Below are 45,646 nucleotides of genomic sequence, written 5' to 3'. Positions count from 1 at the left end.
CAAGCCAGGCTCCCACAGGGCGCGCGGGTGTTTGTTGGGTTATGCAACGCTACAAATCTGTGGGAGCTGGCCTGCCAGCGATGGCGATGGTGAACGTGGCACCGCCATCGCTGGCAAGCCAGGCTCCCATAGGGCGCGCGGGTGTTTGTTGGGTTCTGCAACGCTACAAATCTGTGGGAGCTGGCTTGCCAGCGATAGCGATGGTGAACGTGACACCGTCATCGCTGGCAAGCCAGGCTCCCATAGGGCGCGCGGGTGTTTGTTGGGTTCTGCAACGCTACAAATCTGTGGGAGCTGGCCTGCCAGCGATGGCGATGGTGAACGTGGCACCGCCATCGCTGGCAAGCCAGGCTCCCACAGGGCGCGCGGGTGTTTGTTGGGTTGTGCAACGCTACAAACCTGTGGGAGCTGGCCTGCCAGCGATGGCGATGGTGAATGTGGCACCGTCATCGCTGGCAAGCCCGGCTCCCACAGGGCACGCGGGTGTTTGTTGGGTTGTGCAACACCACAAATCTGTGGGAGCTGGCGTGCCAGCGATGGCGATGGGGACTGTGGCACCGTCATCGCTGGCAAGCCCGGCTCCCACAGGGCACGCGGGTGTTTGTTGGGTTGTGCAACACCACAAATCTGTGGGAGCTGGCTCGCCAGCGATGGCGATGGTGAATGTGACACCGTCATCGCTGGCAAGCCAGGCTCCTACAGGGTGATGCGGATGCGGCGGCGGGCGCTGCGGGTCAGGCGGATGGAGAGCATCAGTGCGGCGCAGCTCAGGCCGACGATCAGGCCTTGCCATAGCCCGCTCGGGCCGCTTGGTTCGCCGAACCAGTCGGTGAGGCCTAGCGCATAGCCCACGGGCAAACCAATGCCCCAGTAGGCGAACAGGGTCAGGATCATCGTTACCCGGGTGTCCTGATATCCGCGCAGGGCACCGGCTGCGGTGACCTGGATCGCGTCTGAGAACTGGAACAGCGCCGAATACACGATCAGCATCGCCGCGACATGAATCACCGTCGGGTCCGAGGTGTAGATGGTCGCGATCTGCTCGCGCAGCAACAGCATCATGCTCGCCGAAATGCACGCATACGCCAGCGCGGTGCCCATGCCGACGCCGGCGGCGAACCTAGCTTCCCGCGGTTGCTCGCGCCCCAGCGCCTGGCCGACGCGCACGGTGACGGCCATGCCCAGGGAGTAGGGGATCATGAACACCAGGGAGCTGAAATTAAGGGCGATCTGGTGCCCGGCCACGACGGTCGCGCCGAGGCTGCCGATCAGCAGGGCGATCACGGCGAAGATGCTCGACTCGGCAAACACCGCAATGCCGATTGGCAGGCCGATGGAGAGCAGGCGCTTGATCACCGACCACTGCGGCCAGTCGAAACGGCTGAACAACTGGCTCGACTGATAAACCGGCGCCCAGCGTTCCCAGCCGGCCATGCCCAGGGCCATCACCCACATCACGATCGCCGTGGCCCAGCCGCAGCCAACGCCGCCCATGGCCGGTACGCCGAAGTGGCCGTAGATGAAGATGTAGTTGAGCGGGATGTTCAGTGCCAGGCCGCACAAGCCCAGGACCATGGCCGGACGGGTGCGCCCAAGGCCGTCGCTGAAGCAGCGCAGCACGTGGTAGAGCGCAACCGCAGGCAGGCCGCTGGCAATGCCGTGCAGGTACTGCATGCAGGGGCCGATGAGTTCGGGGTCGACATTCATCAGGTGCAGGATCGGCTCGGCGCTGAGCAGCATGCCGGTGGCCATCAAACCTACGACCAGTGCGAGCCACAGCGCCTGGCGCACGATCGGGCCGATTTCGCTGTGGGTGCCGGCGCCAAAGCGCTGGGCGACTTTCGGGGTGGTGGCGAGCAGGGTGCCGGTCATCAGCAGGAACACCGGGACCCAGATCGAGTTACCCAGGGCCACCGCCGCCAGATCCCGCGGCCCGACCCGGCCGGCCATCACGGCGTCGACGAAACCCATGGCGGTGGTGGCCAGCTGCGCGATCATGATCGGCAGGGCCAGGCCCAGCAGGTTTTTCAGCTCCAGACGCACCCGGGCCGGGCGGGTGAGGGGGGTGGTAGAGGCGTGGTCAGTGGCGGAATTCAAGGCGTAACGTCCAAAGGTATTGATGCGCGAGGCGGGGCATTCTACGCGTTGACGCAGTGGTCAGGAAAATAGCTATGTTGGGGATTTGTAATTGCACAAAAACCGTTCCCTCATCCCGCCCCGGTCCCCCTACGGGTGGTGAGGGATCGGTGCTAGGCGATGGGTGGCTTCTGCGCCTACACTGCCGATCCCCCAAAGGAGCCCACCATGCTGATCGTTGCCGACGAAAATATCCCGCTACTCGATGCCTTTTTCGAATCCTTCGGTGAGATCCGCCGGGTACCGGGGCGGTCGATCGATCGCGCTACCGTTGAACAGGCCGACGTGTTGCTGGTGCGCTCCGTGACCAACGTCAACCGCGCTTTGCTCGAAGGCAGCAAGGTGCGGTTTGTCGGGACCTGCACCATCGGCACCGATCACCTTGACCTGGACTACTTCCAGCAAGCCGGCATTAGCTGGTCGAGCGCTCCCGGCTGCAACGCCCGGGGCGTGGTCGACTATGTGCTTGGCAGCCTGTTGACCCTGGCCGAGATCGAAGGCGCGGACCTCAAGCAGCGCACTTATGGCGTGGTGGGGGCCGGTGAAGTGGGCGGTCGCCTGGTTGAAGTGCTGAAGGGCCTGGGCTGGAACGTGCTGGTCTGCGACCCGCCGCGCCAGAGCGCTGAGGGCGCTGATTTTGTCAGCCTGGAGCAGATCATCGAGCGCTGCGATGTCATCAGCCTGCACACCCCCCTGAAAAAACACGGCGCGCAGTCCACCTGGCACCTGTTCGACCGCGATCGCCTGAACCAGCTCAAACCCGGCACCTGGCTGATCAACGCCAGCCGCGGCCCGGTGGTCGACAACGCCGCCCTGCGCAACGTGCTGCTGCAGCGCGAAGACCTGCAGGCGGTGCTGGATGTCTGGGAGGGTGAGCCTGAGGTGGATGTGGCGCTGGCGGATCTGTGCGTGTTGGCGACGCCGCACATTGCCGGCTACAGCCTCGATGGCAAGCAACGCGGCACGGCGCAGATCTATCAGGCGTTTTGCGATTTCCTTGGGCAGCCGGCGACGGTCAGCCTGAGTGAGCTGCTGCCCGCGCCCTGGTTGGCTCAGGTCACTCTCAACGCCCAGACCGACCCGGCCTGGGCGCTGGCGATGTTGTGCCGCGGGGTGTACGACCCACGCCGGGATGATGCGGATTTCCGTCGCAGCCTTGTAGGCAGTGTGAGCGAGCAGCGTGCGGCGTTTGATGCGCTGCGCAAGCATTACCCGTTGCGCCGGGAGATTGATGGGCTGCAGGTGCGGGTTGAGGGGGAGTCGGTGGAGTTGCATAAGATCGTGGCGGCGTTGGGGGCTGCGGCACTCTGACGACCGTATTGGCCCCATCGCGGGCAAGCCCGCTCCCACAGGGTTAATGCGCTTTCAAAATTGCCGCGGGACCTGTGGGAGCGGGCTTGCCCGCGATAGCCACACCACCCACCTCAAACAGCACCCATAAAAAACCCGGCCATAAGGGCCGGGTCAAAGAAGACGGGCTATATCAATCTTGTTTGGCAGGCTCGACCAATCGCTTCTCCAGGTCGCGGCAAGCGTCCTGGATCATGTCTTCAGTGATTGGCACTTCGCGCCCTTGCTCGTCGATAATCGAGCAACCCAGAGACTGGCCGGGCTGTGTACGAATCACTTCAATCTTGTCTTCGCTGCTGTGTTGCAAGGACATGGCCTGTCTCCTCATCAGGTTGTGTGCTTACTATAAAACCGCCTGGTGACCGGGCTGTGACAGTTCTCTGCGGTCTTTCCTGGACGGCATCGACAGTCCACCAGAAATAACGCAGGGTTGCCACCCGGACTTTAGACCAATAGCGTCTAGCGCCTAGGCCTTGCGGTCATAATTAACCTGACTCATTGTGATTTACACAAGTTCCCTTCAAACCACCGCGCCGTGGCGCACCTGGATGATTTTGATGCTTTCTGCCCGTCACCGCCGTGCCATTCGCCTGACCAGCCGTTTTCTCGCACCGTACCGCTGGCCAGCCCTCGGCGCGTTGTTGGCCTTGATTGCCACGGCGGGCATCACCCTGTCCATGGGGCAGGGCATCCGACTGCTGGTGGATCAGGGGTTCATGACCCAGTCACCGCATTTGCTCAATCAATCCATCGGCCTGTTCATGTTGCTGGTTGGGGGCTTGGCGGTCGGCACCTTTGCGCGTTTTTACCTGGTGTCGTGGATCGGCGAGCGGGTGGTTGCGGACATTCGCCGGCAGGTGTTCAACCACCTCGTCTACCTGCATCCCGGTTTTTATGAGGACAACCGCAGCTCCGAGATCCAGTCGCGCCTGACGGCCGACACCACTTTGCTGCAATCGGTGATCGGCTCTTCGCTGTCGTTGTTCCTGCGTAATTTGTTGATGGTGATCGGCGGTGTGATCCTGCTGTTCATCACCAACCCCAAGCTCACCAGCATCGTGGTGGTCGCCTTGCCGCTGGTGATTGCGCCGATCCTGATCTTCGGTCGCCGGGTGCGCAGCCTGTCGCGCATGAGCCAGGACCGCATCGCCGACATCGGCAGCTACGTGTCCGAAACCCTGGGCCAGATCAAGACCGTGCAGGCCTATAACCATCAGGTGCAGGACGAGCAACGGTTTGCCGTGACTGTGGAGCAGGCGTTCGAGACCGCGCGCAAGCGGATCTTCCAGCGCGCCTGGCTGATTACCCTGGTGATCGTGCTGGTGCTGGGGGCGGTGGGCGTGATGTTGTGGGTGGGCGGCATGGACGTGATTGCCGGGCGGATTTCCGCGGGCGAGCTGGCGGCTTTCGTTTTTTACAGCCTGATCGTCGGCAGCGCGTTCGGCACCTTGAGCGAAGTGATTGGCGAATTGCAACGCGCCGCTGGCGCCGCCGAGCGCATTGCCGAGTTGTTACGTTCGCAGAACATCATCCAGGCGCCGACCTCGGGGCTGGTGACCTTGCCCGAGCGGGTCGCCGGCGATCTGGTGCTGGAGGATGTGCGTTTTTCCTACCCCTCGCGGCCGGACAGCTACGCGGTCGATGGCCTGAGCCTGACCATCCATGCCGGCGAAACCCTGGCCCTGGTCGGGCCTTCGGGGGCTGGCAAGTCGACGGTGTATGACCTGCTGCTGCGCTTCTACGACCCCATCGCCGGGCGCATCCTGCTCGACGGCGTGCCACTGACCCAGCTCGACCCCCTGGACCTGCGCCGCTGTTTCGCGCTGGTCTCGCAGAACCCGGCGCTGTTTTTCGGCAGCGTCGAAGAGAACATCCGCTATGGCCGACCGGACGCCACCCTGGCCCAGGTGCAGGAAGCGGCGAAAATCGCCTATGCCCACGACTTCATCGAACAGATGCCCGACGGCTACCAGACCCACCTCGGCGACGGCGGCCTGGGCTTGTCCGGCGGCCAGCGCCAACGCCTGGCCATCGCCCGCGCGCTGCTGGTGGACGCCCCCATCCTGCTGCTCGACGAAGCCACCAGCGCCCTCGATGCCCAGAGCGAACACCTGATCCAGCAAGCGCTGCCCAGCCTGATGAAAAACCGCACCACCCTGGTCATCGCCCACCGCCTGGCCACGGTGAAAAACGCCGACCGCATCGCGGTGATGGATCAGGGCAAATTGGTCGCCGTGGGGACGCATCAGGAGCTGATCGCGGGGAATGCGCTGTATGCACGGTTGGCGGCGTTGCAGTTCAGTGATGGGCATGACGGGGCGTGAATGTGTGGCAGTGGCTCACCCATTACTGACCCGGTACCGGCTAAGTAACCGACTAAGTAACCGACCAGGTATCGGCACTCGAAAATATGCAGAAATTGCGCAGATCAGCGGCTTTAAATCGCTGGGCTAACCTTGAGTAATCTGCATGTTTCAGGGAGGGCAACGGAATGCCCATCGCCGCAAATGGATGTCGCCTGCGTAGGTCCAGATTTTCTGAGCAGGGTCGTATTTATCTGCTGACAGCAGTCACTCATCAGCGTCAGCCGGTGTTTGCTGACTGGCGCTTGGGCCGCCTGTTGGTGGATCAATTGCGCTGCGCCGATGAGGGGGCGGCGATCAGTTCCATGGCATGGGTTGTGATGCCGGATCACCTGCATTGGCTGATTGAGCTTAAGCACGGGACGCTCGCGGAGTTGATGTGTCGCATCAAGTCCAGGAGCAGCCGTTCGATCAATCTGCTGCGTGGAGATCAGGGGCGAGTGTGGCAGAGGGGGTATTACGACCGAGTGTTGCGGCGTGACGAAGACATCAAGGGGGCGGCGAGGTACATCGTCATGAATCCGTTGCGGGCGGGGTTGGTTCGGCGGGTTGGTGATTATCCGTTGTGGGATGCGATTTGGGTTTGAAGATCAGAATCAAAAATCAAAAGATCGCAGCCTTCGGCAGCTCCTACGGGGGCACCGCTGCGATCTCTTGATCTTGCTTCAATAAATCTTACTGATCATCAAAATACCGCTCATGCCAATCCACCAGCGGCTGCGGTGAATTCAGCTTCTGCCCGTAGATCACCGAATACGACAACACGTTCTGCACGTACTGCCGGGTTTCATCGAACGGAATGCTCTCCACCCACACGTCGAAACTCAGGTGATCGGCACCGCGTAGCCACTGGCGTACGCGGCCCGGGCCGGCGTTGTAGGCGGCGGAGGCGAGGACGCGGTTGCCGTTGAACTGGGCGTGGACCTGGCTCAGGTAGGCGGCGCCGAGCTGGATGTTGGTGTCCGGGTTGAGCACTTGCTGCGGCGAGGCCAGGGGAATGCTGAACTTGCGTGCAGTTTCCTTGGCGGTGGCTGGCATCAGCTGCATCAGGCCGCTGGCGCCGACGCCGGAGCGGGCGTCGTCCATGAAGGCGCTTTCCTGGCGGGTAATGGCGAAGACCCAGCTGGAATGCAGGCCGCGGACCTTGGCTTCGCGCACCAGGGTTTCGCGGTGGGCCATCGGGAAGCGGATATCGAGGTCGTCCCAATACTGCGCCTGGCTGATGGTGCGGATCGCCGGGAAATACCATTTCAGGTCATAGGCCAGTTTGGCCTGTGCGACCATTTCATCGCGGTTGAAGTGGCGGCTGACGTGATACCACTCGCGGCGACCGTCGACGATCTGCCCGCGAGCATGAAACTCCAGCGCGCGGCGAATGCCCGGTGTATTGCGCACCTTGTTGATCAGCGCCTGGCTTAGCACCAGCGGCTTGTTGTTCAGCGAGTAGGGCGATTGCGAACGATCGGCGGCCAGGAAGCCATAGAAGTCACGCTCGCGGGCCAGGCCCTTGTACAGCGTCTGTGCTTCCGGGTTCTGCGGTTGGGCCAGTTCCAGGCTGCGGGCCTGCCAGTAGCGCCAGCGGTTGGTGGTCGCCAGGTCCTGGGGCAGGCGGCGAGTCAGCTGATAGGCATCATCCCAACGCGCCAGGCGCAGCAACAGGCGCAGGCGCCATTCGGAAACGGTGTTGTCGCGCAGCTCCGGGTCGTACTTGGTCATCACATCCAGCGCGCGGGCGTCGAACCGGCGGGCGAGGGTCAGGCCGATTTCCCGGGCAATGGCGACTTTTTCATCCCGGGAAAAATGCATGCTGCTGGCATAGCCGTCGAGCAGGGCCATGGCCTTGTCCGGGTCCTGGCGCGCCAGGCGGCGCAAGCCAAGGCTGACGACGTCGGACATCGGCTCATCGGCCGGGGTGAAGCGTGAGGGCTGGTTGAGCAGCTCGGGTTTCTGCGCTACATCCACCAGCAGGCGGCCGCGTGGGGCGAGGGTGGTGAGGCCGTTGACCAGGCTGTTGGCCAGCGGATAGTTGCGCGCCTGGGCCGCAAGCTTGGTGCGCTCCCAGCGTTTTTGTTCAGTCAGTTGACCATCGGCGGCCCACACCCCGAACAAGCCGTCGCAGGCGGCCGGCAGGGATTTACCGGTGAGCCACAGCTTGTTGGCGTTGGCGTAGCCTTCGGATTTCTGATTGTGGCCGATCTGGTATTGCGCGTTCAGGCAATCCAGCTCGGTGAAGTTGAGCTTGGGGTCGTAATACTTGACGAAGGGTGCCCAGTCGCCGCGTTCGGCCAGCCAGCGCAACCAGCGCAGTTTCATCCAGTTGGCCTGGGGCAGGTCACCGTGCTCGGCGAGGAATTTCTCGATTTCGGCATTGCTGGCGGTTTTCAGGCGCGCGGTCAGTTCGTCATACGCCAGGTAAGGTTCCAGCGGATAATCGGCCAGGGCCTGGCTGTAGCGCATATAAGGGCCGGTATCGCCCTTGGCCAGCGCGCGCTTGGCTTCGTCGTAGTATTGGCGCTGGGTGGACAGGTCCACCGCCTGGGCTGATTGGATGGCAGAGGCAGAAAGAAGCAAACATGAAAAAAGACTGAAAAGGCGACTGCGCATGAGACATCCGGGCAGAGAAATCATGACAAGTGCGGGCAGGACCCACACTGAATAATCTGTAGCTTAGCCTTTTGCCGGCGACCGGCGAAAGCTTTGCCGGCCTCTTGGCATCAGTTCGCAACATTTGTCATGCAGAGTGCCCCGACATTGAAATTGCCGGCCTTTTGCAGCCTCAAGTCAGGTAGAATGCGCGCCCGGTTTTTGGAGAAGCTCATGACCCTGCTCAAATTCAGCGATGTGTCCCTTGCTTTCGGCTCTACGCCGTTGTTGGACAAGGTGTCCTGGCAGATCGCCCGTGGAGAGCGGGTGTGCATCATCGGCCGCAACGGCACTGGCAAGTCCAGCATGATGAAGCTCGTCAAGGGCGACCAGAAGCCGGATGACGGCTCCGTTTGGCGTGCCCCCGGCCTCAAGATTGGCGAATTGCCGCAAGAATTGCCGGTAGCCGACGAGCGGACCGTGTTCGACGTGGTGGCTGAAGGCCTGGACGGTGTTGGCGAGCTGCTCGCGCAGTATCACCACCTGAGCCAGAACATCGTCACCGACGCCGACCTGGACAAGCTGATGCACGTCCAGCACGACCTCGAAGCCCGTGACGGCTGGCGCTTGCAGCAACTGGTCGACAGCACCCTGAGCCGCCTGCAACTGCCGGCCGACAAGACCTTGTCCCAATTGTCCGGTGGCTGGCGTCGTCGCGTGCTGCTGGCCCAGGCCCTGGTTTCCGAGCCGGACCTGCTGCTGCTCGACGAACCGACCAACCACCTGGACATCGGTGCCATTGCCTGGCTGGAAGAAGCGCTGAAGGATTTCCAGGGCGCCGTGCTGTTCATCACGCACGACCGTTCTTTCCTGCAGAACCTGGCGACCCGCATCCTGGAACTGGATCGCGGCGGCCTGATCGACTGGAACGGCGACTACGCCAGCTTCCTGGTGCACAAGGAAGCGTCGCTGGCCGCTGAAGAAACCGCCAACGCGCTGTTCGACAAGAAGCTGGCCCAGGAAGAAGTGTGGATCCGCCAGGGCATCAAGGCCCGGCGTACCCGTAACGAAGGCCGTGTTCGCGCATTAAAAGCATTGCGCGTCGAGCGTAGCGAGCGTCGTGAGCGCACCGGCAAGGCCAACATCCAGCTGGACACTGCCGACAAGTCCGGCAAGCAGGTGATGGTCCTGGAGAACGTGAGCTTCGCGCACCCGGGCGGCCCGTTCCTGATCAAGGATTTTTCGATGGTCCTGACGCGCGGCGACCGTATCGGCCTGCTCGGCGCCAACGGTACCGGCAAGACCACGCTGCTGAAATTGATGCTCAACGGCCTGCAGCCTACCAGCGGCACCGTGGAGGAGGGCACGCGCATCGACGTGGCCTACTTCGACCAGTTGCGTCATCAGCTGGACCTGGAAAAGACCGTGATCGACAACGTGGCCGAAGGCCGCGACTTCATCGACATCGACGGCCAGAGCCGCCACGTGCTGAGCTACCTGGGCGACTTCCTGTTCAGCCCGCAGCGTGCCCGCACGCCGGTCAAGGCGCTGTCGGGTGGTGAGCGTGCGCGTCTGTTGCTGGCCAAATTGTTCAGTAAACCAGCCAACCTGCTGGTGCTCGACGAACCGACCAACGACCTCGACGTGGAAACCCTCGAGTTGCTGGAAGAGGTCCTGCTGACCTTCAACGGCACCGTGCTGATGGTCAGTCACGACCGGGCATTCCTCGACAACGTGGTCACCAGCACCCTGGTCTTCGAAGGTGAAGGCAAGGTTCGCGAATACGTCGGTGGTTATCAGGACTGGCTGCGCCAGGGTGGCTCGCCGCGCCTGCTGGGCGTGACCGAGAGCAAATCGGGTAAAGCCGACCTGACGTCGGCGGTGGTGACTGCCGAGGCGGCGCCTGTAGCTGCTGCGGTTGAAGCGCCAGTGGCGAAGAAGAAACTCAGCTACAAGCTGCAGCGCGAGCTGGAAGCCTTGCCGGGCCAGATCGAAGCCATGGAGCAGCAGATCGCCGCGGTTGAAGCGCAAATGGCCGACAGCGCGTTCTACCAGCGTCCTGCGGCGGAAACCGCAGCGGTGATTGCTCAGCTGGAGCAGTTGCAGGCGGAACTGGAAGTGATGGTGGAGCGTTGGGCCGAGCTGGACGCCTGATTAACCCCGCAATAAAAAAGCCCGGCGTTCAGAGATGAGGCCGGGCTTTCTTATGGAATACGACCACCCGTAGGAGCTGCCGAAGGCTGCGATCTTTTGATCTTGCTTTAAAAAATCAAAATCAAGATCAAAAGATCGCAGCCTTCGGCAGCTCCTACGGGGGATTGTGTTGTCAGCTTTTGTTTTGCAGACGCACCGCCAGCACGTCACACGGCGCGCCGTGCAGCACGTCATTGGCCGTCGAGCCCAGCAGCAATGCCAGGCCATGGCGGCCATGACTGCCCACCACGATCATGTCGCAGCCTTGCTCCTTGGCCAGGTGATGGATTTCCTGGCGCGGTTGGCCGTAGGTCAGGTGGCTGAATTCCTTGGACAGCTCCGGGTACTTGATGATCAACCGGTCAAGTCGCTCGCGGGCCTGGTCAAACTGCTGTTGTTGCAGTTGCGACAGGTCCATGGGCACGTCGCCGCCAAAGGCCATGGCCATCGGTTCGACGATGTGCACCAGGGACAGCTTGGCACCGTTGCTCACCGACAGTTCGCGAGCACGGTGGATTACAGGGTCGCACTCTTCGGTTAGATCTACAGCGACCAGAATATGGTGGTAGGGCATGAGGTGCTCCTCCTGGGAATGGCAATAGTGATAAGTATGGCTGGTTTCAAGCGCAGCGGTTCCAAAGTGACCCGGACGCGCTCATTTAAAAAAACGATGCCTGTAAAAACGGAGTACTGATATGACGGTCTGGATAGTGGTGTCAATCCTGTTGGTGGTTTTGAGTCCACTGGCATGGTTGCGGCCGTCCCGTGGCCAGAGCGGTCGCATGGCCCTGCGCATGGAGGCGCGACGCATGGGCCTGGCCATGCAACTGGCGCCCGTGGAGTGGCCGCACTGGCTCAGCCAGGAGCCGCCAAGCCCGTGCGCGCAGTACCATCGGCCACGACGCGGCAAGCGGCCGGCCTGCTGGAGTTACTGGCAGAAAGCCCCTGGGGTCTGGGTGAATCAGTGGCAGGAAGTTTGCGAGGATCAGGCGCTGCTGAATCATTTCGAAAAATTGCCAGACAACGTCTACAAGGTCGAGGCGGATCAGCAAATGATCACCTTGTATTGGGGGGAGAAGGGCGAGGCGAGTGTTTTGCAACAAATCGACGCCACCCTCAAGGCCCTGGCCTGAAAACGGTGGCATCCGCGGTGTGACATCCACCGGTGCCATCCACATTTCCCGAGACAATAAAAAGCCCGACATCAACATCGGGCCGGGTTGGCCAGGCAGGCCGGAAAACGGTGTGGGCTGATCTTACGCTTGGCATTCGTCTAAGCGTTGATAAATTTTCCTCCAGGTCCCCGCCAGCGTAGCCTCTTAAACGGAAGCTGCCGCGAATTAGGGCGACTTTTCTAACTATTGATTCTATGAATGGCCACACATGCACCCGCGTGTTGAAGATCTTCGCGTAACGGAAATGACCGCAAAGTCGCATTTGCGCCCCTATTTTGGGCGATTGACAATTGCCTGAAATTCCGTGAAGGTGACGTACCCAAATCAAACGGGCGTATGAATTGAGCGTTTGCATTGTGCATCGCTCCTACGAATCCCGACTATCGCGTTGGCGGGTGTGCCGGGTGGATTGGCGTAGCATCGACGAATAACGTCCTGCCAAGCCATTCGCCTGCGTCCGACGTGTACTGTTCAGCTTCCATATCGTGGAGATCAGTTGATGATTTACGAAGGTAAAGCCATCACGGTTACGGCTCTTGAAAGTGGCATCGTCGAATTGAAATTCGACCTCAAGGGTGAGTCCGTCAACAAGTTCAACCGTCTAACCCTGAACGAACTGCGTCAGGCCGTAGACACCATCAAGGCAGATGCTTCGATCAAGGGTGTGATCGTCAGCAGCGGCAAGGACGTTTTCATCGTCGGCGCCGACATCACCGAATTCGTCGAGAACTTCAAGCTGCCCGATGCAGAGCTTGTTGCAGGCAACCTCGAAGCCAACAAGATATTCAGCGATTTCGAAGACCTCAACGTCCCGACTGTCGCCGCGATCAACGGCATCGCCCTGGGTGGCGGTCTGGAAATGTGCCTGGCGGCGGACTACCGCGTCATGTCCACTTCGGCCAAGATTGGTCTGCCGGAAGTCAAGCTGGGCATCTACCCGGGCTTCGGCGGTACCGTGCGCCTGCCGCGCCTGATCGGTGCCGACAACGCCATCGAATGGATTGCCGCCGGCAAGGAAAACCGTGCTGAAGACGCGCTGAAAGTCGGCGCTGTAGACGCAGTGGTAGCTCCTGAGAAACTGCAGGAAGCGGCCCTTGAACTGATCAAGCGCGCCATTTCCGGTGAGTTTGACTACAAGGCCAAGCGCCAGCCGAAGCTGGAAAAGCTCAAGCTGAACGCGATCGAACAAATGATGGCTTTCGAAACCGCCAAAGGTTTCGTGGCCGGTCAGGCTGGCCCGAACTACCCGGCGCCGGTTGAAGCGATCAAGACCATCCAGAAAGCCGCGAACTTCGGTCGCGACAAGGCTCTGGAAGTCGAAGCCGCAGGTTTTGTGAAACTGGCCAAGACCTCTGCTGCGCAGAGCTTGATCGGTCTGTTCCTGAACGATCAGGAACTGAAGAAAAAGGCCAAGGCCTACGACGAAATCGCTCGCGACGTGAAGCAGGCTGCCGTATTGGGCGCCGGCATCATGGGCGGCGGCATCGCCTATCAGTCGGCTTCCAAAGGTACGCCGATCCTGATGAAGGACATCAACGAACACGGTATCGAGCAGGGCCTGGCTGAAGCCGCCAAGCTGCTGGTTGGCCGCGTTGATAAAGGCCGCATGACGGCTGCGAAAATGGCCGAAGTGCTCAACGGCATCCGTCCAACCCTGTCCTACGGCGACTTCGGTCACGTGGACCTGGTGGTCGAAGCCGTGGTCGAGAACCCGAAAGTCAAGCAGGCCGTACTGGCCGAAGTGGAAGACAAGGTCAAAGAGGACACCATCCTCGCGTCCAACACCTCGACCATTTCCATCACCTTGCTGGCCAAGGCCCTCAAGCGTCCGGAAAACTTCGTCGGCATGCACTTCTTCAACCCGGTGCACATGATGCCGCTGGTTGAAGTGATCCGTGGCGAGAAGTCCAGCGAGCTGGCTGTTGCCACCACCGTTGCCTACGCCAAGAAAATGGGCAAGAACCCGATCGTGGTCAACGACTGCCCGGGCTTCCTGGTCAACCGCGTGCTGTTCCCGTACTTCGGCGGTTTCGCCAAGCTGGTCAGCGCTGGTGTGGACTTCGTGCGCATCGACAAGGTCATGGAAAAATTCGGCTGGCCGATGGGCCCGGCTTACCTGATGGACGTGGTCGGCATCGATACCGGTCACCACGGTCGTGACGTGATGGCTGAAGGCTTCCCGGATCGCATGAAAGACGACCGCCGTTCGGCGATCGACGTGCTCTACGAAGCCAAGCGCCTGGGCCAGAAGAACGGCAAGGGCTTCTACGCCTACGAGACCGACAAGAAGGGCAAGCAGAAGAAAGTGGCCGACCCGTCGGTGCTGGAAGTGCTCAAGCCGATCGTTTACGAGCAGCGCGAAGTCACTGACGAAGACATCATCAACTGGATGATGATCCCGCTGTGCCTGGAAACCGTGCGTTGCCTGGAAGACGGCATTGTCGAAACCGCCGCCGAAGCCGACATGGGTCTGGTCTACGGTATTGGTTTCCCTCCATTCCGTGGCGGCGCGCTGCGCTACATCGATTCGATCGGTGTTGCCGAGTTCGTTGCCCTGGCTGACCAGTACGCTGATTTGGGCGCGCTGTACCACCCGACCGCAAAACTGCGTGAAATGGCCAAGACTGGCCAGCGGTTCTTCGGTTAAGCGTCCCAACACTTGAGCGAGAGTGAAATTTTATGAGCTTGAATCCAAGAGACGTCGTGATTGTCGACTTCGGTCGTACGCCGATGGGCCGCTCCAAGGGCGGCATGCACCGCAACACCCGTGCCGAAGACATGTCGGCGCACCTGATCAGCAAACTGCTGGAACGCAACGTCAAGGTTGATCCTAACGAAGTCGAAGACGTGATCTGGGGCTGCGTCAACCAGACCCTGGAGCAGGGCTGGAACATCGCCCGCATGGCGTCCCTGATGACGCAGATCCCGCACACCGCTGCCGGCCAGACCGTCAGCCGCCTGTGTGGCTCCTCGATGAGCGCGCTGCACACTGCGGCGCAAGCGATCATGACCGGCAACGGTGACGTATTCGTGGTTGGCGGCGTCGAGCATATGGGTCACGTGAGCATGATGCACGGTGTCGATCCGAACCCGCACATGTCGCTGTACGCGGCGAAAGCCTCGGGCATGATGGGCCTGACCGCAGAAATGCTTGGCAAGATGCACGGGATTACTCGCGAACAGCAGGACGCCTTTGGCGTGCGTTCCCACCAGCTCGCTCACAAGGCGACGGTGGAAGGCAAGTTCAAGGACGAGATCATCCCGATGCAGGGCTACGACGAGAACGGTTTCCTGAAACTGTTCGACTACGACGAAACCATTCGTCCGGAAACCACCCTGGAAAGCCTGGCGGCGTTGAAGCCAGCGTTTAACCCCAAGGGCGGCACCGTGACAGCCGGTACTTCGTCGCAGATCACTGATGGTGCCTCGTGCATGATCGTGATGTCGGCGCAACGTGCACAGGACCTGGGCATCCAGCCGCTGGCGGTGATCCGCTCGATGGCAGTGGCAGGTGTGGACCCGGCGATCATGGGCTATGGTCCAGTACCGGCCACCCAGAAAGCACTTAAGCGTGCGGGCCTTGGCATCAACGATATCGACTTCTTCGAGCTCAACGAAGCTTTCGCCGCACAGGCCCTGCCAGTGCTGAAAGATCTGAAAGTGCTCGACAAGATGAACGAGAAGGTTAACCTGCACGGCGGCGCGATCGCCTTGGGTCACCCGTTCGGTTGCTCCGGAGCGCGTATCTCCGGCACTCTGCTGAACGTGATGAAGCAAAATGGCGGCAGCCTCGGGGTTGCCACCATGTGCATTGGTCTCGGCCAAGGCATCTCCACCGTCTTCGAACGCGTTTAAGCGTTACGTTGATGGAAGCCGGGGCCAAGTGCCCCGGTTTTTGTTTTTCTGAAATTTTTTTTATTTTTATTTTGAAAAGATTTGTGCGAGGGCCAAACCATGCCGTTACTACCTGGGCTCTACCAACATTACAAAGGTCCGCAGTACCGCGTATTCAGCATTGCGCGACATTCGGAAACTGAAGAAGAAGTGGTCTTCTACCAAGCCCTGTATGGTGATTACGGCTTTTGGGTGCGTCCCTTGAGCATGTTCCTGGAGTCGGTCGAGGTTGACGGCGAACAGGTGCCACGCTTTGCTTTGGTGCAGGCCGAACCGAGTGTTTTTTCGAAGGTATAAGCGGAGTGCGCGCAGAACCCTGCGCTTGACCTCATCTTGTAGCCACTATATATAGCGGTGCCGCGTCAGGCGCCAACCGCCTTTCACTTCTAGAATTCAGGAATTTTCTGATCCATGGGCAAATCGCTGGTCATTGTGGAATCCCCGGCTAAGGCCAAGACCATCAACAAGTATCTGGGTAACCAATACGTGGTGAAGTCGAGTATCGGCCATATCCGAGACCTGCCCACCAGCGGTTCGGCTAGCGCCAGCAAAGAGCCTGCCGCCAAGCGCGGCAAGGCCGCTGCGGGCGAAGGCCCGGTGCTCACGCCGAAAGAGAAGTCGCGCAAGCAACTGGTCTCCCGCATGGGCGTCGATCCCGATAACGGCTGGAAAGCCAAGTACGAGATCCTCCCGGGCAAGGAAAAGGTCATCGAAGAGCTGCGCCGGCTCGCCAAGGATGCTGACACCATCTATCTCGCAACCGACTTGGATAGAGAGGGGGAAGCCATTGCCTGGCACCTGCGCGAAGCCATCGGTGGCGACGACAGCCGCTACAAGCGCGTGGTGTTCAACGAAATCACCAAGAAGGCGATTCAGGAAGCCTTCTCCAAGCCCGGCGAGCTGGACATCGACCGCGTCAATGCCCAGCAGGCGCGTCGCTTCCTCGACCGCGTGGTGGGTTACATGGTGTCGCCGCTGCTGTGGGCCAAGATCGCCCGTGGCCTGTCTGCCGGTCGCGTGCAATCGGTTGCCGTGAAGCTGGTGGTGGATCGCGAGCGCGAAATTCGTGCGTTCAACCCTGAAGAATACTGGGAAATCCACGCCGACCTCGGCACCGCCAAGGGCGCCACCGTGCGCTTTGACGTTGCCCGCGAGAAAGGCGAGGCCTTCAAGCCGCTTAACGAAACCCAGGCCATGGCCGCGCTGGAGAAGCTCAAGGCTTCCAGCTACAGCATCGTCAAGCGTGAAGACAAGCCGACCAGCAGCAAGCCGTCTGCGCCCTTCATCACGTCCACCCTGCAGCAGGCCGCGAGTAACCGCCTGGGCTTCGGCGTGAAGAAAACCATGATGATGGCCCAGCGTCTGTATGAAGCCGGCTACATCACGTATATGCGTACCGACTCCACCAACCTCTCGGCTGATGCCGTGACCATGGCGCGCAGCTACATCGAGACCGAGTTCGGCAAGAAGTACCTGCCGGAAAACCCGAACGTCTACAGCAGCAAGGAAGGCGCACAGGAGGCTCACGAAGCGATTCGTCCTTCTGACGCCAATACCGAGCCAAGCAAGCTGTCGGGCATGGAGCGTGATGCAGAGCGCCTCTACGAGCTGATCTGGCGCCAGTTCCTGGCGTGCCAGATGCTGCCGGCGCAATACCTGTCGACCACCGTTACCGTGGGTGCGGGTGATTTCGAGTTGCGCGCCAAGGGCCGTATCCTCAAGTTCGACGGTTACACCCGCGTCATGCCGCAGATCGTCAAGCCTGGCGATGACGATGTACTGCCGGACATGGCCCAGGGCGACTCGATGAAGCTGATCAAGCTTGATCCGACCCAGCACTTCACCAAGCCGCCTGCGCGTTACTCGGAAGCGAGCCTGGTCAAGGAAATGGAAAAACGCGGCATCGGTCGTCCTTCGACTTACGCCGCGATCATTTCGACCATCCAGGACCGCGGCTACGTTGCACTGCACAACCGCCGGTTCTATTCGGAAAAAATGGGCGACATCGTCACCGAGCGCCTGTCCGAGAGCTTCCCGAACCTGATGGACTACGGCTTCACGGCCGGCATGGAAGAGAACCTCGATGACGTGGCCAAGAGCGAGCGCGACTGGAAAAGCGTGCTGGACGAGTTCTACGGCGACTTCAAGAAGAAACTCGAAGTAGCTGAAAGCGCTGAAGGTGGCATGCGCGCCAACCAGCCGGTGATGACGGACATCCCGTGCGTGGTGTGCGGTCGTCCGATGCAGATTCGTACGGCATCGACCGGCGTGTTCCTCGGTTGCTCCGGCTACAGCCTGCCACCGAAAGAACGCTGCAAGGCCACCGTCAACCTGGTGCCGGGCGATGAAATTGCCGCAGACGACGAGGGCGAGTCCGAATCCCTGGTGCTGCGCGGCAAGCATCGCTGCCCGATCTGCAGCACGGCGATGGACGCCTACCTGCTGGACGAGAAGCGCAAGTTGCACATCTGCGGTAATAACCCGGACTGCGACGGCTACGAGATCGAAGAAGGCAGTTATCGCATCAAGGGCTACGAAGGTCCGAGCCTGGAATGCGACAAGTGCGGCAGCGAGATGCAACTCAAGACCGGCCGTTTCGGCAAGTTCTTCGGCTGCACCAACGCGACCTGCAAGAACACCCGCAAGCTGCTCAAAAGCGGTGATGCGGCGCCGCCGAAGATGGACCCGGTGAAGATGCCTGAGCTCAAGTGCGAGAAGGTCAACGACACCTACATCCTGCGCGACGGTGCTTCCGGGTTGTTCCTGGCCGCCAGCCAGTTCCCGAAAAACCGTGAGACTCGTGCGCCCCTGGTGATGGAGATCATTCCGCACAAGGACGAGATCGATCCGAAGTACCACTTCCTCTGCGAAGCACCGAAGAAGGACCCGGATGGCTTGCCGGCAGTGATTCGTTACAGCCGCAAGACCAAGGAGCAGTACGTGCAGACAGAAGTCGACGGCAAGCCGACTGGCTGGAAGGCTTACTACGACGGTGGCAAGTGGACGGTAGAAGACAAGCGCCCGGCGAAAGCCAAGGCTTGATTCGGCGCTGATATAAAAAACCGCATGAAACCCGAGGGGCGTCATGCGGTTTTTTTTGCAGGCAAGATCGCAGCCTTCGGACGATCTTTTGATTTTGATTTACTTGCCGCAGGCCAGGTGTATCCACGACACTGTCCGACCTGCATGAAGCAATTATTTCGTTGTGGAGGCTGCCGTCATGGCCCACGAACTCTATACCCGCACCAACCAGAAGATTTATTTCGCCGGCCTTTCGCTTGAAGCGCTGGGCAAAGCCGAAGAGGGGCGGGCGATGAACTCCCTCGCGTTGATCCAGGCGGGGCGTGAATCGGCGCTGTTTCATCTGTACGGCGCGCTGCTGGGCCTGTGCCATGAGATCGCCGGCTTCTACCGTCTGCCGCAGGCCAACGCCCCGCGCGCAGAGATGCTGCTGACGCGCGAAGTGCTCGAAGCCATCGCTATTCCGGAAATGGCCGAGATGGTCGAGCTGGCGCAAAACCCGGAAACCTGGCTGGCGAAGTTGCTGGCCGCGTACTCGGCGCTGTTCCAGCCACCGCGTGCTCCGCACAAGCCCAAGGGTGACGTGACCCAGCCGCTGATCCAGGCGATCAACCTGGACGAAGAGCAGGCGCCTCGGGAGCTCAGCCGCGAAGAGCTGGAGAGCTGGCGGCAGAACCTCAAAGGCTTGGCCATTCGTTTTCGTGAAGGCTTGAACGAGTGCTGATGGCTGGGGATTCAGCGGTGCTGCCAATGGCGCTGCTGGTCAAGATCCCGAGCGAAGCATGGCCGATGCCTATATAATCCCCGCCTTTCGTGGAGAACAGACTTATATGCCAACGTCGTTTCTGGAAATTGTCGAGTTGCCTGACGGCCGTATCGAGCTGCGCAGGGCTGAGGACGAGGGTTCTCTGGTGACTTTGGATTTTTCCGAAGATGCCAAAGCGTTCCTGCAAGGCCAGCACGTGGAAGTCGCCAAGGCGATGTTGAGCGTCGGCGTGCAGATGGCCGGTCGCATGGTTGAAGGCGAATTAGAGCAGGAAGAGGGGTCGCGGGTTCTTCATTGATCCCCGCCCGTCGGTTTCTGCAGACACCGCTACGGTTCGGCTTCTCTGTCCTTTGAGAAGCCCCGCGCATGATCCTTGCGCGCAGCAGGTTCGCTTAGCCCAGTCGAATATTCAGGCTTTGTGCGTCCCCGATCCGGGCGGCGCTGATCAACTGTTGCCGTTGGGTTGAACCCAGCGGATTGAGCCAGCTCACAACCGTGTGGCTGCGGCCCAGTCGAAGTGCTTCGCACGTCAGCTGCTGAGCGCTCTGGGTGCCCCGTGGTTGCAGCAGCAGGATGCGCTCGCGGTTGAGGCCGGCGTCCCGCAACCAGGCCTGGGTCAGGCTGGCGGGCGGGGCGATCAGGGTGAGCCAGCGGGCGTCCTGGTCCTGGCTCAGTTCCCTGAGGATCGGGGCGAGAAGGTTGAGGCAATTCCCGGCTGCACCACGCAGTGACAGTTCGCTGAAGACTTCCGGTTCGGCGCTCCACGGCGATTCGACCACGTCTTTGAGGATGGGCGCCAACGGCTGCACCATGAACGCCTCGAACAACGGCAGTTGGGCTTGCTGTGATGTGTGCGGGAATTGCATAAAGCCTCCTTTAGCGGCGAATGACGCCGACACTCAAGCCTTCGATCACCAGTTCCTGATCTTTCAGGTTGACTTCGATAGGGGCGAACTCAGGGTTTTCAGCCAGCAACCAGACTTTGCTGCCATCGCGCTTGAAGCGTTTGACGGTCACTTCATCGCCGATCCGCGCAACCACGATCTGGCCATTACGGGCTTCGCGAGTGGTATGAACCGCCAGCAGGTCGCCGTCGAAAATGCCGACGTCCTTCATGCTCATGCCATGGACACGCAGCAGGTAGTCGGCGCGTGGATGAAAGAAGGTCGGGTTGATGTTGCAGGATTCCTCGATGTGCTGCTGGGCCAGGATGGGCGCACCGGCAGCCACGCGGCCAATGATTGGCAGGGTGGAATCGTCGGCGGCCTTGGCTTCGAAGCCTGGAATACGGATGCCGCGGGACGCGCCCGGGGTCATTTCGATTGCACCTTTGCGGGCCAGGGCCTTGAGGTGTTCTTCCGCCGCGTTCGGCGATTTGAAGCCCAGTTCCTGGGCGATTTCCGCACGGGTCGGCGGGTAGCCGTTGTCTTCGAGGCAGCGTTTGATGAAGGCCAGAATCTCTGCTTGGCGTGGCGTCAGCTTTAGCATATTGATCGCTCTGTCTTTTTATACAGTGACTGGGATTATATACAGTGGAACGGTCTTGGCAATGCCCGTTTTTTTACCCGCCGCTGGACGGTCGATCCGGGCCCTGATTGAAGCTTTGCAGTTGTATGGTTAAATAGCTGACCGACCATTCCCAAAACGAACCGCCAGGCTTGACAAGACAGGGTCTGAAACGTATGTTTCAAACAAGTGTTTGTCAGGCGGAGTAGCCATGGCCCAGTCGGAAACCGTTGAACGCATTCTCGATGCTGCCGAGCAATTGTTCGCGGAAAAAGGTTTCGCCGAAACCTCGTTGCGCCTGATCACCAGCAAGGCCGGGGTCAACCTGGCGGCGGTGAACTATCACTTCGGCTCGAAGAAAGCCCTGATCCAGGCCGTGTTCTCGCGCTTCCTCGGGCCGTTCTGCCTGAGCCTCGATAAAGAGCTGGAACGTCGCCAGGCCAAGCCGGAAAACAAGCCGACGCTGGAAGAGCTGCTGGAGATCCTGGTCGAGCAGGCCCTGGTCGTGCAGCCGCGCAGCGGTAACGACCTGTCCATTTTCATGCGCCTGCTGGGTTTGGCGTTCAGCCAGAGCCAGGGCCATTTGCGTCGTTACCTGGAAGACATGTACGGCAAGGTGTTTCGCCGCTACATGATGCTGGTCAACGAGGCTGCCCCGCGTATTCCGCCGATCGAGTTGTTCTGGCGCGTGCACTTCATGCTCGGTGCCGCTGCGTTCAGCATGTCGGGGATCAAGGCGCTGCGGGCGATTGCCGAGACCGATTTCGGCGTCAACACGTCGATCGAGCAGGTCATGCGCCTGATGGTGCCTTTCCTGGCCGCCGGCATGCGCGCCGAAACCGGCGTGACAGACTCCGCCATGGCCACCGCGCAGTTGCGTCCACGCAGTAAATCGACACAGGTTGCCGCCAAGGTTTAACCGCGTACGGGTGGGCGCGGCAGCTGACATCCGCTAAGCTAGCCGCCCATGCCGACTCTCGTTCTGAACCCGCTCCCCATTGCACTCGTCGACCTGCCTGGCCTCGCCCAGGTTGGCGAATTTGCACGCGCCGGGTTTTTCGTTATCAAGGAATCTCTATGACTGCTGGCCTGCAAGGCTCGTTGATGGTGGACGTCGCCGGTACCTGGCTGACGGCTGAAGATCGCCAGTTGCTGCGTCAACCGGAAGTGGGCGGGCTGATCATTTTCGCCCGCAACATCGAACACCCACGCCAGGTGCGTGAATTGAGCGCGGCGATTCGCGCGGTGCGTCCCGACCTGTTGCTGGCAGTCGACCAGGAAGGCGGGCGGGTGCAACGGCTGCGCCAGGGCTTCGTGCGCCTACCGGCCATGCGCGCCATTGCCGATAACCCGAATGCCGAATACCTGGCGGAGCAATGTGGCTGGATCATGGCCACTGAAGTGCTGGCTGTGGGTCTGGACCTGAGTTTCGCCCCGGTGCTGGACCTCGATTACCAGCGCAGCGCCGTCGTCGGCACCCGTTCGTTCGAAGGTGATCCGCAACGCGCCGCCTTGCTCGCCGGCGCGTTCATTCGCGGCATGAACAGTGCCGGCATGGCTGCCACCGGCAAGCACTTCCCCGGGCATGGCTGGGCCGAAGCAGATTCCCATGTGGCCATCCCCAACGATGAGCGCAGCCTTGACGAAATCCGCGCCAACGACCTGGTGCCGTTTGCCCGGTTGAGCAAGCAGCTGGCGGCAGTGATGCCGGCCCATGTCATTTACCCGCAAGTAGACGCCCAGCCGGCCGGCTTCTCCCGCCGCTGGTTGCAGGACATCCTGCGCGGCGAGCTGCAATTTGACGGTGTGATCTTCAGTGATGACCTGTCCATGGCCGGTGCCCATGTGGTCGGCGATGCGGCCAGCCGGATCGAAGCGGCGCTGACGGCCGGTTGCGACATGGGCCTGGTGTGCAACGACCGCGCAGCGGCAGAGCTTGCCCTGTCGGCGGCGCAGCGTTTGAAAGTCACCCCTTCGCAGCGCATTGCGCGGATGCGTGGGCAAGCCTTCGTCGGTACCGAATACCGTCAGCAGCCGCGCTGGCTGGCGGCCATCGGCGCGCTCAAAGAAGCTCAACTGATTGAATAAGGATTCAACGTTATGACGGTTTACGCGATCATCGGTGGCACCGGCCTGACCCAGCTCGAAGGCCTGAACATTCGTCAGTCCCTGGCCGTGGACACGCCTTACGGCGCGCCGTCGGCCGAGGTGCAGATTGGCGAATACGCCGGCAAGGAAGTGCTGTTCCTCGCCCGTCACGGCCATCCACACCGTTTCCCGCCGCATCAGGTGAATTACCGCGCCAACCTCTGGGCCCTGAAGCAGGCCGGCGCCGAGGCGATCCTGGCGGTCAATGCCGTCGGCGGTATCCACAGCGCGATGGGCACCGGGCATTTCTGTGTGCCGCACCAACTGATCGACTACACCAGCGGGCGTCAGCACACGTTCTTTGCCGATGACCTGGAACAGGTGACCCACATTGATTTCAGCTACCCCTACAGCGAGCCGTTGCGCCAGCAATTGATCGCAGCGCTGGCGGCAGAGGGTGTCGAGTACAGCAGCCAGGGCGTGTATGCCTGCACCCAGGGACCGCGCCTGGAAACGGTTGCCGAAATTACCCGGCTGGAGCGTGATGGCTGCGACATCGTCGGCATGACCGGCATGCCTGAAGCGGCGCTGGCGCGGGAGCTGGAGCTGGATTACGCCTGCCTGGCGCTGGTGGTGAACCCGGCGGCGGGCAAGTCGACGGCGATCATCACCATGGCCGAGATCGAGCAGGCTTTGCATGACGGGATGGGGAAGGTGAAATCGACTCTGGCGCGGGTGCTTAAGGGCTAATCAGTTTTGGGGGCGGGGTGAGCCCATCGCGGGCAAGCCCGCTCCCACAGGAAATGTGTGGTAGCTCCACAGTGGTGGGGCTTGCACATACTTCTTGTGGGAGCCCCGCATTGCCGGGCCAACAACAATCTCTGTGGGAGCGGGCTTGCCCGCGATGACGGCCTGACAGGCACCACTGTGCTCAGCGCTTCTCCAGTTTGTCCGGCAGCGGCGCAAACAGCGCCTCGATATCATCACTCTGCAACTTCCAGTCCCCGGCACTGCGCCCATCCAGCACGCCCGCCGCCAGGTCGGATTTTTCCTTTTGCAGGTGCTGGATTTTCTCCTCCACCGTGCCCCGGGCAATCATCTTGTAGACGAACACCGGTTTTTCCTGGCCGATGCGGTAGGCCCTGTCAGTCGCCTGGTTTTCCGTCGCCGGGTTCCACCACGGGTCATAGTGAATCACCGTGTCCGCTTCGGTCAGGTTCAGGCCCACGCCGCCGGCCTTCAAGCTGATCAGAAAGATCTGCCGCTTGCCGCTCTGAAAGTCTTTCACCGGCGCGCGGCGGTCGCGGGTCTGGCCCGTGAGCAAGGCATATTCCACGCCGCGCTTCTTCAGCTCGACCTCGATCAATGCCAGCATCGAAGTGAACTGCGAGAACAACAGAATCCGCCGGCCCTCTTCGAACAGTTCCTCCAGCATTTCCATCAGGCTGTCGAGTTTGCCCGAGGTGCTGCCGCGCGTCGGCGGGGCGGCATCGCTGACCAGGCGCAAGTCGCAACACACCTGACGCAGCTTCAGCAGCGCTTCGAGAATGATGATCTGGCTGCGGGCCACGCCTTTGCGGGTGATCTCGTCGCGTACTTTCTTGTCCATGGCCAGGCGCATGGTTTCGTACACGTCGCGCTGGGCTTCGTTGAGCTCGACCCAGTGAATGATTTCGGTTTTCGGCGGTAATTCTGTCGCCACCTGCTCCTTGGTGCGGCGCAGCAGAAAGGGTTTGATCCGCCCGTTCAGGTGCTGCAGCCGGACTTCGCTGGCGCGCTTTTCAATGGGCACGCGGTAATCGCGATTGAAGCTCTTCACGTCGCCCAGCCAGCCGGGCAGCAGGAAGTGAAACAGCGACCACAACTCCCCCAGGTGATTCTCCAATGGCGTGCCACTCAGGCACAGGCGCTGGCGCGCGTTCAGTTCGCGGGCCGCCTGGGCGGCTTTGCTGTTGGGGTTCTTGATGTACTGCGCCTCATCCAGCACCAGCACGTGCAAAGGTTGCGCCGCCAGGTGCTCGAGGTCTTTGGGCAGCAGTGCATAGGTGGTCAGGATCAGGTCGTAGTCGCCAAGGTGGGCGAAATGTTTTTTTCGGCTGGCACCGTACAGCGCCAGCACCTTGAGCTGCGGGGTGAAGTGCGCCGCTTCGTCGAGCCAGTTGGGGATGAGGCTGGTGGGCATCACCACCATGCACGGGCGATCGAGGCGCCCGGCGTTCTTCTCGCTGAGCACGTGTGCCAGGGTCTGCAGGGTTTTCCCCAGGCCCATGTCATCGGCGAGAATGCCGCCTACTTCCAGCTGGCGCAGCGACTGCATCCAGCTCAAGCCTTCCAGCTGATACGGGCGCAGGGTGGCGTTGAGGCCGTCGGGCGCGGTCGCAGTAAAGTCCTTGATGTCGCGCAGGCGCTGGGCAAACGTGCGGATCTGCTCGCCGCCTTCCCAGAGCAGTGGCATGTCTTCCAGCGGGTTGAGACGTGTGGCATCGGCCTTGCTCAGGCGCAGCGTGGTTTCGCCGGGCTCCTGCAGGTAGAACTCGCCCAGGGTCGCCAGCACCGGCTTCAACCGACCCAGGGGCAGGGCGACTTGCAGCGGGCCGTACTCGGAGTTGGGCCGATTGGGAATGTTGACCAGGATCAGCTCGTCGTCCCGACGCCGTGCCAGGCGTTCCGGGTTGAGGATTTCGGTGTGCGAGCGCATCAGGTTCAACAGGATCGGCAGCAGGCTCAGGCGCTCGCCATTGACGATGATGCCCAGCTCCAGGTCGAACCAGTCGCGTTCCGGTGCCTGTTCGACGGTGGCGTACCAGTCGTCCACGGCCGTCAGGTCGAAGCCGAATTCCTCGTCGATCTGCAACTCCCAACCCTGGGTGCGAAGCTTGGGCAGTTCATTGAGGGTGAAGGTCAGCCAGGCGCTGTCGTTGACCATTTCGAACAGCTCGCCCGCGCTTTCCGGCAGGGCCTTGCTTTGGCGGGTGGCGATCTTGAAGCCGAGGATTCGCAGGTGCTCCCGGTAGGACTGTTCCACTTCCGGTTGACGCTTGATCCGCAGGGTCTGGGTCTCCTGGCGGATGAGAATGTCGGCGTTTTTTTGCCCGCTGACGTATTCGTCCAGATAGCTGAACGACAGCGCGGCGCGATGCTGGATGTAGCGCTGCATCTTGCCGTTGCGCGGCTCGAATGCACTGAATTCGATACTCGCCAGCCACAGGCGCGGCACCGGCTGGACATTCTCCACCAGCACCTGAGGCACGCTTTTGGGGTTGCGGTTTTCCAGTACGGCCGAGAGTTTTTCCAGCAGTTCTGCGTCTTTGGCGGCCGCTGGATAGTCGAGGGTTTCCTGCACCTGCAGCAGCACCGCAGCGCAATGCTTGCAGTTGTTGCGCACCGGGCAACTGCAGGTGGCATCGACCATCAGCAGGGTGGACTTGGCCGACTCGCGCAGGCGAATGGTCTGGCGGTAGACGTTGCCACCAGAGCCTTCGCACGCGGCAACGATCGTGGCGTCGCCCACTTCGACGATCCTGACGCGGTTCTCCAGGGCGTAGCGCCGGCCACGCTCCAGGCTCTGTTCCTTGAATCGGCTGACCCAGGACGGTGCCAGGGGTTTGCTCAGGGTCGTGGACATAAGGACTTCAATCAGTCCGGAATTTCATCGGGGACTGGCCGAGGTGCGGGGGCGGTCAACGAAGTGATTTTGATCAGCAGGCCGAGGTGGCCGTTGTCGAGGAAATTCAGCTGGCCGTTCTTGGTGTGGCTTTCCTGCTTGAGTCGCTCGCTGGAGGTGACCATGCCATTGGCGTCGATCTGGTTGACCCAGAAGTCGGCGTCGACGTCGGTGAAGCGCCCCAGTTTCAGGCTCAGGGTGCCCTCGATCGGGAACTGGCCGAACTGTTCCGCGCCGTCGCTGATCGCGAACTTGCTGGCTTGTTCGCCCAGGGTCTGTTGCCAGGCCTTGTGCAGCAGCACTGTGTATTCATTGCTGGCCGTGAGTTTTTCCACCTCTCGAGTCAGGCTTGGCGTGCGCAGGCTTTGCGGGCTCACGCGTTGCGCGCCGGCTGCCCAGTCTTCCGGTGCGGCACGGCTGACGATGGCAGGCACCGCGTTTTGCCGCACCAGCACCATTTCAACTTGATACATATCGTCGGCAAACACCGAGGGGGCGACCAGGGTCATCAGCAAGGTCAGTGAGCAAAACAGGCGCATGCGGCGTCCTTCAAGCAGTTTTCGGGATGAGGCGCTCAAGCAGCGCCTCTACAGTATTAAAGCGCTCTTCTGCGCGCTCCATCGGCACCATGAATTTGAACACCGTGGCACCTTCGAATTTGTAGCGTTTGGGTTGTCCCTGGATCAGCTTGATCAGCGTCAGCGGGTCGACCGGTGTTTGCGCCGCGAACTCGATACGACCCCCTTGCGGCCCGCCGTCGACTTTCTTGATGCCGAGCAGTTCGGCCTGCAGTTTCAGGGCCGTGATGCGCATCAGGTTCTTGGTGGGTTCCGGCAGCAGGCCAAAGCGGTCGATCATCTCCACCTGCAGATCCTTGAGGCCGTCTTCGTCGGTGGCTGAAGCGATGCGCTTGTAGAGGATCAGTCGGGCGTGCACGTCCGGCAGATAATCTTCAGGGATCAGCGCCGGTACCCGCAGATTGACTTCAGGACCGCCACCCAGGGGTTGGTCGAGGTTCGGTTGTTCGCCCTTGCGGATCGACTTCACCGCGCGTTCGAGCATCTCCATGTACAGGGTGAAACCCACGGCCTGGATCTGCCCGCTCTGACCGTCGCCCAGCAGCTCGCCGGCGCCGCGGATTTCCAGGTCGTTGGTGGCGAGCACAAAGCCCGCGCCAAGGTCCTGGGTATTGGCGATCGCTTCCAGGCGCTTTTCCGCATCGGCGGTAATCTGCTGGCGCGGTGGCGTGAGCAGGTAGGCGTAGGCCTGGTGGTGACTGCGTCCAACGCGGCCGCGCAGCTGGTGCAGCTGTGCCAGGCCGAACTTGTCGGCGCGCTCGATGATGATGGTGTTGGCGCTCGGCACGTCGATGCCGGTCTCGATGATGGTCGAGGCGATCAGCACGTTGAAGCGCTTGTGATAGAAGTCGCTCATCACCTGTTCGAGTTCGCGCTCGCGCATCTGCCCGTGGCCGATGCCGATGCGTGCTTCCGGCACCAGTTCGGCGAGGTCGGCGGCACATTTCTCGATGGTCTTCACGTCGTTGTGCAGGTAGTAAACCTGGCCGCCGCGCAGCAACTCACGCAGCAGGGCCTCCTTGACCGTGCTCTTGTTCTGCTCCATGACGAACGTGCGCACGGACAGGCGACGGGCCGGCGGCGTGGCGATGATCGACAGGTCGCGCATGCCCGACACCGCCATGTTCAGCGTGCGCGGAATCGGCGTGGCGGTCAGGGTCAGGATGTCGACTTCGCTGCGCAGCGCCTTGAGTTGTTCCTTCTGGCGTACGCCAAAGCGGTGTTCTTCGTCGATGATCACCAGCCCCAGGTTCTTGATCTTGACGTCGTCGGACAGCAGCTTGTGGGTGCCGATGACGATGTCGATCTTGCCTTCGGCGAGGTCGGCGATGGCCGCATTCACTTCCTTGGGCGACTTGAAGCGGCTCATCACTTCCACGCTCACGGGCCAGTCGGCGAAGCGGTCGCGGAAGCTGTTGTAGTGCTGCTGGGCGAGCAGGGTGGTCGGCACCAGGATGGCCACCTGACGCCCGCCATGCACCGCGATGAAGGCGGCGCGCATGGCCACTTCGGTCTTGCCGAAACCCACATCGCCGCACACCAGGCGGTCCATCGGCTTGGGTGCGAGCATGTCGGCGCGCACGGCGTCGATGGTGGTTTGCTGGTCCGGGGTTTCCTCGAACGGGAAGCCGGCGCTGAAGGTGGCGTAGTCGGCTTTCGGGTCTTCGAAGGCATAGCCTTCCCGTGCAGCTCGACGGGCATAGATGTCGAGCAGTTCGGCGGCCACATCGCGCACCTGCTCGGCGGCCTTGCGCTTGGCTTTCTGCCAGGTCTCGGAGCCGAGGCGGTGCAGCGGCGCCAGGGCGTCGTCGCTGCCGGTGTAACGGGCAATCAGGTGCAGGTTGGCCACGGGCACGTAGAGCTTGGCGCCTTCGGCGTATTGCAGGGTCAGGAACTCAGCGGCCTGGTCGTCGATTTCCAGGGTCGCCAGCCCCAGATAGCGTCCCACACCGTGATCGATGTGCACCACCGGCGCGCCTTCGCGCAGCTCGGTGAGGTTCTTGATGACGGCGTCGTTGTTCGCGTCGGCGCGTTTCTCCCGACGGCGGCGCTGCATCACGCGCTGACCGAACAGCGGACTTTCCGCCACCAGTGCCAGGGCTGGGTCATCGAGCACCAGGCCTTCGTCCAGCGGCGCGATGGTGATCGCCAGGCGCTCTTTGCCCGCCACAAAGTCTGGCCAGCTGTCGACGGTTTTCGGTCGCAGCTTCAGGCGTTCGAGCAGTTCCAGCAGCACTTCGCGACGGCCTGCGGACTCGGCGGTAAACAGCACGCGCCCGGGAAACTCGTCGAGGAAGCCGGCCAGCGCCGCCAGTGGCTGGGTGGCCTTGGCTTCGATGGCCAGGTTGGGCAGTTCGCGGGCCGGGAAGCGCTCGCGCCCAGCGCCGGTTTCGACATCCTGTTGGCTGGCCACCACGCGCGGCCAGTTTTTCAGGCGGGCGAAGCAGTCTTCCACCGGCAGGAACAGCTCCGCTGGTGGCAATAGAGGCCGGGCCGGATCGACGCGGCGTTCTTCATAGCGGTTGCGCACGTCGTTCCAGAAGTTTTCCGCCGCCTGTTCAATGCCTGGCAGGGAGAACACCTGGGTGTCCTGGGGCAGGTAGTCGAACAGGGTCGAGGTTTCATCGAAAAACAGCGGCAGGTAGTACTCGATGCCGGCCGGGGTGATCCCGCTGCTCAAGTCCTGGAAGATCGGGCAGCGCCGGAAGTCGACGTCGAAGCGTTCGCGAAAGCGTGCCTTGAAGCGCGTGACCGCATCTTTTTGCAGCGGGAACTCCCGCGCAGGCAGCAGGCGCACGGTGTCGACCTTGTCGATGGAGCGCTGGTTCTCCGGGTCGAAGGTGCGCAAGGTCTCGATTTCGTCATCGAACAGATCGATACGGAAAGGCAGCTTGCTGCCCATCGGGAACAGGTCGATCAGCGAGCCGCGCACGGTGAATTCGCCATGCTCGTACACGGTATCGACGTAGCGATAGCCACTGGCCTCGAGCCGGGTGCGCATCTGCTCGACGTCGAGCTTCTGGCCGACGTCCAGCACCAGGCTGCTGCCGAGCAGGAACTTGGTCGGCGCCAGGCGGTGCAGGGCGGTCGTGATCGGTACCACCAGCACGCCATGACTCAGCTCTGGCAGCCGGTACAAGGCAGCGATGCGCTGGGAGATGATGTCCTGGTGCGGCGAAAACAGGTCGTACGGCAAGGTTTCCCAGTCCGGGAAATGCAGTACGGGCAAATCCGGGGCGAAGAAACCCAGCTCCTGTTCCAGCCGCTCGGCACTTTGGCTGTCGGCAGTGAGCAGCAGGGTAAAGCGCTTGGCAGCGCTGGCGGCCTCGGCAATGGCCAGGCTCAGGGCGGCACCGGGCAGGTTGCCCCAGTGCTGTTTACCTGCCGCGGCAGGGAGAAGCGGTAGACGCAGAACGGGCACGGAAGGTTGAGCTCCAAGCGTTGCGACAAAGTCGGTAATTGTAGCGGGCCCGGGTGCCGCCTGTCAGTGGCAGACTGTGTCTATTACGCAGGTTTGGCGAAATGTAGTGGTAAAGACAAAATCGGCGGTTTTTTTAGGGAAAATTACCGAATATGTAGTGGCAAAACGGACCAGTGTTACGGATGGTTACGGACAAGGCAGCGCTGTCTGCAAAAAAATGACAGCGCTGGAAGCCCCGTGTTTACTGGGCTGCAGCGTGGCGTATTTTTTTCTGACGGAATTTTGTTACGGATGGTACGACAAGCGCGCATTGCTACGAGAGGCACTCGGCGGCATAATGTAGCCCCTTTTTTCTGCCCCTACATGTGGAAGGTTCCCGTGACTCAGAAGCCCGACCAGTGTCTTGGTGAATGGATCGACCGTGAAGCACTCGCAGAAGCGATGATTCCGCTTATCGGTCAGCTCTACCGCAATAACAACGTGGTGAGCTCGATCTATGGCCGCAGCCTGATCAATCGTTCAGTCATTGCGATTCTCAAAGCCCACCGCTTTGCTCGTCATCGCCAGTCCGATGACAGCGAATTGTCCGTCCACGAAACATTCCCTCTGCTCAAGGCGATGAGCGAGCTCAAGCTCGGCGCCGCTTCGGTAGACCTGGGCAAGCTTGCGGTCAAGTTCAAGACCGAAGGCAATGGCCGCACTGCCGAGCAGTTCGTCCGTGAAGAACTGGCTGACGTCGTTGGTCAGCAGAACGCCGCGGCTCGCAAGGGCACCGACGTAGTCCTGTACGGTTTCGGTCGTATCGGCCGCCTGCTGGCGCGCATCCTGATCGAGAAAACCGGTGGTGGCGACGGCCTGCGCCTGCGCGCCATCGTGGTCCGCAAGGGCGCCGAGAACGACCTGGTCAAGCGCGCAAGCCTGCTGCGTCGTGACTCGGTTCATGGTCCGTTCGATGGCACCATCACCATTGATGAAGCCAACAACACCATTACCGCCAACGGCAACCTGATCCAGGTTATCTACGCGAAAAACCCGACTGAGGTGGATTACACCCAGTACGGCATCAAAGACGCGCTGCTGGTGGACAACACCGGTGTATGGCGTGACGCCGATGGCCTGGGCCAGCACCTGGCGTGCCCGGGTGTCGACCGCGTTGTTCTGACCGCGCCTGGCAAAGGCAAGCTGAAGAACATCGTGCACGGCATCAACCACGGCGATATCACCGCTGACGACAAGATCGTTTCTGCCGCTTCGTGCACAACCAACGCCATCGTGCCGGTGCTCAAGGCTGTGAACGACAAGTTCGGCATCGTTAATGGTCACGTTGAAACCGTTCACTCGTACACCAACGACCAGAACCTGATCGACAACTTCCACAAAGGCGATCGCCGTGGCCGTAGTGCTGCGCTGAACATGGTCATCACCGAGACCGGTGCCGCTACCGCTGCTGCCAAGGCCCTACCTGAGCTGGCCGGCAAGCTGACCGGTAACGCGATCCGCGTTCCGACGCCTAACGTGTCGATGGCCATTCTCAACCTGAACCTTGAGAAAGCCACCACCCGCGAAGAGATCAACGAGTACCTGCGCCAGATGGCCATGCACTCGGATCTGCATAAGCAAATCGACTACGTCAACTCGCAGGAAGTGGTTTCCACCGACTTCGTTGGCTCGCGCCACGCAGGCGTAGTGGACGCTGAAGCGACCATCACCCAGGATAACCGTGTTGTACTGTACGTTTGGTACGACAACGAATTCGGTTACAGCTGCCAGGTGGTTCGCGTGATGGAAGACATGGCCGGTGTTAACCCGCCAGCATTCCCGCGCTAAGCTTCACAAGTAACTAAAAACGCCCCGACCCTTGGTCGGGGCGTTTTTATTTGTATCTTGCTTATAACTTTTTAGACTTTTTTCCCGGGAGTTAAGCGTTGTCCATGTTGTTGTCTCGAAAGTTACAGGCATAAACTTCCAGCAAAAATAAGCAGTTGCCGATTATTTGAGGTGCGGGTGGGTTTAATGGATCCAACTTAAAATACGTTGGCGAATTGGCGCCATTTAATTGTTCCGTCCAAATACTTGACACTGTCACTTACTGAAACTAGTGTCGCCTGTGACGGCCCGCTCTGCCTTGGGCTTCGTCGGGTATATTGCTTCTGTGTCCGGTTACAACTCTCCAAAAAGACAGGAATCTCATTCCTGCTCACATCACTATAAATCTAATTAAAACTGTTCCGGCTTAGTTGCCGTGCAGCGCCCTGTTTCGTATTGCTCACCCTGCCGAAAGTGTTTTGCGGTCACGGCATGTTATTGCCTGGCTTTTACGCGGTTGGTCTATCGGGAGAGTCGAACATGGCGGAAGAACGATCGAAGTTGTTGTCGCTGTTACCGCGCCTGGTGGGGTTGGGAGTCCTGGGTTTTGTCGTCTGGTTACTGATGTCGACACTGCTGATGCCCCTGGTGTCGGCCTCTGCCACCCGGGCGATTTTGAATGCGCCGGTGATCCTGCTCACTACGCCCATTGATGGTGTGGTCAGTGCGTTGGACGTCAAACCCGGTGCGACCTTTGTCCAGGGCCAGAAAATCGCCGTGGTGGAAAATCCCCGGGCGAATCAGGAAACCTTGCTGACCCTGCAAACGCGCCGGCTCACCCTGGAACAGCAGATATCTTCCTCGGCCAGCCAGGCCGAACATGATCAGCAGTATTACGAGGCACTGGAAAAAACCAGTCAGCAGTACCAGACCGCTTTTCATACCCGGCAACTCTTTACTCAAAGGGCGCTGCGGGCCGAAAACAGTGCCGCCAGTGCGCGGTTGATGGACGCCCAGGAAACGGTCGAGCGCAACCTGGAGTTGTTCGTGCAGGGGGCGGTGAGTGGCGCGGTGGTGGCCTCGTCGAAAGCGCAGCTGGCGTCCTTGCAAGGTGCGGCCGAGTCGGTGCGCTCGCAGTTGCGGATCAACGACGGCGACGTCAGTGCGGCCAACAAGCAGGTGTACCTCGACCCGGATCAACTGCGCATGTTCGACCTGACGGCGCAGATGACCACGCTCAAGCTCAGCCTGGAAAATCAGGCGCGCAATCGGGCGACCTATCAACAGGAGCTCGACAACCTCAACCGTTTGATCGATGCCGAGCAGAACCGGGTCAAGCTGATGGCCGGGTACGATGTCGTGGCCTATTCGCCGGGTACTGTCCAGGAACTCCTGGCGCCCCAGGGCACGCTGGTGCAGGCCGGTTCGACCTTGCTGCGCGCCACCGATTGCGGGCAGAGCTATGTGATTGCGGTGTTCCCGGAGCGCATGGCCAGCAAGATCGATCGTGACAGTGTGTTGACCGTGAAAATCCGCGGCCTTGCCGAGCCGCTCAAGGCCAGCGTGGTGCAGTTGTTATCCAGCGCTTCGGACATTCGCGCCAACTCCTACAGCGTGCCGTTCCCCTACGCCGAGCAGAACTCGGTGTATGTGGTCGGCACCTTTGCCGCCGACCTCACCGATAGCCAGCGCGCCATGACCTGCAACCCCGGGCTATGGGCCAGTGCCGAGGTGTCGCGACCATGAACGGCCTCTTGCGCGGGGTGGTCAGCGTGATACTCATGGGCACTGGCGCGTCCTCATTGGCGGCGGCCGCCAGGCCACAACTGGCGACAATGACCTGCGCCGCGCTCGATCGCGCGGTGGCCACGCAGCCGGCGGGCCCGGTGCTGGTGGCCAGTTACCCGGCGCTGAATGGTGAGCCGGCGCCGATCCTGGCGTTGCGCGGGGTGGCGTTCACTTACGACAACGCCCTGGCGAGCATTGCCTTGTTCGCCTGTGGCAAGGCCGGGTCGGCGCGACGCATCGCCGATGCTCTGGTCTTTGCAACCAACCACGATCCCGAATATCACGATGGCCGTTTGCGCAACGCCTACGCTGCTGGCCCCGTGGGTGCGCCGCCGATGAAGCTGCCCGGCTACTGGAGCACCGAACGCAACGCCTGGAACCAGGACGCCTATCAAGTCAGCAGCGCGACCGGTAACCAGGCCTGGGCGGCGCTGGCGTTGCTTGAGGCTTTTCGCCAAAGCGGCGAGGGCGCTTACCTGGACGCGGCAAGAAAAGTCCTGCGCTGGTCGCAGGACAAGACCTACGACGCCCAGGCACCGGCGGGCTTTAGTGGGGGCTACTACGGGTACTTCAATCAGCAGATCCAGCAGAACTGGAAGTCTACCGAGCATAACGTCGACCTGGCGGCTGCGTGGGCGGCGCTCAATGCGCTGGCTCCGGATCAAGGCACAGCGCGGCAGGCGCAGATCGCCCGGCAGTTTGTCGCCAGCCAGTGGGACGCCACGGAAGGGCGCTTTCTGATCGGCACCGGGGCGGATGGCCAGACCTCGGACCGCGTGCGCTCCGGGCTGGACGCGCAAATCTGGCCGTTGATTGCCTTGCACGACCCGCCCGGGGATTGGCGTCGGGTGTTCGCTTTTGTCGATCGCGCGCACCGGTCCGGTGACGGCTACGGCTTCAATCGCGACCCCGATGGTTTGTGGACCGAAGGCACCGCGCAAGCCGCTGCGGTCGCACAGCTAAACGGCCTGAGTGACAAAGCGAAGCCGCTGTGGAGTGTTTTGCTGGCCCAGGAAGCCGGCAATGGCTGGCTATACGCGACCCCGGCACCGCGCATCAGTACCGGGCTGGCCATAGGCCCGGACTCGGTGACCAACGATTTTTTCTATTACCACCTGCCTCACCTGGGCGCCACGGCGTGGGCGGCGATTGCGGCCACCGGCGTCAATCCCTTTACCGGTTCGCTAGAGGCTGACTGACATGCAGGCACTGGACTCGTTGCAACTGATGCAAATCAACTTCTGGACCCTGGCGCTGGTGATTCTGTTCACCTGCCTGACTCATCGGGACCAATGGGCTGCGCGCGCCGGATTCGGCGCCGTGACCGCGTTGCTGTTGCTCAACTACGCGGCCTGGCGGATTCGCGACACCTTGCCGGACGGCCATTCCGGGTTTGCCACGGTCTGGGCCTACACCTTTTTGTTCTTCGAAATGCTGGCGATCGGTTACACGCTGTTTTCCATCGTCGTGATGCTCTGTCGCTCGGATCACAGCAAGGCTGCGGACGCGGGCGAGCGACGCTTGCGCGCCCAGGGCGTGAGTGCGCCAGCGGTCGATATCTTCATCGCCACGTACAACGAAGGCCTGGAAATCCTGGAAAAAACCATTATTGCCGCCCAGGCCATCGACTACCCGAATTTCACCATCTGGGTGCTCGACGACACGCGCCGGGACTGGCTGCGCGATTACTGTGCCGAGGTCGGCGTGCAGTACGCGCGCCGCCCTGATAACGCCCACGCCAAGGCCGGCAACCTGAACAATGGCTTGCGCCAGTCGGCGGCCGGCAGCAACGCGCCGTACATACTGGTGCTGGATGCCGATTTTGCGCCGCAGCAGCCGATCCTGTTGCGCACCCTGGGCTTGTTCGACGACCCGAAAGTCGGCCTGGTGCAGACTCCGCAGTTCTACTACAACCCCGACCCGATCCAGCACAACCTGGGCACTTCGGCGTGCTGGGTCGATGAGCAAAGGGTGTTCTTCGACGTGTTTCAGCCGGCGAAGGATGGCTGGGATGCGGCATTTTGCGTCGGTACGTCCTTCGTGGTGCGGCGCGATTTGATCAACGAGATGGGTGGTTTTCCTACAGGCTCGGTCTGCGAAGACATCTACACCACCTACCGGCTGCTGCAGAAAGGTTACGTCACCCGCTGGTTGAATGAGCGCCTGTCGATCGGCTTGTCGGCCGAAGGCCTGACCGAGTACATCAACCAGCGCGGGCGCTGGTGCCTGGGCACCATTCAGGTGGCGTTGCTCAAGGATGGACCGTTGCGCGGCAGCGGTTATACGCTCAACGACCGCCTGCACTACATCCATGGGCTGATGCACTGGTTTTCCAAGCCCTTCATCCTGATGATGCTGGTGTCGCCGGTGCTGTACTGGTACTTCGGAATTGCCGGTTTCTACGCCACACCGATGGACTTTCTCGCGTTTGGCATGCCGGCGCTGATCGCATTCTGGGGCTACGGCACCTGGGTCACGGACCGGCGCACCTTGCCGATTTTCACTGAGGTCACGCAGATCGTTGCTTCCCTGGCCGTGACCGCCACCATCGCCAGCGCGATGATCCGGCCGTTCGGGCGGCCGTTCAAAGTGACCGCCAAAGGCCTGGATCGCACCAAAACCATGGTGCACTGGAAGCTGTTCGGGTTCTTTTTTGCCTTGACGCTGTTCTCGCAGATTGGCGCCTATATCGCGATCAGCACTGCCGCCTCGTTCGACGGCAACATGCTGTTCAACCTGTGCTGGACGGTGGTCGCGCTGGTCTACAACCTGGCAACGCTGGTCGCCTGTGTGGATCGCCCGCGCTTGCACGGTGAAGAGCGTTTTCCGTTCAACAAGCCCACGGGGTTTCGGTTTGGCGGCAAGGTGCTCGCCGGGCGCCTGGTGGATATCTCCCTCAGCGGCGCGTCGTTCGAGTGCGCGTTCGCCTCGTCGATCAAGCCGGGGCTGTGCGGGCAGATGTGGGTCGACAAACTGGGTTGGCTGGATGTCGAGGTGATGCGCAACCACGGAGACAATCAACTGGGTCTGAGGTTTGCCGAGCTTGATGAAGCGCTGCGGCGACGGTTGATTGCGCGGTTGTTCAGCGATGCAACGATCAATGTCGTCAGCAAGGCGGAGCCGGGGCTGGCGTTCGGCACCTTGTTACGGCGTGCATTGCTAGGTGAAAAATCAGCGGCGCCGCGCTTGCCTGCGCCGGCCAGGGCGTCGTCCTACGCCCCGCTGCGTCGCTGGCGACCGGTCAGTGTGCGTTCGCGTAGACAGCCGTTGCCGCATGTCAGCGTCAGTCGGTCAGGCCTTTGGTCTTTGCTGCTTTCACCCTTGCGAGCTCTGCTCGGCCAACGATTTTAGGTGCGCGCCATGAACAGTTGCTTATCGACCTCATACTTTATGTCATTGCTTCTGCTGGGTGGTTGTTCGCTGGAGCCGACCTACGAGAAACCCGATGCGCCGATCGACCAGCAATGGCCGGCCAATACCGCCGGCGAATGCTGCGCGGGCAAGCAGGCGTTCGACAAGGACTGGCGCGGCTTTGTGGTTGATGACCGCCTGCGCCAGCTGATCGACCTGGCGCTGGCCAACAACCGCAGCCTGCGCCAGTTCGCGGCCAGTGTCGAAGAGGCGCGGGCGGGTTATGCCAGTGCGCAGTCCGGGCTGTTCCCGACCATTGGCATCGACACCTATGCCGGACGCAGCAAGTTGCCGCCGCTGGTGCGCACGCCCAATGGCGGCGACAGTGCCGGCAGTATTGCCAACACCTTCCAGGCCACCGGTGGTTTCACGTCCTACGAGCTGGACCTGTTCGGTCGCATTCGCAGCCAGCGCAATGCCGCCGGGGCCCGGTTCGAAGCGTCTGAGGGCGATTACCAGGCCGCACGCCTGGCGCTGATCGGCGAAGTGGCCAGTACCTGGTTGACGCTCAAGGCCAATCAGCACCTGCTTGACCTGGCGCAGAATACCTATCAGTCCCAGGACCGCTACGGGCAGTTGCTGCGCAAGAGTTTCAACCTGGGTTCCAGCGCCCGGATCGACGTGCACCAGGCCGATGCGCAGACCAATACGGCGGCGGTGCAGGTCAACACTTACCGGATGCAAGTGGCGCAGAACAGCAATGCCCTGCGGGTGCTGGTGGGGCAGCCGGTGCCGCCGGGTTTGCTGCCCACGGGTGTGCTCGGCGAGCAGTTGGCGACGCTGGACGTGCCGGCCGGTTTGCCGGCGTCATTGGTCGAACGACGCCCCGACATCATGTCGGCCGAAGCCCAGCTGCGCGCTGCCAATGCCGACATTGGTGCCGCCCGTAGCGCGTACTTCCCGACCTTTTCCCTGACCTCGGCCCTGGGCAGCCTGACCGGGGACTTCTCGCGCCTGCTCACCGGCCCGGCGGAGTTCTGGACCGTGGCGCTGGCGGGGTCGTTGCCATTGATCGATGGTGGTGCCCGTCGTGCACAAGTGGACGCCAGCCATGCGCGGTTTGACGGGCAAACGGCGGCGTACGAGGCCACGGTGCAGAACGCTTTTCGGGAAGCGGCCGATGCCTTGAATGCGCGTCAGGAGATGCTCACCCAGGTGCAGTTCCAGAAGAAACTGGTGGGGGATTATCAGGAGGCTTACCGCCAGTCCCGCCTGCGCTTCGAGGCTGGGCTGGACAGCTATTTTTCAACCATGGATGCACAGCGTTCGCTGTTTGACGCGCAGCAGAAGTGGGCGCAGCTGGAGTTGGCCCGGGAGATTAACCAGGTGACCTTGTACAAGGCGTTGGGTGGGGGCTGGGGTGGCTCTTTGAAGGTGGCTGGGCGGTGATGATGCAGTGATGCGGCGGGCCCCATCGCGGGCAAGTCGAATCGTCGCACCGCCGCTCCCACAAGGTATTGGTGTTGGACACAGCATTTGTGTTCGGCGCAGATCACTGTGGGAGCCGGCGGTGCGACGATTCGACTTGCCCGCGATGGCGATCGATCAGGCGCCGCCGACCACAGACGCCTGCGCCGTGCGCAATTCATGGCGATTGCCGCGGAACAACACCAGGGTCGCAATCAGCCCCAATACCGCTGCGCCCGTCAGCCAGATCCCCGGTGCGGCCTTGTTATCCAGCACATGAATCAGATAGGTACAGGCTGCCGGAGTAAACCCGCCGAAGGTTGCGGTCGCCAGGCTGTAGGCCAGGGAAAAACCGGTGGTGCGCACTTCCACCGGCATGATCTCGGTCAGCGCCACGACCATGGCACCGTTGTACGAGCCGTACAGGAACGACAGCCACAACTCGACGATCAGCAAGTGACTGAAGCTCGGATTGGCCACCAGCCAGGACAGGGCAGGGTAGGCGGTAAGAATCGCCAGAAGCGTCGCCGCCAGCAGCAGGGGTTTGCGCCCGACCTTGTCGGAAAATGCGCCCATCACCGGTAACCAGAAGAAGTTCGACAAGCCGATGCACACCGTCACCAGCAAGGCATCCAGGTCGGACAAGTGCAGTTCGGCCTTGCCGAAGGTCGGCGTGTAGGCGGTGATCAGGTAGAACGACACAGTGGTCATGACCACCAGGGCCATGCCGGCGATGACGATGCCGAAGTTCTGCCCGATCGAGCGGACCACCTCGCGCAAGGTCGGGCGATGTTTGCGTGCCTGGAACTCCGGTGTTTCTTCCAGTGAACGACGAATCACGAAGATTACCGGCACAATCAGACAGCCGACCAGGAAGGGCACGCGCCAGCCCCATTCACCCATTTCCTGCGGGCTGAGCCAATGGTTCAAGGCCACGCCCAGCAAACCGGCGAAGACCACCGCCGCTTGCTGGCTGGCGGACTGCCAGCTGACGAAAAAGCCTTTGCGGCCCGCAGTGGATATTTCGGCCAGGTACACCGACACCCCGCCAAGCTCGACGCCCGCCGAGAAACCTTGCAGCAGGCGGCCGAACAGCACGAGCAGCGGTGCCGCGACCCCCAGGGTGGCGTATCCCGGGACGCAGGCTATCAATACGGTGCCGGCAGCCATCATCACCAGGGTAATGATCAGGCCTTTGCGACGCCCGTGACGGTCGATGTAGGCACCGAGAAAGATTGCCCCCAGCGGCCGCATCAGGAAGCCGGCGCCGAAGGTCGCCAGCGACAGCATCAGGGACGCGAACGCGCTGTCGGCGGGGAAGAAGGTCTTGGCGATGGCGGTGGCGTAGAAGCCGTAGACCATGAAGTCGAACATTTCGAGGAAGTTGCCGCTGACAACGCGAAAGATCGCTTTGCCTTTGCTCGTGGGGGTAGACATGTGTAGGTACTCACGCTGGTAAATCTTGTTTGAAAACACGGCACCTGTGCGCGCGGGCCTGCTCGCGATGGCGTGGGGTCAATCAGCACGGCTGTTGGCTGACGCACCACGGTCGCGAGCACGCTCGCTCCCACAGGTTTTGCGTTTGCCTGACGGGCGCCGGCAGCCCTCGCTCCTCTGCGCTCTGAGGTCCATAATGGCCGGCGCGGTTTTGCGGGGAGATGAAGATTTGTTAACTGGACGGTGGAGTGGGCTTGTGGTGCTGGCCGTGGTTGTGTCCGGCTGCGGCAACGGTGACTCCATGGAAAGCTTCGGGGGCCCCACCATGGGCAGCTCCTATTCAATCAAGTATGTGCACCGCGCCGGCCTGCCCGCACCCGCTGAGGTGCAGGCGCAGGTGGAAACAATCCTCGCTCGGGTCGACCGGCAAATGTCGACCTACCGCAGCGACTCCGACATTGAGCGTTTCAACCATCTGCCTGCCAACCACTGTCAGAACATGCCCGCGCCCGTCCTCGAACTCGTCCGGGTCGGCCAGCAGCTGTCACAGCAGAGCGAAGGCGCCTACGACCTGACGGTCGAGCCGCTGCTCAACCTCTGGGGATTTGGTCCGCAATCGCGCCAGGAAGTCGTCCCGAGCGCCGAAGCACTGGCCCAGGTGCGCCAGCGAGTGGGTTACCGGCATTTGCGCATCGAAGGCGATCAGCTGTGCAAGGACGCTGCAGTGGAAGTCGATTTCAACAGCATCGCCGCCGGTTACGCGGTCGACACCATCGCCGCCCGGCTTGAGGCCATGGGCATCCACGATTACCTCGCCGAAGCCACCGGTGAACTCAAGGCGGTCGGCCGCAAACTCGACGGCAGTCCGTGGCGCATCGCCCTGGAGGAGCCCCGGGATGACCGCCAGGTCCCGGAGAAAATCATCGCGGTCGATCGCTACGCGGTGTCCACCTCGGGCGACTACCGTCATTACTTCCAGCAGGATGGCCGGCGCTATTCCCACACCTTCGATGCGCGCACCGGGGCGCCGGTTTCCCACGCCCTGGCGGCAGTCACGGTGATCCATCCTTCGGCGCTGATGGCCGATGGCTTATCGACGCTGTTGCTGATTCTCGGGCCGGAACGCGGCTGGGATTACGCTGAGAAATACGCTATCGGCGCTTTTTTTGTGATTCGAACCGATACCGGTTTCGTCACAAGAACCAATCAGGCTTTCGAGCGGCTCAGTGGCGCAGCCAGCCAAAAAAAGCAATGAACGCTGGCGTTGTAGTGCAGGCAAAACTAGCCTACGACGCGACCAAGGGTTAATGTGCCCGGCGTTGACGCTTCTATAGACTGTGTCCGGGTTCTGCACTGGCCCCAAATTGTTCCTTCACGCCGCAGATGGCGTGATTTAGCCGCAGGTGCCGAGGGCGCCGCGGCCTGTTCTGAGGAGTACGCATGGCTGTCTACAACTACGACGTGGTGGTGCTGGGTTCCGGCCCGGCAGGAGAAGGCGCGGCAATGAACGCCGCCAAAGCAGGACGCAAGGTGGCGATGGTCGATAGCCGTCGCCAGGTCGGCGGTAACTGCACCCACCTGGGCACCATCCCGTCCAAGGCCTTGCGTCACTCGGTGCGGCAGATCATGCAGTTCAACACCAACCCGATGTTCCGGGCCATTGGTGAGCCGCGCTGGTTCTCGTTCCCGGACGTGCTCAAAAGCGCCGAGAAAGTCATCTCCAAGCAAGTCGCTTCGCGCACCGGCTACTACGCCCGTAACCGTGTCGACGTGTTCTTCGGCACCGGCAGCTTCGCCGACGAGCAAACCATCGAAGTGGTCTGCGCCAACGGCGTGGTCGAGAAACTGGTGGCCAAGCACATCATCATCGCCACCGGCTCGCGTCCTTATCGCCCGGCGGATATCGATTTCCACCACCCGCGTATCTACGATAGCGACACCATCCTGAGCCTCGGCCACACCCCGCGCAAACTCATCGTTTATGGCGCCGGCGTGATCGGTTGCGAGTACGCCTCGATCTTCAGTGGCCTGGGTGTACTGGTTGAGCTGGTGGACAACCGCGGTCAGTTGCTGAGCTTCCTGGACTCGGAAATCTCCCAGGCCCTGAGCTATCACTTCAGCAACAACAACATCACCGTGCGCCACAACGAAGATTATGACCGCGTCGAAGGCGTGGACAATGGCGTGATCCTGCACCTCAAGTCCGGCAAGAAGATCAAGGCCGACGCCTTGCTCTGGTGTAACGGCCGTACCGGCAACACCGATCAGTTGGGCCTGGAAAACATTGGCGTGAAGGTCAACAGCCGTGGCCAGATCGAAGTGGACGAGGCTTACCGCACCTGCAAGCCGAACATCTACGGCGCCGGTGACGTGATTGGTTGGCCGAGCCTGGCCAGTGCCGCTCATGACCAGGGCCGTTCGGCCGCTGGCAGCATCGTCGACAACCACAGCTGGCGCTTCGTCAATGACGTGCCAACCGGCATCTACACCATCCCGGAGATCAGCTCGATCGGCAAGAACGAGCAGGAGCTGACCCAGGCCAAGGTGCCGTACGAAGTGGGCAAGGCGTTCTTCAAGAGCATGGCGCGCGCGCAGATTGCCGGCGAGCCGCAAGGCATGCTGAAGATCCTGTTCCACCGCGAGACCCTGGAAGTGCTGGGCGTTCACTGCTTCGGTTATCAGGCGTCGGAGATCGTGCACATCGGCCAGGCGATCATGAACCAGCCGGGCGATCTGAACACGCTGAAGTACTTCGTCAACACCACGTTCAACTACCCGACCATGGCCGAAGCCTATCGGGTAGCGGCCTACGATGGCCTCAACCGGCTTTTTTGAGCGGCTCCGGCCGGTGGCCTGAGCCGGCCGGGGAGACCGATTTCAGCAATTCTCGAGCGTGGCGCTGGCCAAACCGGGAAAGTCTGTAATCAGGCTGTCAACGCCGAAGTCGGCGAGCCTGCGCATTAGCGCGGGCTCGTTGACTGTCCATACCGACACATGCAGCCCCTGGCGCTGCGCCTTCTCCAGGCGTTCCGGCGTACACAGGGTCCAGTTCAGCGCGAGAAACTCACAGCCATAGCTTTGCGCGACCTTCAACGGGTCGAGCCAGGCGTATTCGGCTACCAGCCCGCGGGACACGTCCGGCACCAGATCCAGTGCAGCCTTCAATACTTCCCGTGAACTCGAGGTGATGGTGACCTTGTCGAGCATGCCGAAACGCTGGGCCATTTCGCGAATCGCCAGCACGGTGGTGGCGGCGCGGGTGCGCGAAGCGCTTTTGACTTCCAGCTGCCAATGCTCGAAATCGCATTGTTCGAACAGTTCTTCGAGGGTCGGGATCGGGCACGGTTTGATCCAGCCCGGGCCGCCTTTGCGCGCGTCGTAGGTCTTAAGCTCCGCCGCCGTATGTTCGACGACCTTGCCGCGCCGTTCGGTGGTGCGCTTGAGCGTCGGGTCATGAATGACCATCAGCTCGTTGTCCTTGGACAGGTGCAAGTCCAGTTCGCAACGCCGCACGCCGTGCTTGAGGCATTGCTGAAAGCTGGTCAGGGTGTTTTCCGGTGCTTCGCCCTTGGCGCCGCGATGGCCGTAGATGAGGGTCACGGTTCTTCCTTAATTTAGAGGCCTGAGTCGTTTTGTTCGCGGGCCAGGCGACGTTCCTGGGCCTGCTTCTGCAAGATATAGCGGGCGAGCAATTGGCGCTGGGCATCGGTGGGGTGTTCAAACTCGGTGCCGATGTCGTAGCCGTCGCCCTTGGGATCGCAATGGGTCACCCGGGCGCGCAGCAGCAGGCCAAGGGCTTGCGGCATCAGCACCAGCTTGATCGACAGGCGCGCCCCGGTGGCAATCGGCGTGGGGTGCTGAAAGTCGACGCCGCCTTCGGAGATGATCACCGGTTGCGGCTCGCCAATCTGCCCCAGCACGGTGAGGGCGATCACCTGGCTCAGCAGGTCGATGCGTTTGTTCTGGGATTTCAAGAATGCCGCAAGGTTGCGGTCGCGTTCACTGATCTGGCGCAACAGGTGTTGCGATTCGAATTCGCTCAGGTGCAATTCGCTGAGCAAATTGAACAGTGGAGAAGCATCCTGCAACACTTCCTGGCCCGCGGCTTCGACAGCGGACAAAGGCCGAATTTCCAGTGCGATCGTGTCCTCGATACGGTAGTATTCGCGGCGATCTTCTTCATCTAATGTCGACATGGCGAACCCATGGTAGCGGCGGTGGTCTGAGTGTAAAGCTGGTTATCGACCCCCGCCACAAGGACGTTCCTTTTCCCTCCGAACAAGCCCCGACATGTTCAGACCTCTCTTCGTATTTATTGGCACGCGTTATACCCGTGCAAAGCGTCGCAATCATTTTGTGTCGTTCATTTCCCTGACCTCCATGATCGGGCTCGCCCTGGGCGTGGTCGTGATGATCGTGGTGCTGTCGGTCATGAACGGCTTCGATCATGAGATGCGCACCCGCGTGCTGGGCATGGTGCCCCACGCGACCATCGAGTCCGGTGAACCGATCAGCGACTGGCCAAGCCTGGCGGCCAAGGTCAAGCAGAACCCGCAGGTGACGGCGGTAGCGCCGTTTACCCAGATGCAGGGGTTGCTGACCAACAACGGCAAGGTGTCCAAGGTGCTGCTCAATGCCATCGACCCGGCGCTGGAGCGCCAGGTGTCGATCATCGACAAGTTCATGCTGCAGGGCAAACTCGACGACCTGGCGCCCGGCAGTTTCGGCATCGTCATCGGCGACAAGGCCGCCGCCAAGCTGGGTGCTGCGATCGGCGACAAGCTGACCTTCGTGGCGCCGGAAGTCACCGTGACCCCGGCCGGGATGTTCCCGCGCATGAAGCGCTTTACCGTGGTCGGCATTTTCCATGTCGGCGCCGGTGAGATCGACGGTTACCTGGGCGTCACCAACCTCCAGGACCTGGCGAAACTGCATCGCTGGAAGCCGGATCAGGTGCAGGGCATCCGCCTCAAGTTCGACGACCTGTTCCAGGCGCCCCGTACCGCGTGGAACATCGCCCAGCAACTTGGCGAAGACCGTTACTACGCGCGTGACTGGA

34 protein-coding genes (1 of these 34 running past the window's edge) are annotated in these 45,646 nt (G+C 61.3%); 22 read left to right on the top strand and 12 right to left on the bottom strand.

All coding sequences use genetic code 11. The annotated features are described in order from the left end of the window. Positions 1-696 precede the first annotated feature (696 nt). Positions 697-2,097, bottom strand: a complete 1,401-nt coding sequence (locus HYI44_RS23245; protein WP_225570619.1) for an MATE family efflux transporter — start codon at positions 2,095-2,097, stop codon at positions 697-699. A gap of 207 nt (positions 2,098-2,304) precedes the next feature. Between HYI44_RS23245 and pdxB the strand changes: the two genes are divergently transcribed. Beyond that, entirely contained in the window at positions 2,305-3,447 is a 1,143-nt protein-coding gene (pdxB, locus tag HYI44_RS23240) for a 4-phosphoerythronate dehydrogenase PdxB (protein WP_225570618.1), read from the top strand. 172 nt (positions 3,448-3,619) lie between these two features. Here pdxB and HYI44_RS23235 read toward each other — a convergent pair whose 3' ends face one another. After that, positions 3,620-3,799 (bottom strand): PA1571 family protein, encoded by a 180-nt coding sequence (locus tag HYI44_RS23235; RefSeq protein ID WP_045062396.1) that lies wholly within the window; start codon positions 3,797-3,799, stop codon positions 3,620-3,622. A 235-nt stretch (positions 3,800-4,034) separates the two neighbouring features. On the opposite strand from HYI44_RS23235, the gene HYI44_RS23230 reads away from it, so the two are divergent. Next, positions 4,035-5,810, top strand: a complete 1,776-nt coding sequence (locus HYI44_RS23230; RefSeq protein ID WP_201149025.1) for an ABC transporter transmembrane domain-containing protein — start codon at positions 4,035-4,037, stop codon at positions 5,808-5,810. A 167-nt stretch (positions 5,811-5,977) separates the two neighbouring features. After that, positions 5,978-6,436, top strand: a complete 459-nt coding sequence (locus HYI44_RS23225) for an REP-associated tyrosine transposase (RefSeq protein ID WP_122838155.1) — start codon at positions 5,978-5,980, stop codon at positions 6,434-6,436. A gap of 88 nt (positions 6,437-6,524) precedes the next feature. Here HYI44_RS23225 and HYI44_RS23220 read toward each other — a convergent pair whose 3' ends face one another. Then, a complete protein-coding gene (locus HYI44_RS23220; RefSeq protein WP_225570617.1) occupies positions 6,525-8,453 on the bottom strand; it encodes a transglycosylase SLT domain-containing protein in 1,929 nt (642 codons plus the stop codon). A 213-nt stretch (positions 8,454-8,666) separates the two neighbouring features. Between HYI44_RS23220 and HYI44_RS23215 the strand changes: the two genes are divergently transcribed. Beyond that, positions 8,667-10,586: an ATP-binding cassette domain-containing protein gene (locus tag HYI44_RS23215; RefSeq protein ID WP_122838157.1), complete on the top strand. Its 1,920-nt coding sequence runs from the start codon at positions 8,667-8,669 to the stop codon at positions 10,584-10,586. A gap of 172 nt (positions 10,587-10,758) precedes the next feature. On the opposite strand, the gene HYI44_RS23210 is transcribed toward HYI44_RS23215, so the two are convergent. Further along, a complete protein-coding gene (locus tag HYI44_RS23210) occupies positions 10,759-11,199 on the bottom strand; it encodes a universal stress protein (RefSeq protein WP_122838158.1) in 441 nt (146 codons plus the stop codon). 121 nt (positions 11,200-11,320) lie between these two features. On the opposite strand from HYI44_RS23210, the gene HYI44_RS23205 reads away from it, so the two are divergent. From HYI44_RS23205 to HYI44_RS23175, 7 genes are all read left to right on the top strand, one after another. Then, the gene (locus HYI44_RS23205; protein ID WP_122838159.1) at positions 11,321-11,758 is read left to right on the top strand and encodes a hypothetical protein; all 438 of its coding nucleotides are present in this window, start codon (positions 11,321-11,323) and stop codon (positions 11,756-11,758) included. Positions 11,759-12,299: 541 nt separating this feature from the next. Then, positions 12,300-14,447: a fatty acid oxidation complex subunit alpha FadB gene (gene fadB, locus HYI44_RS23200; protein ID WP_045062410.1), complete on the top strand. Its 2,148-nt coding sequence runs from the start codon at positions 12,300-12,302 to the stop codon at positions 14,445-14,447. Between the two features lie 32 nt (positions 14,448-14,479). Then, positions 14,480-15,655: an acetyl-CoA C-acyltransferase FadA gene (gene fadA, locus HYI44_RS23195; protein ID WP_045062413.1), complete on the top strand. Its 1,176-nt coding sequence runs from the start codon at positions 14,480-14,482 to the stop codon at positions 15,653-15,655. A 99-nt stretch (positions 15,656-15,754) separates the two neighbouring features. Further along, positions 15,755-15,991, top strand: a complete 237-nt coding sequence (locus tag HYI44_RS23190) for a DUF1653 domain-containing protein (protein ID WP_122838160.1) — start codon at positions 15,755-15,757, stop codon at positions 15,989-15,991. A gap of 114 nt (positions 15,992-16,105) precedes the next feature. Further along, on the top strand, positions 16,106-18,736 hold the full coding sequence (topA, locus tag HYI44_RS23185) for a type I DNA topoisomerase (protein ID WP_122838161.1): 2,631 nt from the start codon (positions 16,106-16,108) through the stop codon (positions 18,734-18,736). A gap of 178 nt (positions 18,737-18,914) precedes the next feature. Next, entirely contained in the window at positions 18,915-19,439 is a 525-nt protein-coding gene (locus tag HYI44_RS23180) for a DUF6586 family protein (RefSeq protein ID WP_225570616.1), read from the top strand. 106 nt (positions 19,440-19,545) lie between these two features. Continuing rightward, the gene (locus tag HYI44_RS23175) at positions 19,546-19,779 is read left to right on the top strand and encodes a hypothetical protein (protein WP_045062423.1); all 234 of its coding nucleotides are present in this window, start codon (positions 19,546-19,548) and stop codon (positions 19,777-19,779) included. 94 nt (positions 19,780-19,873) lie between these two features. On the opposite strand, the gene sulA is transcribed toward HYI44_RS23175, so the two are convergent. After that, positions 19,874-20,347 (bottom strand): SOS-induced cell division inhibitor SulA, encoded by a 474-nt coding sequence (gene sulA, locus HYI44_RS23170; protein ID WP_045062425.1) that lies wholly within the window; start codon positions 20,345-20,347, stop codon positions 19,874-19,876. Between the two features lie 10 nt (positions 20,348-20,357). Next, on the bottom strand, positions 20,358-20,969 hold the full coding sequence (gene lexA / locus HYI44_RS23165) for a transcriptional repressor LexA (protein ID WP_122838163.1): 612 nt from the start codon (positions 20,967-20,969) through the stop codon (positions 20,358-20,360). Positions 20,970-21,198: 229 nt separating this feature from the next. On the opposite strand from lexA, the gene HYI44_RS23160 reads away from it, so the two are divergent. The 3 genes from HYI44_RS23160 (at position 21,199) to HYI44_RS23150 (ending at position 23,825) form a co-directional block, all read left to right on the top strand. Then, the gene (locus tag HYI44_RS23160; RefSeq protein ID WP_008037709.1) at positions 21,199-21,906 is read left to right on the top strand and encodes a TetR/AcrR family transcriptional regulator; all 708 of its coding nucleotides are present in this window, start codon (positions 21,199-21,201) and stop codon (positions 21,904-21,906) included. 158 nt (positions 21,907-22,064) lie between these two features. Then, the gene (gene nagZ, locus HYI44_RS23155) at positions 22,065-23,075 is read left to right on the top strand and encodes a beta-N-acetylhexosaminidase (RefSeq protein ID WP_122838164.1); all 1,011 of its coding nucleotides are present in this window, start codon (positions 22,065-22,067) and stop codon (positions 23,073-23,075) included. A 12-nt stretch (positions 23,076-23,087) separates the two neighbouring features. Further along, positions 23,088-23,825 carry an S-methyl-5'-thioinosine phosphorylase gene (locus HYI44_RS23150; RefSeq protein WP_122838165.1) on the top strand — a complete coding sequence of 246 codons (738 nt, stop codon included), beginning with the start codon at positions 23,088-23,090 and terminating at the stop codon, positions 23,823-23,825. Positions 23,826-24,006: 181 nt separating this feature from the next. Here the strand turns inward: HYI44_RS23150 and HYI44_RS23145 are convergent, their stop codons facing one another. The 3 genes from HYI44_RS23145 to mfd are packed head-to-tail and all read right to left on the bottom strand — an operon-like array spanning position 24,007 to position 30,738. Continuing rightward, on the bottom strand, positions 24,007-26,700 hold the full coding sequence (locus HYI44_RS23145) for a DEAD/DEAH box helicase (protein WP_122838166.1): 2,694 nt from the start codon (positions 26,698-26,700) through the stop codon (positions 24,007-24,009). Positions 26,701-26,711: 11 nt separating this feature from the next. After that, a complete protein-coding gene (locus tag HYI44_RS23140; protein WP_045062439.1) occupies positions 26,712-27,278 on the bottom strand; it encodes a CsiV family protein in 567 nt (188 codons plus the stop codon). A 10-nt stretch (positions 27,279-27,288) separates the two neighbouring features. Next, positions 27,289-30,738, bottom strand: a complete 3,450-nt coding sequence (mfd, locus tag HYI44_RS23135; protein ID WP_122838168.1) for a transcription-repair coupling factor — start codon at positions 30,736-30,738, stop codon at positions 27,289-27,291. Positions 30,739-31,101: 363 nt separating this feature from the next. Here mfd and HYI44_RS23130 point away from each other — a divergent pair, with 363 nt between their 5' ends. The 5 genes from HYI44_RS23130 to HYI44_RS23110 all read left to right on the top strand — a co-directional run bounded on the left by HYI44_RS23130 (position 31,102) and on the right by HYI44_RS23110 (position 39,132). Beyond that, on the top strand, positions 31,102-32,565 hold the full coding sequence (locus HYI44_RS23130; RefSeq protein ID WP_045062443.1) for a glyceraldehyde-3-phosphate dehydrogenase: 1,464 nt from the start codon (positions 31,102-31,104) through the stop codon (positions 32,563-32,565). A gap of 519 nt (positions 32,566-33,084) precedes the next feature. Then, complete coding sequence (locus tag HYI44_RS23125; protein ID WP_225570615.1) at positions 33,085-34,290, top strand: hypothetical protein; 1,206 nt, start codon at positions 33,085-33,087, stop codon at positions 34,288-34,290. Next, the gene (locus tag HYI44_RS23120) at positions 34,287-35,531 is read left to right on the top strand and encodes a hypothetical protein (protein WP_225570614.1); all 1,245 of its coding nucleotides are present in this window, start codon (positions 34,287-34,289) and stop codon (positions 35,529-35,531) included. Before HYI44_RS23125 ends, HYI44_RS23120 begins: the two co-directional genes overlap by 4 nt. A gap of 1 nt (position 35,532) precedes the next feature. Continuing rightward, positions 35,533-37,683 carry a glycosyltransferase family 2 protein gene (locus tag HYI44_RS23115; RefSeq protein WP_225570613.1) on the top strand — a complete coding sequence of 717 codons (2,151 nt, stop codon included), beginning with the start codon at positions 35,533-35,535 and terminating at the stop codon, positions 37,681-37,683. Between the two features lie 39 nt (positions 37,684-37,722). After that, positions 37,723-39,132, top strand: coding sequence for an efflux transporter outer membrane subunit (locus HYI44_RS23110; RefSeq protein WP_225570612.1), 1,410 nt, complete (start codon positions 37,723-37,725; stop codon positions 39,130-39,132). A 156-nt stretch (positions 39,133-39,288) separates the two neighbouring features. Here HYI44_RS23110 and HYI44_RS23105 read toward each other — a convergent pair whose 3' ends face one another. After that, a complete protein-coding gene (locus tag HYI44_RS23105) occupies positions 39,289-40,587 on the bottom strand; it encodes an MFS transporter (protein ID WP_045062457.1) in 1,299 nt (432 codons plus the stop codon). Between the two features lie 196 nt (positions 40,588-40,783). Between HYI44_RS23105 and HYI44_RS23100 the strand changes: the two genes are divergently transcribed. Continuing rightward, positions 40,784-41,842, top strand: coding sequence for an FAD:protein FMN transferase (locus HYI44_RS23100; RefSeq protein ID WP_225570611.1), 1,059 nt, complete (start codon positions 40,784-40,786; stop codon positions 41,840-41,842). A gap of 185 nt (positions 41,843-42,027) precedes the next feature. Next, on the top strand, positions 42,028-43,422 hold the full coding sequence (sthA, locus tag HYI44_RS23095; RefSeq protein ID WP_045062459.1) for a Si-specific NAD(P)(+) transhydrogenase: 1,395 nt from the start codon (positions 42,028-42,030) through the stop codon (positions 43,420-43,422). Between the two features lie 42 nt (positions 43,423-43,464). Here the strand turns inward: sthA and HYI44_RS23090 are convergent, their stop codons facing one another. Both HYI44_RS23090 and HYI44_RS23085 read right to left on the bottom strand, forming a co-directional pair. After that, complete coding sequence (locus tag HYI44_RS23090) at positions 43,465-44,187, bottom strand: glycerophosphodiester phosphodiesterase (protein WP_122838174.1); 723 nt, start codon at positions 44,185-44,187, stop codon at positions 43,465-43,467. A 14-nt stretch (positions 44,188-44,201) separates the two neighbouring features. Beyond that, positions 44,202-44,783: a PilZ domain-containing protein gene (locus HYI44_RS23085; RefSeq protein WP_225570610.1), complete on the bottom strand. Its 582-nt coding sequence runs from the start codon at positions 44,781-44,783 to the stop codon at positions 44,202-44,204. A gap of 94 nt (positions 44,784-44,877) precedes the next feature. On the opposite strand from HYI44_RS23085, the gene HYI44_RS23080 reads away from it, so the two are divergent. Next, positions 44,878-45,646: the 5' portion of a lipoprotein-releasing ABC transporter permease subunit gene (locus HYI44_RS23080; RefSeq protein WP_045062466.1), read on the top strand. It continues 482 nt past the right edge of the window; 769 of the gene's 1,251 nt are visible here — the first part of the coding sequence; its start codon is at positions 44,878-44,880; the stop codon falls past the right edge of the window.

The organism is Pseudomonas sp. Y24-6 (assembly GCF_020295325.1).
GTDB lineage: Bacteria > Pseudomonadota > Gammaproteobacteria > Pseudomonadales > Pseudomonadaceae > Aquipseudomonas > Aquipseudomonas gregormendelii.
The sequence above is the reverse complement of the archived record's forward strand: the minus strand, read 5'-3'. Positions and strand labels throughout refer to the sequence as shown.

Coding starts and splice junctions, on each gene's coding strand:
- pdxB (WP_225570618.1), top strand. CDS start 2,305: ATGCTGATCGTTGCCGACGAAAATATCCCGCTACTCGATGCCTTTTTC.
- HYI44_RS23235 (WP_045062396.1), bottom strand. CDS start 3,799: ATGTCCTTGCAACACAGCAGCGAAGACAAGATTGAAGTGATTCGTACA.
- HYI44_RS23230 (WP_201149025.1), top strand. CDS start 4,035: ATGATTTTGATGCTTTCTGCCCGTCACCGCCGTGCCATTCGCCTGACC.
- HYI44_RS23225 (WP_122838155.1), top strand. CDS start 5,978: ATGCCCATCGCCGCAAATGGATGTCGCCTGCGTAGGTCCAGATTTTCT.
- HYI44_RS23220 (WP_225570617.1), bottom strand. CDS start 8,453: ATGCGCAGTCGCCTTTTCAGTCTTTTTTCATGTTTGCTTCTTTCTGCC.
- HYI44_RS23215 (WP_122838157.1), top strand. CDS start 8,667: ATGACCCTGCTCAAATTCAGCGATGTGTCCCTTGCTTTCGGCTCTACG.
- HYI44_RS23210 (WP_122838158.1), bottom strand. CDS start 11,199: ATGCCCTACCACCATATTCTGGTCGCTGTAGATCTAACCGAAGAGTGC.
- HYI44_RS23205 (WP_122838159.1), top strand. CDS start 11,321: ATGACGGTCTGGATAGTGGTGTCAATCCTGTTGGTGGTTTTGAGTCCA.
- fadB (WP_045062410.1), top strand. CDS start 12,300: ATGATTTACGAAGGTAAAGCCATCACGGTTACGGCTCTTGAAAGTGGC.
- fadA (WP_045062413.1), top strand. CDS start 14,480: ATGAGCTTGAATCCAAGAGACGTCGTGATTGTCGACTTCGGTCGTACG.
- HYI44_RS23190 (WP_122838160.1), top strand. CDS start 15,755: ATGCCGTTACTACCTGGGCTCTACCAACATTACAAAGGTCCGCAGTAC.
- topA (WP_122838161.1), top strand. CDS start 16,106: ATGGGCAAATCGCTGGTCATTGTGGAATCCCCGGCTAAGGCCAAGACC.
- HYI44_RS23180 (WP_225570616.1), top strand. CDS start 18,915: ATGGCCCACGAACTCTATACCCGCACCAACCAGAAGATTTATTTCGCC.
- HYI44_RS23175 (WP_045062423.1), top strand. CDS start 19,546: ATGCCAACGTCGTTTCTGGAAATTGTCGAGTTGCCTGACGGCCGTATC.
- sulA (WP_045062425.1), bottom strand. CDS start 20,347: ATGCAATTCCCGCACACATCACAGCAAGCCCAACTGCCGTTGTTCGAG.
- lexA (WP_122838163.1), bottom strand. CDS start 20,969: ATGCTAAAGCTGACGCCACGCCAAGCAGAGATTCTGGCCTTCATCAAA.
- HYI44_RS23160 (WP_008037709.1), top strand. CDS start 21,199: ATGGCCCAGTCGGAAACCGTTGAACGCATTCTCGATGCTGCCGAGCAA.
- nagZ (WP_122838164.1), top strand. CDS start 22,065: ATGACTGCTGGCCTGCAAGGCTCGTTGATGGTGGACGTCGCCGGTACC.
- HYI44_RS23150 (WP_122838165.1), top strand. CDS start 23,088: ATGACGGTTTACGCGATCATCGGTGGCACCGGCCTGACCCAGCTCGAA.
- HYI44_RS23145 (WP_122838166.1), bottom strand. CDS start 26,700: ATGTCCACGACCCTGAGCAAACCCCTGGCACCGTCCTGGGTCAGCCGA.
- HYI44_RS23140 (WP_045062439.1), bottom strand. CDS start 27,278: ATGCGCCTGTTTTGCTCACTGACCTTGCTGATGACCCTGGTCGCCCCC.
- HYI44_RS23130 (WP_045062443.1), top strand. CDS start 31,102: ATGTGGAAGGTTCCCGTGACTCAGAAGCCCGACCAGTGTCTTGGTGAA.
- HYI44_RS23125 (WP_225570615.1), top strand. CDS start 33,085: ATGGCGGAAGAACGATCGAAGTTGTTGTCGCTGTTACCGCGCCTGGTG.
- HYI44_RS23120 (WP_225570614.1), top strand. CDS start 34,287: ATGAACGGCCTCTTGCGCGGGGTGGTCAGCGTGATACTCATGGGCACT.
- HYI44_RS23115 (WP_225570613.1), top strand. CDS start 35,533: ATGCAGGCACTGGACTCGTTGCAACTGATGCAAATCAACTTCTGGACC.
- HYI44_RS23110 (WP_225570612.1), top strand. CDS start 37,723: ATGTCATTGCTTCTGCTGGGTGGTTGTTCGCTGGAGCCGACCTACGAG.
- HYI44_RS23105 (WP_045062457.1), bottom strand. CDS start 40,587: ATGTCTACCCCCACGAGCAAAGGCAAAGCGATCTTTCGCGTTGTCAGC.
- HYI44_RS23100 (WP_225570611.1), top strand. CDS start 40,784: ATGGCCGGCGCGGTTTTGCGGGGAGATGAAGATTTGTTAACTGGACGG.
- sthA (WP_045062459.1), top strand. CDS start 42,028: ATGGCTGTCTACAACTACGACGTGGTGGTGCTGGGTTCCGGCCCGGCA.
- HYI44_RS23085 (WP_225570610.1), bottom strand. CDS start 44,783: ATGTCGACATTAGATGAAGAAGATCGCCGCGAATACTACCGTATCGAG.